At 32.9% G+C, this 57671-nt stretch carries 38 protein-coding genes, 4 tRNA genes and 1 pseudogene; 31 read left to right on the plus strand and 12 right to left on the minus strand.

The window, feature by feature from the left end; genetic code table 11:
- Nucleotides 1–144 precede the first annotated feature (144 nt).
- The 4 genes from tgt (at nucleotide 145) to BLT88_RS03940 (ending at nucleotide 4327) form a co-directional block, all read left to right on the plus strand.
- On the plus strand, nucleotides 145–1275 hold the full coding sequence (gene tgt / locus BLT88_RS03925; protein WP_036784828.1) for a tRNA guanosine(34) transglycosylase Tgt: 1131 nt from the start codon (nucleotides 145–147) through the stop codon (nucleotides 1273–1275).
- A 39-nt stretch (nucleotides 1276–1314) separates the two neighbouring features.
- Nucleotides 1315–2406, plus strand: a complete 1092-nt coding sequence (locus BLT88_RS03930; RefSeq protein ID WP_172824246.1) for an LptF/LptG family permease — start codon at nucleotides 1315–1317, stop codon at nucleotides 2404–2406.
- Nucleotides 2393–3301 carry a DMT family transporter gene (locus BLT88_RS03935; RefSeq protein WP_091953133.1) on the plus strand — a complete coding sequence of 303 codons (909 nt, stop codon included), beginning with the start codon at nucleotides 2393–2395 and terminating at the stop codon, nucleotides 3299–3301. The genes BLT88_RS03930 and BLT88_RS03935 overlap by 14 nt, the downstream gene beginning before the upstream one ends.
- 72 nt (nucleotides 3302–3373) lie before the next feature.
- Nucleotides 3374–4327 carry an acetyl-CoA carboxylase carboxyltransferase subunit alpha gene (locus BLT88_RS03940; protein WP_036784837.1) on the plus strand — a complete coding sequence of 318 codons (954 nt, stop codon included), beginning with the start codon at nucleotides 3374–3376 and terminating at the stop codon, nucleotides 4325–4327.
- 81 nt (nucleotides 4328–4408) lie between these two features.
- Here the strand turns inward: BLT88_RS03940 and BLT88_RS03945 are convergent, their stop codons facing one another.
- Nucleotides 4409–5434, minus strand: coding sequence for a TlpA disulfide reductase family protein (locus BLT88_RS03945; protein ID WP_091953135.1), 1026 nt, complete (start codon nucleotides 5432–5434; stop codon nucleotides 4409–4411).
- A gap of 113 nt (nucleotides 5435–5547) precedes the next feature.
- Here BLT88_RS03945 and hutH point away from each other — a divergent pair, with 113 nt between their 5' ends.
- Nucleotides 5548–7056, plus strand: coding sequence for a histidine ammonia-lyase (hutH, locus tag BLT88_RS03950; protein ID WP_091953136.1), 1509 nt, complete (start codon nucleotides 5548–5550; stop codon nucleotides 7054–7056).
- 256 nt (nucleotides 7057–7312) lie between these two features.
- Here hutH and BLT88_RS03955 read toward each other — a convergent pair whose 3' ends face one another.
- A complete protein-coding gene (locus BLT88_RS03955; RefSeq protein ID WP_091953138.1) occupies nucleotides 7313–9877 on the minus strand; it encodes an ATP-dependent Clp protease ATP-binding subunit in 2565 nt (854 codons plus the stop codon).
- 272 nt (nucleotides 9878–10149) lie between these two features.
- On the opposite strand from BLT88_RS03955, the gene gyrA reads away from it, so the two are divergent.
- Together gyrA and BLT88_RS03965 are read left to right on the plus strand one after the other, a co-directional pair.
- Nucleotides 10150–12666: a DNA gyrase subunit A gene (gene gyrA / locus BLT88_RS03960; RefSeq protein ID WP_091953139.1), complete on the plus strand. Its 2517-nt coding sequence runs from the start codon at nucleotides 10150–10152 to the stop codon at nucleotides 12664–12666.
- A 23-nt stretch (nucleotides 12667–12689) separates the two neighbouring features.
- Complete coding sequence (locus tag BLT88_RS03965; RefSeq protein WP_091953141.1) at nucleotides 12690–13943, plus strand: tetratricopeptide repeat protein; 1254 nt, start codon at nucleotides 12690–12692, stop codon at nucleotides 13941–13943.
- Nucleotides 13944–14003: 60 nt separating this feature from the next.
- On the opposite strand, the gene BLT88_RS03970 is transcribed toward BLT88_RS03965, so the two are convergent.
- Nucleotides 14004–14771, minus strand: coding sequence for a C40 family peptidase (locus BLT88_RS03970; protein WP_091955644.1), 768 nt, complete (start codon nucleotides 14769–14771; stop codon nucleotides 14004–14006).
- Between the two features lie 13 nt (nucleotides 14772–14784).
- Nucleotides 14785–15960, minus strand: a complete 1176-nt coding sequence (locus BLT88_RS03975; RefSeq protein ID WP_091953142.1) for an acetyl-CoA C-acyltransferase — start codon at nucleotides 15958–15960, stop codon at nucleotides 14785–14787.
- 137 nt (nucleotides 15961–16097) lie between these two features.
- Between BLT88_RS03975 and BLT88_RS03980 the strand changes: the two genes are divergently transcribed.
- The 6 genes from BLT88_RS03980 to BLT88_RS04005 all read left to right on the plus strand — a co-directional run bounded on the left by BLT88_RS03980 (nucleotide 16098) and on the right by BLT88_RS04005 (nucleotide 25571).
- Nucleotides 16098–18161, plus strand: a complete 2064-nt coding sequence (locus BLT88_RS03980) for an HD family phosphohydrolase (RefSeq protein ID WP_091953144.1) — start codon at nucleotides 16098–16100, stop codon at nucleotides 18159–18161.
- A 101-nt stretch (nucleotides 18162–18262) separates the two neighbouring features.
- Nucleotides 18263–18344, plus strand: a tRNA-Ser gene (locus tag BLT88_RS03985).
- A gap of 15 nt (nucleotides 18345–18359) precedes the next feature.
- A tRNA-Pro gene (locus BLT88_RS03990) sits at nucleotides 18360–18434 on the plus strand.
- A gap of 30 nt (nucleotides 18435–18464) precedes the next feature.
- A tRNA-Arg gene (locus BLT88_RS03995) sits at nucleotides 18465–18538 on the plus strand.
- A gap of 534 nt (nucleotides 18539–19072) precedes the next feature.
- Nucleotides 19073–24571, plus strand: a complete 5499-nt coding sequence (locus tag BLT88_RS04000) for a PKD domain-containing protein (protein WP_091953145.1) — start codon at nucleotides 19073–19075, stop codon at nucleotides 24569–24571.
- A 1-nt stretch (nucleotide 24572) separates the two neighbouring features.
- Complete coding sequence (locus BLT88_RS04005; RefSeq protein WP_091953147.1) at nucleotides 24573–25571, plus strand: PorP/SprF family type IX secretion system membrane protein; 999 nt, start codon at nucleotides 24573–24575, stop codon at nucleotides 25569–25571.
- A gap of 1275 nt (nucleotides 25572–26846) precedes the next feature.
- Here the strand turns inward: BLT88_RS04005 and BLT88_RS04010 are convergent.
- The 6 genes from BLT88_RS04010 to BLT88_RS04035 all read right to left on the minus strand — a co-directional run bounded on the left by BLT88_RS04010 (nucleotide 26847) and on the right by BLT88_RS04035 (nucleotide 37142).
- Nucleotides 26847–28310: a glutamate synthase subunit beta gene (locus BLT88_RS04010; RefSeq protein ID WP_036784855.1), complete on the minus strand. Its 1464-nt coding sequence runs from the start codon at nucleotides 28308–28310 to the stop codon at nucleotides 26847–26849.
- Between the two features lie 4 nt (nucleotides 28311–28314).
- Nucleotides 28315–32826, minus strand: a complete 4512-nt coding sequence (gltB, locus tag BLT88_RS04015; protein ID WP_091953149.1) for a glutamate synthase large subunit — start codon at nucleotides 32824–32826, stop codon at nucleotides 28315–28317.
- 216 nt (nucleotides 32827–33042) lie between these two features.
- Entirely contained in the window at nucleotides 33043–34284 is a 1242-nt protein-coding gene (locus BLT88_RS04020) for an ammonium transporter (RefSeq protein ID WP_091953151.1), read from the minus strand.
- A 20-nt stretch (nucleotides 34285–34304) separates the two neighbouring features.
- Nucleotides 34305–34643 carry a P-II family nitrogen regulator gene (locus BLT88_RS04025; protein ID WP_036784863.1) on the minus strand — a complete coding sequence of 113 codons (339 nt, stop codon included), beginning with the start codon at nucleotides 34641–34643 and terminating at the stop codon, nucleotides 34305–34307.
- A 120-nt stretch (nucleotides 34644–34763) separates the two neighbouring features.
- Nucleotides 34764–36056: an ammonium transporter gene (locus BLT88_RS04030; protein ID WP_091953152.1), complete on the minus strand. Its 1293-nt coding sequence runs from the start codon at nucleotides 36054–36056 to the stop codon at nucleotides 34764–34766.
- Nucleotides 36057–36155: 99 nt separating this feature from the next.
- Nucleotides 36156–37142 carry an outer membrane beta-barrel protein gene (locus BLT88_RS04035; protein ID WP_036784867.1) on the minus strand — a complete coding sequence of 329 codons (987 nt, stop codon included), beginning with the start codon at nucleotides 37140–37142 and terminating at the stop codon, nucleotides 36156–36158.
- A 272-nt stretch (nucleotides 37143–37414) separates the two neighbouring features.
- Here BLT88_RS04035 and BLT88_RS04040 point away from each other — a divergent pair, with 272 nt between their 5' ends.
- Complete coding sequence (locus BLT88_RS04040) at nucleotides 37415–38197, plus strand: hypothetical protein (RefSeq protein WP_091953154.1); 783 nt, start codon at nucleotides 37415–37417, stop codon at nucleotides 38195–38197.
- Between the two features lie 118 nt (nucleotides 38198–38315).
- Here the strand turns inward: BLT88_RS04040 and BLT88_RS04045 are convergent, their stop codons facing one another.
- Entirely contained in the window at nucleotides 38316–39458 is a 1143-nt protein-coding gene (locus BLT88_RS04045; protein ID WP_036784873.1) for an acyl-CoA dehydrogenase, read from the minus strand.
- A 92-nt stretch (nucleotides 39459–39550) separates the two neighbouring features.
- On the opposite strand from BLT88_RS04045, the gene BLT88_RS04050 reads away from it, so the two are divergent.
- The 8 genes from BLT88_RS04050 to BLT88_RS04085 all read left to right on the plus strand — a co-directional run bounded on the left by BLT88_RS04050 (nucleotide 39551) and on the right by BLT88_RS04085 (nucleotide 46985).
- Complete coding sequence (locus tag BLT88_RS04050; RefSeq protein WP_091953156.1) at nucleotides 39551–40618, plus strand: anhydro-N-acetylmuramic acid kinase; 1068 nt, start codon at nucleotides 39551–39553, stop codon at nucleotides 40616–40618.
- Between the two features lie 175 nt (nucleotides 40619–40793).
- A complete protein-coding gene (locus BLT88_RS04055) occupies nucleotides 40794–42026 on the plus strand; it encodes a Glu/Leu/Phe/Val dehydrogenase dimerization domain-containing protein (RefSeq protein ID WP_091953157.1) in 1233 nt (410 codons plus the stop codon).
- Nucleotides 42027–42041: 15 nt separating this feature from the next.
- Complete coding sequence (nhaD, locus tag BLT88_RS04060; RefSeq protein WP_091953159.1) at nucleotides 42042–43445, plus strand: sodium:proton antiporter NhaD; 1404 nt, start codon at nucleotides 42042–42044, stop codon at nucleotides 43443–43445.
- Nucleotides 43446–43589: 144 nt separating this feature from the next.
- On the plus strand, nucleotides 43590–44279 hold the full coding sequence (locus BLT88_RS04065; RefSeq protein WP_091953160.1) for a MotA/TolQ/ExbB proton channel family protein: 690 nt from the start codon (nucleotides 43590–43592) through the stop codon (nucleotides 44277–44279).
- Between the two features lies 1 nt (nucleotide 44280).
- Nucleotides 44281–44673: a biopolymer transporter ExbD gene (locus BLT88_RS04070; protein WP_036784884.1), complete on the plus strand. Its 393-nt coding sequence runs from the start codon at nucleotides 44281–44283 to the stop codon at nucleotides 44671–44673.
- Nucleotides 44673–45545 carry an energy transducer TonB gene (locus BLT88_RS04075; RefSeq protein WP_368086552.1) on the plus strand — a complete coding sequence of 291 codons (873 nt, stop codon included), beginning with the start codon at nucleotides 44673–44675 and terminating at the stop codon, nucleotides 45543–45545. Before BLT88_RS04070 ends, BLT88_RS04075 begins: the two co-directional genes overlap by 1 nt.
- Before the next feature lie 17 nt (nucleotides 45546–45562).
- Nucleotides 45563–46771: a folylpolyglutamate synthase/dihydrofolate synthase family protein gene (locus BLT88_RS04080; protein ID WP_091953162.1), complete on the plus strand. Its 1209-nt coding sequence runs from the start codon at nucleotides 45563–45565 to the stop codon at nucleotides 46769–46771.
- Nucleotides 46772–46910: 139 nt separating this feature from the next.
- A tRNA-Val gene (locus tag BLT88_RS04085) sits at nucleotides 46911–46985 on the plus strand.
- Between the two features lie 626 nt (nucleotides 46986–47611).
- On the opposite strand, the gene BLT88_RS04090 is transcribed toward BLT88_RS04085, so the two are convergent.
- Nucleotides 47612–48529 (minus strand): phosphatase PAP2 family protein, encoded by a 918-nt coding sequence (locus tag BLT88_RS04090; RefSeq protein ID WP_091955645.1) that lies wholly within the window; start codon nucleotides 48527–48529, stop codon nucleotides 47612–47614.
- Nucleotides 48530–49051: 522 nt separating this feature from the next.
- Here BLT88_RS04090 and BLT88_RS04100 point away from each other — a divergent pair.
- From BLT88_RS04100 to BLT88_RS04140, 9 genes and pseudogenes are all read left to right on the plus strand, one after another.
- Nucleotides 49052–50329, plus strand: coding sequence for a nucleotide sugar dehydrogenase (locus BLT88_RS04100; protein ID WP_091953166.1), 1278 nt, complete (start codon nucleotides 49052–49054; stop codon nucleotides 50327–50329).
- Nucleotides 50329–51270, plus strand: coding sequence for a Gfo/Idh/MocA family protein (locus tag BLT88_RS04105; RefSeq protein ID WP_091953168.1), 942 nt, complete (start codon nucleotides 50329–50331; stop codon nucleotides 51268–51270). The genes BLT88_RS04100 and BLT88_RS04105 overlap by 1 nt, the downstream gene beginning before the upstream one ends.
- A 22-nt stretch (nucleotides 51271–51292) precedes the next feature.
- Nucleotides 51293–51718 carry an adenylyltransferase/cytidyltransferase family protein gene (locus BLT88_RS04110; protein WP_091953170.1) on the plus strand — a complete coding sequence of 142 codons (426 nt, stop codon included), beginning with the start codon at nucleotides 51293–51295 and terminating at the stop codon, nucleotides 51716–51718.
- A gap of 2 nt (nucleotides 51719–51720) precedes the next feature.
- Nucleotides 51721–52152: an adenylyltransferase/cytidyltransferase family protein gene (locus BLT88_RS04115; RefSeq protein ID WP_091953172.1), complete on the plus strand. Its 432-nt coding sequence runs from the start codon at nucleotides 51721–51723 to the stop codon at nucleotides 52150–52152.
- 7 nt (nucleotides 52153–52159) lie between these two features.
- Nucleotides 52160–53119 (plus strand): GDP-L-fucose synthase, encoded by a 960-nt coding sequence (locus BLT88_RS04120; protein WP_091953174.1) that lies wholly within the window; start codon nucleotides 52160–52162, stop codon nucleotides 53117–53119.
- A 92-nt stretch (nucleotides 53120–53211) separates the two neighbouring features.
- Nucleotides 53212–53541, plus strand: a pseudogene (locus BLT88_RS04125) (four helix bundle protein).
- A 115-nt stretch (nucleotides 53542–53656) separates the two neighbouring features.
- Nucleotides 53657–54784 carry a GDP-mannose 4,6-dehydratase gene (gene gmd / locus BLT88_RS04130; RefSeq protein ID WP_091953178.1) on the plus strand — a complete coding sequence of 376 codons (1128 nt, stop codon included), beginning with the start codon at nucleotides 53657–53659 and terminating at the stop codon, nucleotides 54782–54784.
- A gap of 370 nt (nucleotides 54785–55154) precedes the next feature.
- Nucleotides 55155–56570 carry a UDP-glucose 6-dehydrogenase gene (locus tag BLT88_RS04135; protein ID WP_091953180.1) on the plus strand — a complete coding sequence of 472 codons (1416 nt, stop codon included), beginning with the start codon at nucleotides 55155–55157 and terminating at the stop codon, nucleotides 56568–56570.
- Between the two features lie 47 nt (nucleotides 56571–56617).
- Complete coding sequence (locus BLT88_RS04140) at nucleotides 56618–57553, plus strand: UDP-glucuronic acid decarboxylase family protein (RefSeq protein WP_091953182.1); 936 nt, start codon at nucleotides 56618–56620, stop codon at nucleotides 57551–57553.
- Nucleotides 57554–57671: the final 118 nt, after the last annotated feature.

The raw sequence follows: 57671 nt of genomic DNA on the forward strand, positions 1-57671 counted from the left end.
TTTGACTTAATTAAAGTTTGATATACATACTCATATAGTTATTTATACAATTTCTAACTTCATTCTTCATGAAAAGTATTTTTTTCATTTTTATAATAGTCCATTTTATTTTTGAGTTCTTAAATAGTCTTATATTTGTCATCAATGAATTTTGACTTAAAAATAACGGACCCAAAGAGTAAGGCGAGAGCAGGAGTTATAACGACTGATCATGGAGTGATTGAAACCCCAATTTTTATGCCCGTAGGAACTGTTGGCACTGTAAAAGGTGTCCATCAGACAGAACTAAAAACGGAGGTAAAACCCGATATAATTTTAGCCAACACCTATCATTTATATTTACGACCAAAAACTAATATTTTAGAGCAGGCAGGTGGTATACATAAGTTTATGAATTGGGATAGAAATATCTTAACAGACTCTGGAGGCTATCAAGTATATTCGCTTTCAGGAAGGAGAAAAATAGAAGAAGAAGGTGTTAAATTTAAAAGCCATATTGATGGGTCTATGCATTTTTTCACTCCGGAAAATGTGATGGAGGTTCAACGAACTATTGGAGCCGATATTATTATGGCTTTCGATGAATGTACACCTTATCCATGCGACTATAATTATGCGAAACGTTCTATGCATATGACGCATAGATGGTTGGACAGATGTATAAATCATCTTGAAAACTTACCTTATAAATATGGTTATGAACAAACTTTTTTTCCTATTGTTCAGGGAAGTACGTATAAAGATTTAAGAAGGCAATCTGCTGAATATATTGCGAATGCAGGCGCTCAAGGAAATGCAATTGGTGGATTATCGGTTGGAGAACCTGCTGAAGAAATGTATGCAATGACCGAGGTTGTTGCTGAAATACTCCCAGAAGATAAACCAAGATATTTAATGGGTGTAGGTACTCCAATAAATATATTAGAGAATATCGCTTTAGGTATTGATATGTTCGATTGTGTAATGCCAACTAGGAATGCCAGAAATGGAATGTTATTTACTGCTCATGGAACTATTAATATTAAAAACAAAAAATGGGAAAATGATTTTTCTCCCATTGATGAAATGGATATTACTTATGTAGATACGTTATATTCTAAAGCCTATTTACGTCATTTATTTGCTGCTAAAGAAATGTTAGGAAAACAGATTGCTTCTATTCACAATCTAGGATTTTATGTATGGTTAACTCGTGAGGCTAGAAAACATATTTTAGCGGGCGATTTTAGAGTATGGAAAGATAAAATGGTAAAACAAATGGATAAACGTTTGTAAATTTTTTAAAACATGAATTTCTAAATATAAGTTTAGCTTTTGAAAATTATAGATTGGTACATATTAAAACGATTTTTAGTAACCTTTTTGTTTACTTTACTAATTTTGATTCCTATTGCTGTTGCTATAGATATCTCTGAAAAAATTGATAATTTTTTAGAACATGCAGATTTAGGATTTTATCAAGTTGTAGATGAGTATTATAAAAATTTTATCATTTATTATGCAAATACATTTATGCCCTTGGCATTGTTTATTGCTGTAATTTTATTCACTTCAAAACTTTCTAATAATACAGAGATTATTGCAATTACGAATGCTAAAGTTTCGTTTACAAGATTTCTATATCCGTATTTTTTAGGGGCCACTTTAATTACAATGGTTTCACTTTTAATGAATCATTTTGTTGTACCTAGTAGCAGTAAAACTAGAAAAAAGTTTGAGAAAGAATATATAAATAGTAGAAAGCAAAAAAATGAGTTAAAATATATAAATGATTTCAGTCTGCAATTAACAGATAGTACTTACATATTTATAAGAAGTTTTAATACACAATCAAATTCTGGTTATGATTTTACTTCGGAAGTGTATAATGGTTTAAAATTAAAATCAAAATTAGTAGGAGATAATATAAAATTCAATACAAAAGACTCTGTTTTTACACTTCAAAATTGGAGAAAACGTCAAATATATAAGGATAGAGACAGCATTTTTTCTGGAAATAAACTAGATACTGTTTTTAGTTTTACGCCTAAGGATTTAATTTACAAATCTGCGCTATCCCAAGAAATGCCTTCTGATGAATTGATGAAATTTATTCGTATTTCAAAGAAAAGAGGTGTTAAAAATTTGAATGCGTATTTGGTTGAATTTCATAAAAGAACAAGTCTCCCAATCGCTAGTTACATACTTACAATTATTGCTGTAGCGCTAGCATTTAGGAAAAAAAGAGGTGGAACAGGAATCAATTTGGCAATAGGAGTGGCTATTATGTTTATCTACGTTTTTCTAATGAAAATTTCAGAAGTCTTAGGAGCTGTAGCAGATGTAAATTCGTTATTATATGTCTGGATGCCAAATTTCTTTTTTGGTAGTTTAGCTATATATCTGTATTACTATGCTAAAAAATAGGTTCAAAAATTATTTATTACTTCATCTCATTGTTTTTATCTGGGGATTTACAGCAATATTAGGTGCATTAATTACTATTGATGCGATTCCCTTAGTTTTCTTTAGAATGGGTTTAGCAGTTATTTTTATTACAATTTATTTTCTTTTCAAAAGAAAAAGTTTTTATGTGGATAAAAAAGGATTGCTCAAGTTTTTAATAACAGGAATTATTATTGCACTTCATTGGATTTTCTTTTTCAAAGCCATAAAAGTTTCAAATGTTTCTGTCGCTTTAGTAACCATGAGTACAGGTGCATTTTTCACCTCTTTAATAGAACCTATTTTTTTTAAAAGGAAGTTGAAATTACTAGAAATCATTCTTGGATTATTAGTGATAGTAGGTTTATATATTATTTTTAATTTCGAAAGTCAATATAAATTAGGAATTGGGTACGCTTTACTCTCTTCTTTTTTAGGGTCCTTATTCGCTGTTTTAAATGGTCTTTTTATTAAAAAGTATAGTGCAAGTTCTATATCATTATATCAACTATTATTTGGAACTCTTTTTGTTACATTCTATTTATTTTTAAATAATAGTTTTTCAATCTCTTTTTTTAGTTTACAAAAATCAGATTGGATTTATTTGCTGATATTGAGCAGTATTTGCACTGCTTATGCATTTATTGCATCCGTAAAAGTGATGAAATATTTATCTCCATATACGGTTATGCTGACCATAAATTTAGAGCCAGTTTATGCTATTATTTTAGCGCTGTTTGTTTTTGGAGACAAAGAAAAAATGAAACTAGAATTTTATTTAGGTGCCTGTATTGTTTTAGGAGTTGTTCTAATTAATGGAATTATTAAGAATAAATCATTAATAAAACAGAAGATTTTACAAAAGGTAAAAAAATAAATCAACTTGCCTAAAAAAGTAAATTTTATAGTATGTTTGTTAATCCAAATAACTAAATCAAAATAACTATAAATGGAATATTTAGATTTTGAAATGCCGATAAAAGAGCTGGAAGATCAGCTACAAAAGTGTCAAATTATTGGTAAAGAAAGTGATGTAGATGTTACAGCAACTTGTAAAAAAATAGAAAAAAAATTAGCAGAAGCGAGAAAGAGTATATATAAAAATATAACTCCTTGGCAAAGAGTTCAATTATCCAGACACCCAAATAGACCTTATACTTTAGATTATATCAAAGCAATTTGTGGAGATACTTTTATGGAACTTCATGGAGACAGAAATGTTAAAGATGATAAAGCTATGATTGGTGGTTTAGGGAAAATTGGAGACCAATCTTTTATGTTTATTGGTCAACAAAAAGGATACAATACAAAAACGCGTCAGTACAGAAACTTTGGAATGGCGAATCCAGAAGGGTACAGAAAAGCGTTACGTTTAATGAAGATGGCAGAAAAATTTAGAATTCCTGTAGTCACGTTATTGGATACACCTGGAGCATATCCTGGTTTAGAAGCAGAAGAACGTGGACAGGGAGAGGCTATTGCCAGAAATATTTTAGAAATGACTCGTTTAAAAACACCAATTATTACCGTGGTTATTGGTGAAGGAGCCTCTGGAGGAGCATTAGGTATAGGGGTAGGAGACCGAGTTTATATGATGGAAAATACTTGGTATACCGTTATTTCTCCTGAATCTTGTTCTTCAATTTTATGGAGGAGTTGGGAATATAAGGAGCAAGCTGCAGCAGCATTAAAATTAACAGGAACTGATATGAAAAGGTTAAAATTAATTGACGCTATTATTAAGGAACCAATTGGTGGTGCGCATACCAATAGAGAAGGAGCTTTTAAAGCTGTTGAAGCACAAATTTTAAATGCTTTTAATGAGTTAAAAGATTTATCTGATACAGATTTAATAATTAAAAGAATGGAGAAATATTCAGAGATGGGTGTTTATAAAGAATAAATATTTTAAAGTCAAAGAAAAATAAAAGCGAAATTCAACTTTGAATTTCGCTTTTATTTTGATTTATTTTTAGATCTTCAATTAAATATCCAACGAATTTAGTAAAGATTTTAATCTAGGGTCAGAGGGCCTAGACACGTTTGAATCTATAATTTCACCTGCTGGATCAATTAAAATAAATCTAGGTATTGAATTTATTTGATACGCTTGTTGAAAAGAAAAATCTTGTCCAGACCAAAGTTGAACTCCAGTCATATTTTTTTTCTTTACAAAAGCCCTCCATTTTTTTTCTGCGGCTTCCCAAGAACCTCCACTTCTTCGAGATTCATCTGTAGAAATACTAACAAACTCAATATTTTTATTATGATATTCTTTCTCTAAAGTTTGTAAATAGGGTATTTGTTGTATACAAGGACGGCACCAAGTAGCCCAAACATCAATATAAACATATTTTCCTTTAAAGGAGTCTAATGACTTTTTACCTCCTTTAAAATCTACATAATTTTCAAATTTAGGAGAAGTTCTTCCTTTTCCAGTGACTCTGTTTTGGTTATATGCATTGCTAAAATTAATAACTAATTGATTGTTTTGGTCAAGAAAAGAATTGTAAAGGGTACTATCTAGATGATTGTAAGAATTTAAAATACTATCATACTCAAACTTTATTTGATTAATTTTTTTCTTGAAATCATCCTCTTCTAAATTTAAATTTATTTGAGGATTTTGGACACTTTTATTTTTTTCTACTTGAGCAATAATAAAATTACTGTTATCAGAACCTTTGCCAGAAAATTTTAAACTTTTCATGAAATTTTGAGCATCTCCAACAAGGGAAATATTGTATCCATTTTTTAAATAAATTGGAGCTCTGTTATTACTAGCTTCCATTGTATAAATTGCACCTTCCTCAACTTTTAATGTGTCTTTAAAAACACCTCCTGAGTTTATATTTATTTCTTTTATAATTCCTTGCCTGTTTGAAATTGTTAAGAATGAATCTTGAGTATTTTCAAGTTTACCGGATAAAGTAAGATGATTTTGAGGCTGTTCTGGAATACAAGAACTCATAATTAATAAACCAAAGAGAAGTATATAAATGTTTTTCATTTTGAAAATTTAAAGATGCTACAAATATAAAATATTAATTCAATGAAAAATAGTTAAAATCGCTTGCATATGCAACTATGAATTTGCACTTTTGAATTTCAATCAATCAAAATATGATTTCCATTCATTATATAAACTCAACACCTTTGGATTTATCTAAAATTCAAGAAATAATTTCTTTGGATGTAAAGTTAGCATTATCAGAAACTGCTATTCAAAAAATTAAAAAATGTAGGTCTTTTTTGGATGTAAAAACGAAATCGATTTCGAAACCAATTTATGGTATTAATACAGGTTTTGGAGCTTTGTATAATGTAAAGATAAAAGACAATAATTTACAGAAATTACAAGAAAATTTGGTAATGAGTCATGCTTGTGGAACAGGAGATGAAGTGCCAAAAGAAATTGTAAAATTGATGATTTTATTTAAAGTGCAAGCTCTCAGTTATGGACATTCAGGAGTGCAATTGGCTACTGTAAATAGATTAATAGATTTCTATAACAATGATATTATTCCTGTCATTTACACGCAAGGTTCTCTTGGAGCCTCAGGAGATTTATCACCTTTAGCACATTTGTCTTTGCCTTTAATTGGATTAGGAAAGGTAGATTATAAGGGTGAGATAATTTCATCGGAAGAATTATTAAAAGTATTTTCTTGGGATAAAATAAGTTTACAATCAAAGGAGGGTTTGGCGCTATTAAACGGAACACAATTTATGTCGGCTTACGGAATTCATTGTTTGTTAAAAGCACATAAATTATCTTATTTAGCAGATTTAATTGGTACTATTTCTTTAGAGGGTTTTGACGGACGCATAGAACCTTTTAACGAGTTAATTCATTTTGCAAGACCACATAATGGACAGATAAAAACAGCGCAAAGAATTAAAGATTTTTTGGAAGAAAGTGAATTGATTGTGCAAGAAAAACAGCATGTACAAGATCCTTATTCTTTTCGATGTATGCCGCAAGTTCATGGGGCAACAAAAGATACGATTAGGTTTGTAACCAAAACCTTTTTGACAGAAATTAATTCTGTAACAGACAACCCTAATATTTTTGTAGATGAAGATGAAATTATTTCAGGAGGAAATTTTCATGGACAACCTTTAGCGTTAGGATTAGATTTTTTAGCGATTGCGCTAGCAGAGTTAGGAAACATATCTGAAAGAAGAACCTATCAATTAGTTTCTGGGCACAGGCATCTGCCTCCTTTTTTGATTTCAAATCCTGGATTAAATTCAGGGTTTATGATTCCGCAATATACCGCAGCAAGTATTGTTAGTCAGAATAAACAATATGCAACTCCAGCAAGTGTAGATTCTATTGAGTCTAGTAATGGACAAGAAGATCATGTTTCGATGGGGGCAAATGCCGCGACAAAATGTAAAAAGATAGTGGATAATTTACAGTCTATTTTTGCTATTGAATTGTTTACAGCTTCACAGGCATTAAGTTTTGGAAATGGAAAAAGTTCTCCTTTTTTAGAAAGCATAATGAGTCTCTTTAGACAAGAAGTTACGATTGTAGAAGAAGACCGGGTTTTACATGATGATATTGTAAATGCTTCCGAGTTTATTAATTCTTTAGAAATTGACAGTCTAGAATTGTTTGGGTAGTTATATGTTTTTTCTATTTGGATTTAATACTTTTAATTTGTTTGTCATATCGATTATAAACTGCCTGAATACTTCTTCAGATGCAACCCAAAAAAAATTAATTTTTTTAGACACATGATATGTTTTCTTCTCGGTAAATTTTAAAAATAGGATAAATAGTTTAATAGCGAATTAATATTTTTCAAGTCAAAAATCCATTAGTAAGAGGGTTTTTTTTATAAAAAATCCCGAACGAAAGTTCGGGATTTTCCTATTTTTAAGATTCAGTTTCTGTTCTAGTTTCAGGCTTCTTTTTACCTTTTTTAATTTTGATGGTGAGTTTGTTTTTATCATCATCAAAATCCATAGTAATGGTGTCTCCTTCAGATAATTTAGAATTTACGATTTCTTCAGCTAAAGCATCTTCTATATATTTCTGAATAGCTCTCTTAAGTGGCCTTGCTCCATATTTTTTATCAAAACCTTTATCTGCTATATAATCTTTTGCTTTTTCGCTTAACTTTAAAGTATAGCCCAAATCGGATATTCTATGCAGTAATTTATCTAACTCAATATCAATAATAGAATGAATGTCTCCTCTTTCTAAAGCATTAAATACAATTACATCGTCTATTCTGTTTAAAAATTCAGGAGCAAAAGATTTCTTTAAAGCTCCTTCAATTACAGATTTTGCATGTGCATCTGCTTGTTCTTTTTTCGATGAAGTTCCAAAACCTACACCACCACCAAAGTCTTTTAATTGACGCGCACCAATATTAGAAGTCATAATAATTATGGTGTTTCTAAAATCGATTTTACGTCCAAGACTATCCGTAATATATCCATCATCTAAAATCTGAAGTAACATATTAAATACATCTGGATGTGCTTTTTCAATTTCATCTAATAAAATAACTGAATACGGTTTTCTTCTTACTTTCTCAGTTAACTGTCCTCCTTCTTCGTATCCAACATAACCTGGAGGTGCACCAATTAAACGAGATATAGCAAATTTCTCCATGTATTCACTCATATCAATTCTAATTAAAGAATCATCAGAGTCAAATAATTCACGCGCTAAAACTTTCGCTAATTGTGTTTTTCCAACACCAGTTTGTCCTAGGAAAATAAAAGAACCAATGGGTTTGTTTGGGTCTTTTAATCCAACTCTATTTCGCTGAATTGCTTTTACAACTTTAGTAACAGCTTCATTTTGTCCTATTATTTTTCCTTTAATTAACTCTGGTAGTTCATGTAATCTATGCGTTTCTGCTTCTGCGACTCTATTTACAGGAATACCAGTCATCATGGAAACAACTTCTGCAACGTTGTCTTCTGTAACAATTTCTCTGTTTAATTTAGAGTCATCTTCCCATTGTTTTTGAGCAGAGTTCAAAGCCGCTTCCATGTTCTTTTCATCATCCCTTAATTTGGCAGCTTCTTCATATTTCTGACTATTAACGGCTTTTGTTTTATGATTCCTAATAAATTCTAATTGTGATTCTAACTCTAAAACTTGCTGAGGAACTATAATATTTGTAATATGAATTCTAGATCCGGCTTCATCTAAAGCATCAATTGCTTTGTCTGGAAGATATCTGTCAGTCATGTATCTGTTGGTTAATTGTACACAAGCTTCAATAGCATCATCTGTATAATTAACATGATGATGTTCTTCGTATTTGCTCTTAATATTTTGTAAAATTTGAATGGTTTCTTTTACGGAGGTAGGATCTACAATTACCTTTTGAAAACGACGTTCTAGAGCGCCATCTTTTTCGATGTTTGTCCTAAACTCATCTAAAGTTGTAGCTCCTATACATTGTATTTCTCCTCTTGCTAAAGCTGGCTTTAACATGTTTGATGCGTCTAAAGAACCGGTTGCACCACCAGCACCAACAATGGTGTGAATTTCATCGATGAATAAAATAATGTCTTCATTTTTTTCGAGCTCATTCATTAAAGCTTTCATACGTTCCTCGAATTGACCTCTATATTTCGTACCCGCCACTAGGCTTGCTAAATCTAAAGAAACAATACGTTTGTCAAATAAAATTCTAGAAACTTTACGTTCTATAATTCTCAAAGCCAAACCCTCTGCAATCGCAGATTTTCCAACTCCAGGTTCACCAATTAACATTGGATTATTTTTCTTTCTTCTACTTAAAATTTGCGAAACACGCTCAATTTCTTTTTGTCTACCCACAACAGGGTCTAATTTACCTTTCTCAGCTAAATCAGTTAAATCTCTACCAAAATTATCTAATACAGGTGTTTTCGATTTTTTAGCGGTTTTACTTTTTTGAGATTGATCAAAAGGATTTGGTTTCTCTGAGGCGTACTCGTCATCAGAAGGTGTTTCTGCAATTGGATTTGAAGGTAAATCAACATCAAGATCATCTACATGCAATTGTTTGTATAGTGTTTTAACATCATCATAGTTCACATGATATTTTTGAATCAACTTTGTCGTTGGGTCATTTTCATTTCTTAAGATACATAATAACAAATGTGCAGTGTCTATAGATTCACTTTGATACAACTTAGCTTCTAAAAAAGTAGTTTTAAGCGCCTTTTCGGCTTGTCTCGTTAAACGTAAACTAGGCTTGTCTTTATTGTCAGAAAATGTTGGGTTTGATGGGTTTAATTGTTCAAGTTTTTTACGCAATAAAACTAAATCAACATCAAATGTTGTTAAGATTTCTATTGCTTTTCCTTCTCCTTTTCTAATTAAACCTAATACAAGATGCTCTGTTCCAATAAACTCATGCCCTAATCTTAAAGCTTCTTCTTTACTGAAAGTAATTACATCTCTGACTTTTGGTGAAAAATTATCGTCCATATTTCTTTCTCTCTTTATTAATTTGTAGTAAAATTAGTCCTTTATGTTTTAGCAATTACAAAAAATATGCCAATGCAAAAAAACTGACATTTTGACTATTGTAACAAGGTATAAAACTATTAGAAATCAAACAAATAAAATACTGTTAAAAAATATTAAAAAATGTTGATAACTCTGCCGAATTACAGCTACTAAAACCTTTGTGAAAAGGCGTAGAAATACTATCTTGCCTTGTCTTAAAAAAATGAATTAATTTTAATCAAAATATATATATGTCAGACGGAGAAAAGTTAATTCCGATTAACATTGAGGATCAGATGAAAGCCGCATACATCGATTACTCGATGTCAGTAATTGTTTCAAGAGCACTGCCCGATGTAAGAGATGGTTTGAAACCAGTTCATAGAAGGGTTTTGTTTGGTATGCATGAATTAGGAATTAAAGCAACTGGGTCGTATAAAAAATCAGCAAGAATTGTTGGGGAAGTTTTAGGAAAGTACCATCCACATGGAGATACCTCTGTGTATGATTCCATGGTGAGAATGGCGCAAAACTGGAGTGTACGTTACATGATGGTTGATGGGCAAGGTAACTTTGGTTCTGTAGATGGAGATAGTCCAGCAGCGATGCGTTATACTGAGGTTAGAATGCAAAAGATATCAGAAGATATGTTAGCTGATATTGAGAAAGATACCGTAGATCATCGTTTAAATTTTGATGATACTTTGCAAGAACCAACTGTTTTACCTACTCGTATTCCTAATTTGTTAGTAAACGGAGCTTCTGGTATTGCCGTAGGTATGGCAACAAATATGGCACCTCATAATATAACGGAAGTTATTAATGGTACCATGGCGTATATCGATAATAGAGATATTGAGATTGATGAATTAATGCAACACATAACTGCACCAGATTTTCCAACAGGAGGAATTATTTATGGTTATGATGGTGTAAGAGATGCTTTTCATACAGGTCGAGGACGTATTGTAATGCGTGCTAAAGCTATTATTGAAGAAGTAAAAGGACGTGAGTGCATAATAGTCACAGAGATTCCTTATCAAGTGAATAAAGCAGAAATGATAAAAAAAACTGCTGAATTGGTAAATGATAAGAAGCTAGAAGGTATTTCTAATATTAGAGATGAATCGGATAGAAATGGTATGCGTATTGTATACATTTTAAAACGAGATGCAATACCTAATATCGTCTTAAATAAATTATTTAAGTATACGCAATTACAAACTTCTTTTAGTGTAAATAATATTGCATTGGTAAAAGGAAGGCCCGAGCAATTAAACTTAAAACAATTAATTCATTATTTTGTTGAACATAGGCATGAAGTTGTTGTTCGTAGAACAGAATTTGAATTAAAGAAAGCGGAAGCTAGAGCACATATTCTAGAGGGATTAATTATTGCCTCTGATAATATAGATGAGGTTATTAAAATTATAAGAGCTTCTTCAAATGCTGACGAGGCGAGAGAGAGTTTAATTGAGCGTTTTGAGTTAACGGAAATTCAAGCAAAAGCAATTGTAGAAATGCGTTTGCGTCAATTAACTGGCTTAGAACAAGATAAATTGCGAGCAGAGTTTGATGCAATTATGATAACAATTTCTGACCTAAAAGATATTTTAGCAAACGAACCTAGACGTTATCAAATTATTAAAGACGAGTTATTACATATCAAAGATAAGTATGGTGATGAGCGCAGATCTTTAATAGAATATGCTGGTGGCGATATGCGTATCGAAGATATGATTCCTAACACAAAAGTGGTGGTAACAATCTCGAATGCAGGATACTTAAAACGCACAAATCTTGAAGAATATAAAGTTCAGAATAGAGGAGGAAGAGGTCAAAAAGGAGCAACAACAAGAAATGAAGATTTCTTAGAACATTTATTTGTAGGTACAAACCATCAATATATGATGTTCTTTACGCAAAAAGGAAAAGTATTCTGGATGCGAGTGTATGAAATTCCTGAAGGAGGAAAAAACACCAAAGGAAGAGCGATGCAAAACTTGATTAATATTGAACAAGATGATAAAGTAAAAGCATTCTTAGTAACGCAAGATTTAAAAGACGAAGATTATATCAATAGCCATTATGTAATTATGGCAACTAAAAAAGGGCAAGTAAAAAAGACCTCATTAGAGCAATATTCTCGTCCAAGAACAAATGGAATTAATGCAATTACTATTAAAGATGGAGATGAATTATTGGAAGCAAAATTAACAACTGGTGATAGCCAAGTAATGTTAGCTTTAGCATCTGGTAAATCTATTCGTTTCGAAGAAGCTAAAACACGTCCAATGGGAAGAACAGCTTCAGGTGTAAGAGGAATTACTCTAAAACATGAGAATGACGAGGTAATTGGTATGGTTGCTGTAAATGATATGGACAGTAATATATTGGTTGTATCTGAAAAAGGATATGGAAAGCGTTCTAAATTAGAAGATTACAGAGTTACTAATAGAGGGGGTAAAGGGGTTAAGACTTTGAATGTCTCAGAGAAAACTGGAAATTTAGTAGCCATTAAAAATGTAGATGATTCTAACGATTTAATGATTATAAATAAATCAGGACTAACCATTAGAATGGCTGTGGAAGATTTAAGAGTTATGGGACGTGCAACACAAGGAGTTCGTTTAATAAATATTAAAGATTCAGACAGTATTGCTGCAGTCGCAAAAGTTGCTCACGAAGAAGAAGCTGAGGATGAAACTGAAAGCGAAATTGAAAATGGCACAGAAATTGAAAATGATTCAAACGAAAATCAAGAATAACAATTAATTTAACACTTATTAAAATGAAAAAACAATTAGTAGCGTATGCAATAGCTTTGATGTCTGTTGCCGGATTTGCACAAAAAAATGAATTAAAGGCCGTAGAAAAAGCCATTAAAAAGAATGATTTTACAGCAGCTCTGAGCGCTCTTGAACCTTTAGATGCCATGGAAGTATCCATGGATGCTAAATATAAAGCAAAATATTACTATTTAAAAGGGCAGGCTTTAGCAGGAGGAAATAATTTTAAAGAAGGAGCGGATGTGTTCAATAAATTGTTTGCTTTTGAGAAAGAAACAGGAAAAGCGAAGTATTCTAAATTAGCACAACCTATGTTGAATTCAATAATAGAAAAAGTTTCTAATGAAGCTGCTAAAAATTATAATGAAGATAAAGACTATAAGAAAGCGTCAGAAAATTTTTATTTAACTTATAAATTGTACCCGCAAGATACTACCACTTTGTATAACGCGGCAATAAGTGCCTCTTTAGCAAAAGAATATGATACTGCTCTAAAGCTTTATAATGAGCTCAAAACTATTGGATACACAGGTATTGCTACACAATATTTAGCGGTAAATAAGGGAACTAATCAAATCGAAAATTTAGGAGCTAAAACACAGAGGGACTTAATGGTTAAAACTGGTCAATATACAAATCCTCAAGACAAAGTATCTGAATCTAAACAAACAGAAATTGTTAAAAGTATTAGTTATATCTATGTAAATCAAGGTAAACCAGAATTAGCGATTGCTGCTTTAGAAGAAGCAAGAAAAACAAGTCCAAAAGATATTAATTTGATTTTAAATCAAGCTCAAATGTATAGTGAACTTGATAGAATGGATAAATTTGAAGAATTGATGGTGGAAGCCGTAGAGTTAGATCCTACCAATCCAGATTTATTTTTTAATTTAGGTGTTGTAAATGCAAATCAAAATAAGACTAAAGAGGCGATTGGTTTTTATAAAAAAGCGATTGAATTAAAACCAGATTACATAAATGCCTATTTGAATACTGCATTTGCCTTGCTTTCTGAAGAAAAAGAAATTATAGAAGAAATGAATAATAATTTATCTAATTTCAAAAAATATGATGAGTTAGAATTGAAGCAAAAAGAGTTATACAAAAAAGCTTTACCGTATTTAGAAAAAGCGGATGGTATTAAAAGATCGTCAGAAACTGTAAAATCTCTTTTAAACATTTATGATAGATTGGAAATGGTTGATAAAGCAGATGCTTTAAGACCAATTTATAAAAAATTATTAGCAGAGCAATAAAAAACAAATCGCTCAGAATTTTATAAAAAAAATCCAGAACTTTTAAGTTTTGGATTTTTTTTATATCATTTTTTTTATGACTCTGAGTTTATGAGTATGCTTTTGTATATCGGCATTAAAAATACCACTATGATCTAGGGTGTCAATTCTAACTTTGCCATGGGCATGAATAATATGATAATCATTTAGAATAATCCCTACATGAATAATATCTCCTTCTTCGTTATCAAAAAAAGCCAAATCTCCGGGTTCACTTTCTTCAATAAAACTTAAGACTTCACCTTGTGAGGCTTGTTCTTTCGCATCTCTTAGAAGGTCGTAACCACAAAGTTTATAAACCATTTGTGTAAAACCAGAACAATCTATACCAAAAGGAGTTTTACCTCCCCATAAAAAAGGAACATTTAAAAAAGTAAATGCTTTATGAATAATTTCGGTTTTTAGAAGTTTTCCAGTAATAATAGCACCTTCATAATTGTATCTTTTAGTATTAATAAAAAATTGATTTTCTACATAAAAAGGCAATCTAGAGCCTAAAGGAATTGTTATTAAATCGTTAGTTGAGCTAGAGATAAAATCAATTATTTCGCCAGCATAAATAGGTTCAATTATTGATAATTTGTGAAATAAATTTTGTGAAATTTCTTCAAATTGTTTGTTATCTATGTAGCCTTCATAATTATCAAAAGCTAATTTTACTTTGCTCCAATTTTTTTCTTTTTCAACAATAGTAAAATGTTCACCAAAGAGCACCTGACTGGTCATTTCTGAAGTTTCAGAAGCTTCTGCCCGCATAGGAACTATACTAAGATTACAAATACCGTAAATCAAACTCTCTTTTTTAGATTCTTTCAATTATCATTGCACTCGCACCTCCACCACCATTGCAAATTGCAGCAGCGCCAATTTTGGCGTTATTTTGTTTTAAGATAGAGGTCAAAGCAATTACAATTCTTGCTCCAGAAACACCTAAAGGATGTCCCAAAGAAACAGCTCCACCGTTTACATTTACAGTTTCATCGGTAAGACCTAAAATTTTCATATTAGCCAGACCTACAATGGAAAACGCCTCATTTAATTCAAAATAATCAACATCATTCATAGAAATATTTGCTTTCGCTAATGCTTTTGGTAATGCTTTTGCAGGCGCAGTTGTGAACCATTTTGGTTCGTGCGCAGCATCCGCATAACTCTTTATTTTTGCAAGCGGAGTTATGTTTAATTCTTTCGCTTTTTCTGCAGACATTAACACTAAAGCAGCGCCACCATCATTTATGGTTGAAGCATTTGCAGCAGTTACAGTTCCATCTTTTGTAAAAGCAGCTCTTAAAGCCGGAATTTTCTCTATTTTTACATTTTTGTATTCTTCATCTTCAGAAAAAATAATGGGTTCTCCTCTTCTTTGTGGAATTGAAACAGGTACAATTTCATCAGAAAATTTACCTTCACTCCAAGCTTTTGCAGAACGATTGTAAGATTGAATTGCATATGCATCTTGATCTTCTCTTGAGAATTCATATTCAGTGGCACATTCATCAGCACAAACACCCATGGCAATTTTACTGTAAGCATCAACTAAGCCATCTTTTTGTAGACCATCTTCCATGGTGATTGGGCCAAATTTAGTGCCATTTCTAGCTTGTTGATAATGAGGAATCGAACTCATGTTTTCCATTCCACCCGCAACCACAATATCAGCATCGCCGATCGCAATTGTTTGTGCTGCTAACATGATAGCCTTCATTCCAGAAGCACAAACTTTATTAACAGTTGTACAAGGAACTGTGTTAGGAATTCCTGCATGAATAGCTGCTTGTCTCGCAGGGGCTTGACCTAAACCAGCCGAAACTACATTTCCCATAAAAACTTCTTCCACTAACTTAGCGTCTAAGTTTATTTTTTCCAAAGCTCCTTTTATGGCAATTGCTCCTAATTTTGGAGCAGGTATGGAAGATAAGCTTCCCATAAAACTTCCTAGCGGTGTTCTAGCGACTGATACAATTACAACATCTTTCATACTCTAACTTTTATCGTTTTTATTCGAAATTAACATTGCTAAAATAACCAAATAAAATCAAAAAGAAATCTTAATAGATATGGAATTTTTAAGCGTCAAAATTTTACTGTAAATTTGTTGTAACAAGAGCTGTAATAATGAGTGAAATAGTAAACAAAATCTACAGAAACAACACCATCATATATAAGGTGTTTTTATTTTTAATTGCAACTACTGCAATCGTGTATTTGTTTCCAAAAGGGGGGCAGTTTAAGTATGATTTTAACAATGGTCAACTTTGGAAATATGATAATTTATACGCTCCTTTTGATTTTGCAATTCAAAAAACGGCGGAAGAAATTTCTCTTGAAAAAAAAGAAATTAAAAACAATGCAAAGCTGTATTTTAAATACGACACGAATATAGTTGAAGATGTAAAAGTAACTTTCAAAAATAAAATATCTCAACTAAACTTTAGTGATTCTCTAACTATTGATGAAATTAGTGAATTAAAAAAAACAGGAAATAAGATTATACAAAAAGTGTATAATGCTGGTTTTCTAGAGTCTGTAAGCGAGGGTAGAGTATCTTCAAAAGACCAAATAATTGCGCTCAAAAAAGAGAATGAAGTACAAGATGTTTTATTCAAAAACTTGTTGACGTCTAAAAATGTTTTGGAAATCATTAATACTAATTTAGGCGACGAGCCTTTTGACTACGGACAAAAATTGGTTTTAAATTTATTGGCAGGCGTAGTAGAACCCAATGTTTCTTTTAATAAGGATTTAACTGATAAAATAATTGATAATGAGCTAGGTCATATTTCTTATACCAAAGGGAAAGTGGCATCCGATGAACTTATTATTTTAAAAGGAGATATTGTTGCAGGTAGAAAGTTGGCTATTTTAAATTCTTTAAAAAGTGAATTTGATGCAAAAGTTTGGACAGATTCAAATTATAATTGGATTGTTTTTGGATATACAATATTGGTTTCTTTAGCATTGTTAATGTTATTGTTGTTCTTATATAAAAATAGATTAGAAATTTTTAATAATAATACGAAAGTAACCTTCATTTTTTTCAATGTATTTGGCATGGTTTTTATTCAAACCTTAGTCATTAAGTATAATTCAGATTATTTATATGTTGTACCATTAAGTATTCTTCCAATTGTTTTAAAAGCCTTTTTTGATGCTAGATTAGGTTTGTTCACTCATGTACTAACAGTCTTACTCTTAGGGTATATTGTACCCAACAGTTTCGAATTTATTTACTTACATATTATTGCGGGTATTGTAACGATATTAACTGTTTCAGAACTTCACAAGAGAGCAAATTTATTTATTTCGGTAGCGCAGATTACCTTAATTTATATGATTACCTATTTTGCTTTTTCCATTATAAAAGAAGGAAATGCCTCTCAAATAAATTGGGACTATTTTATACTATTCGCTCTCAATGGGTTGTTATCCTTTTTATCTTTGATTTTAATTTATATTTATGAGAAGGTCTTTGGATTGGTCTCTGACGTTACTCTTTTAGAACTTTCAAACACAAACACAAAGCTTTTAAGAGAGTTAAACGAAAAAGCCCCAGGAACATTTCAACATTCAATGCAAGTAGCTAACTTAGCAGAAGCGGCTGCGAATGAAATAGGGGCGAATTCTATGTTGGTAAGAACTGGAGCATTGTACCATGATATTGGTAAGATGTTAAATCCTATGTATTTTATAGAAAACCAAGCTACAGGCGTAAACCCTCATAATGATTTATCTCCAATAGATAGCGCTAAGATTATTACAGATCACGTAATAAAAGGGGTTGAGTTGGCCAAAAAGTACAACTTGCCCGACAGAATTATCGATTTTATAAGAACCCATCATGGAACAAGTTCTGCGTATTATTTTTTTAAAAAGGAGCAAGAATTAAATCCTGATACAATTGTCGATATTAAGAAATTTCAATATCAGGGGCCAATTCCATTTTCAAAAGAAACAGCAATTCTAATGATGTGCGATGCAGCAGAAGCGGCTTCAAAAAGTTTAAAAAACCCTACAGCTCTTTCAATCAGTGGTTTAATAGATAAAATTATTGATAAACAAATGGCAGATAATCAGTTTTTAAATTCAGATATTACTTTTAGAGAAATTAAAGTAATCAAAAAAGTGATAAAGAAAAAGTTGATGAATATTTACCACTTAAGGTTAGAGTATCCAGAATAAAAAAATCTAATAAAAAGATAAAAAAATCTTGTTAATTAGTAATTGTAGTTATACATTTGCACTCGCAATTTTTAATTCAAGCTTTCAGTTTGAAGTCGAAAGGAGAGATGGCAGAGTGGTAATGCAGCAGATTGCTAATCTGTCGACCTTAGGGTCGCCAGGGTTCGAGTCCCTGTCTCTCCGCTAAAATATTGCATTCGGGGTGTAGCGTAGCCCGGTCATCGCGCCTCGTTTGGGACGAGGAGGTCGCAGGTTCGAATCCTGCCACCCCGACACAGTTGGTCGTAACAACTTAAAAATTACGGGCTCTTAGCTCAGCTGGATAGAGCACCTCCCTTCTAAGGAGGCGGTCGAAGGTTCGAATCCTTCAGGGCTCACTTAAACCACACTATTTTTAGTGTGGTTTTTTGTTGTTTTTAACTTTATTTTTAAGACAGTGAATTGTGTCATTTTAGGGCATATTTGACGTAATAAGAAGGAAAAGGGGGTATTTTTTGGGTATTTTTTATTAGGTAATATTATATAATATTGCAAAACACCATTAATGACTATAAATGATCAATTTTATTCTTGTTACAAAAAGCAAGAATAAAGAAACAAGGAAAATATTGTTCACATGATTACTTATCAATCGGCTATTAAACATTTACTCAGAACTTTGGTTTGAAAAACTCAATAATAATATTCATTCATTTTTAAAAATAGCATAAAAAAAATCATAAAGTTTAAGAGGTTCGTTTTTCCAGAATTTGATTTAACATATCTATTAATATATCAAATCAGATTTTTTTTTAAATTAATTAATTTAACTAAATTTGGTTTTTAAAAAAAAATGCAGCTTGTTTAAAAACAAGATTTACTATATCAAAATTTAAATCTTATTATTTTTAACGAATTGCTCATATTATAATATGAAGCTTAAAAAGAAATTATTGACTTTGTTAAAAAACAATGTTACACTTTTTGCTATAATAGTTTTTGCTTTTATCCTGTTTAAATCTTACGCTAATAATGAAAATCAGTCGATTGGTAAATTTTCATTTATTCCTAGTGCGACTATAAAGGCTGAAAAAAATGAAATTTGTGCAAGAGAATTTATGGCTATTACTTTTGAAGGCTCAGGAGGAACAGCTCCTTATGTTTTTACGTACAAAATAAATGATAGCTCAGAACAAACGATAACGTCTAATAATTTAGGTATTGCAGAAATTAACTTTATGGAAGTTGATGCTAATAGTTATAATTATAAACTTATTAGTGTTAAAGATAATAACTCGGTAGTTACTCAAATTGACAATCAAGAAGTTACTATAATTGTAAATGCTATACCAGTAGTTGATTTTACATTTAATAAAAATAATGTTTGTGCAGGTGAACTAATAACGTTTACACCACAAGTTTCAGGTGCTGGTGGTTTTAAATATGAATGGATCTTTCAAGATGGTGTAACGTCAGAGCTTGAGAGCCCTTCTCATTCTGTTGAGTATTTTGGTTGCACTACCCAAGAGCAAACTTTTAGAGTAACATTAACTGTATTTGATAAAAATGGTTGTCAAAACTCTCAAGTAAAAAATGTAACTGTAACACCTAAACCAGATCTTGAATTTAGTGATGCAGATTCAAAAAATTTTAACAACTGTGATAACGCATCGCCCTCTAACCCCGAATTCACGATTAATGTTGCTAATGATTCACAATCTACCTGTGTAGATTCGTATTCTATAGATTGGGGTGATGGAAACTCAGAATCTTCTATTACATTTCCTATTGCACACACTTATTTAGATTTAGGTGTTTATACGATGAAAATTAGAGGAATTGGCGACTCTGGATGTTTTAGCGAACTCTCTTATCAAGTTATAAACATTGGCAAACCTGTAAGTGATTTTTCGATCGTTGGAAATCAAAATAATGTATGTTTAACTGATGCTGAAATAGATTTTGAGATAACAAACTTTGAAACGAACTCTTCAGATACAACCTATACTGTTGATTTTGGTGATGGGTCGACCTCAGAAACATATACTCAAGATGAAATTCAGGATGATAATATAGTTAGTCATATATATGAAAAAGTGAGCTGTTCTGAGCCAAATGGTGCGTTTATAGCTACATTATCAATGCAAAATTTATGTTCAACAACTGAAGTAGTAGTAAATGATATTAAAATTCTAGAATCCTCAATAGCGGAATTTGAATCTCAAGATATTGCTTGTATAAATAGTGATATAGAATTTATAAACAAATCTTTTATTGGAGACAATATCGATTGTAATAAAGCCGCAAACTTTCAATGGGATTTTGGTGATGGAACAATCGTTAATGATAATGCTTCAAGCGTTTCAACAAATCAAACGCATCAATATACTAATTCAGGTAACTTTACGGTTACTTTATCAGTAAGTACTGAATGTGGTACAGACATCTTTACAAAAGATATTTGTATTGAAGAAGTTAATACGCCAACCTTTGCTCTCGATGAAGATGCTGGTTGTGTTCCTTTAAATGTAACCGCAAGCAATACAACAACAGAAAACACAGTATGTAGCGGCGCTGTTTACGAGTGGGAAGTTACGTATACTGAAGATAATTGTGAAACTTCTGCTTCTTGGAGTTTTGCAGACGGCACAGACAAAAATTCAGAAAATCCAAGATTTTTGTTTAGTACTGCAGGACAATATACTATTGTGCAAAAGATAATAACGGGTTGTGGTACAGCAACAAATTCTAAAATAATTGAAGTTAAAAAACCGCCAACAGTTAATATCGACCTAATTAATGATGCTTGTGATAGTGTAACTATAAATCCGATAGCAACTATTCAAAATTGCACATCTAATGCTGCAAGTATTACTTATAACTGGACATTTGTTGGCGGGCTTCCTGCTTCTGCAAACACTTTAAATCCTGGAAATATTATTTATGGCGCACCAGGGACGTATGAAGTAACTTTAGAAGTTACGAATGACTGTGGTGTTTCTGATGTAGCAACTCAAACTTTTGAAGTATTTGAAAAACCAGTAATCACAAATACGGATTTAACTCAAGAAATTTGTTCAAATCAAAGTACATCGTTAATTAATTTAACATCAAATATTGCAAATACAACCTATTCTTGGTCTGCTGCGGCTTCTCCGGGTATTACGGGCTTTATAGAAAATGGAGACTCAAACTTAATACCAAGCCAAACTTTAATAAATAGCCAAAATACAAGTGGATTGGTAACATATACAGTGATTCCCAAAAATAATGATTGCATAGGGGAAGGAGATGCAGTAGAATTTGTAATTACAGTAAATACCTCACCAAGAATTACATCACAACCTGTTTCATCAGAAATTTGTGAAAGCGGTGCGGCAACACTTTTAGAAGTTGCTTTCGAAAATGGAACGGGTATAGCAACGTATCAATGGTTTTCAAATTCGACTGATTCAAATTCTGACGGAAACCTAATCGTTGGTGCAACAAATAATTCTTACATCCCACCAACTGATAATTTTGGAGAATTATTTTATTATGCAGTAATTTCATTTTCTTCTGGTGGATGTAATCAAATAGTTTCAAATACTGCTAGTGTAAATGTGCTGGAACAACCAAAAATTAATCCAATAGATGCTATTCAAAACTATTGTCTTCGTGACATCTCAAAAGAATTAGAAGTTACATATTCCGGAGCAACAGGAATAGGTGTAACTTACCAATGGTTCTCAAATAATATAAATGAAAATTCTGGTGGAAATCCCATAGTTGGTGAAACTGCAAATTCTTATCAACCTCCTACTGATAATTTAGGAACTTTTTATTATTATGTAGAAATTGCTTTCTCCTTTGGAGATTGTTCTTCAATCATTTCTAATACAGCAAATGTAATAGTGAATGAAATACCTGTTATTTCTTCTGCAGATATAAGCATATATAGTAATGGAACATTTTCTTTTGATCCAAATACAGTTGCAGGTAATACAGTAACTAACAGTACAACATACACATGGATCACACCTAGCTTTAATCCTACAGGTGCAATTATTGGAGCTTCTGCAACTACAACGCCTCAGCAAATAATAAGTCAAACATTAGAAAATACAACAAACTCACCTGTAAAAGTGACTTATACTATAACACCAACAAGCACAACTTGTAGTGGAAATACTTTTACTTTAGAAGTTACTGTAAACCCAAGTATAAACCCAAATGCAGTTGTTTTAAATAATAGTTGTTTTGAGACAAATGATGGCTCTATTACTACAAATATTTCAGGAGGTATTCCATTTGATGCTGGCAATCCCTACATAATTTCTTGGATTGGACCAAATGGTTTTAATTCATCGGATGCTTCCATATCAGATTTAGTAGCTGGGCTGTATACAATAACAATCGAAGATAAAGAAGGATTTACGGTAAAAGAAGAATTTAGGGTTACACAACCAGATGCGTTAGCGATTACTAAAGATGTAGAAAAAAATATTTCCTGTTTTATGGGTGATAATGGTACAATAGAAGTTACTATCGATGGTGGTACATTGCCTTATACATATAATTGGACAACCACAAATGGTAGTGGAATTATACTGAATGAAAAAAATCAGAATACATTAACAAAAGGAAATTATACGTTAGAAGTCATAGATAAAAATAACTGTACAATCTCATCAAGCTTTGCACTTACTGAGTCAGAAGAAATTAAAATTGATTTCATTAGTAAAAATGATATTTTGTGTTTTGGAGATGCAGCTGGTTCTTTAGAAGTTGATGTTTCTGGAGGTATAAAAAAAGAAATATCTGCAGGTGTTTTTGATTATGTGTATAATTGGTCAGGGCCCAATGGATATGCAAGTACTTCAAAAAATATAGATAATTTATTTGCAGGAACCTATACTTTAAATGTAATTGATGATTTGGGTTGTACAGTAAATGCTTCTTTTGCTGTAAATCAATTAGATCAAATTAATATTGATGTCATAAAAACAGATGAGAGTTGCTATCAAAAAAACGATGGAAGTATTGATGTAACTTTAACAGGAGGAACAGCACCCTATAACTGGTCTTGGAGTAATTTAGCAACTGGTTTAACCTTGTCAAATTTAGCTCCAGATACCTATACAATCTCTGTTACAGATGCTAACAATTGTACAGTACAATTATCAATAGTGATTAATGATGCCATTTTTTATATTGAGCCTACTACAATACCTATGACATGTAACTCAGCAAATGATGCCTCGATTAATTTGAATTTAACAGGGGGTATTGATCCAGTTTCCATAGTTTGGAGTGATGGTATAACAGGAGAAGCTCAAAGAAGTAATCTGGCAGCAGGTACCTATTCTGTTACCATAACTGATAGCAATGCAACTCAATGCCCCATAGAGGAAACCTTTATTGTGTCCAACCCTCCCTTAATTGTGGTAGCAGAAACAGTTATAGATGCAACAGATTGTGATATCGAAAATAGCGGAAGTATCAATTTAGAAGTTTCTGGAGGCGTGGCTCCGCTTTCTTTTTTATGGAATACAAATGAAACCTCAGAGGATTTAGAAAATATTGGTGAAGGTGATTATTCGGTTCAAATTACAGATGCAAATGGTTGTATTGTCATAAAACAATTTAATATTTTTAGACCAAAACCAATAGATATTAATTTAGATGAGGTTTTGGTAAAAGACTGCGATTTAAAAGCAACAAGTAAACAAATAATAACTACTGTTACTGAAGGTGTTTTGCCATTTACCTATACTTGGTCTTCAGGAGCGATATCTGGCTTAGAAAACAATATTATGACTACTTCTCAAAGCGGTGAATATTCATTAAAAATTGTGGATGCTAGGGGATGTGAAGTAGTTAAAACATTCAATGTAGATGTGCCTTCAATTGGAATTCAGGATTTTAGTTATAATTCTTTTGCATCTGATAATTACAATTTATTTTCAATCCAAGACCCAATTCAGTTTACAAATTTATCAACAGGAGATTACAGCAAAGTTACTTGGGATTTTGGTGATGGCAGCGGTGTTAGTAATGAAGAAAACCCAGTTTATACTTATGATGAAGTAGGTTTTTTTACGATTACGTATACTGTAGAATATGAGGCTGGTTGTACCTATGTTTTGGCGAGAGATGTAAATATTACGAAAGGTTATATTTTAATTATTCCAAATGCTTTCACCCCAAATGGAGACGGATATAATGAAACCATAAAACCTATACATAAAAGTTTTTCAGAAATAGAAATGACAATTTATAACTCTTGGGGGACCATTGTATACTATGAAAAAGGGTTAAACTTTAATGGCTGGAACGGTCTTATAAAAGGCTTGCCAGCAGAAAATGGCAACTATGTTATGGTTGTAAAAGGTCTTACTTTTTACAAAGGAGTAGTTATTGAAACGGCACCGTTTACACTTATAAAATAAGATGAAGAAAATTATTATTATATTTTTTGTTTTTACAGGTGTAATTAGTTTTGCACAAGATGTTATTTTTTCACAAGCATTTTTAGTTCCAGAAACTTTAAATTCTTCTTTTACGGGTTCTATTAGAAGTACAAAGGTTGGCTCTTTATTTAGGTCTCAATGGAGAGGCAGTGCTTTTAAAACGAACTCGAATTATGCTTTTTTTGATACTTGGTTAGAAGGTTTTAAAACCGGTATTGGGATTAGTTTTTTAAACCAAACGGAAAGTGTTTCTAGCTATACTTTTAATCAAGTTAATTTTAATTATGCAATGGCATTTCAAATTAGTGATACTTGGTTTTTTAGACCTAGTATCTCTGTTGGTTTTGGAATCAAAAATTATGGTTTTCAAAATTTACTGTTAGAAGATCAAATTAATTTGACTAATTACACTATAAATACATCAACTATAGATCCAGCTTTATTGGGTAGTCAAAGAAATTTTTTTGATTTTAGTTCCTCTCTATTATTTAATAATGAAGACAGTTGGATTGGTTTGACGGTAAGGCACTTAAATAAACCCAATATTTCTTTGACTGAAAATGGAAATGCTCCATTAGATATGTTTTGGTCTGTACATGCAAAATATTATCTACCGATTTTAGAAAATCATACAGATTTATCTAATCGTAAAAGTAAAATCTATGTACTCTCTAATTTTATGAGGCAAGGTAGTTTTAATAGATTGGATGTTGGTGCTCAATATGTTTTTGAAAATCAGTTTTCTTTAGGAATTACAGCGGGTTTAACGCCTATAAAAAATGAATTTACAACTTCATTATTAAGCTCAGTAAGTACTTTTGTAGGTTATAGATGGCAAGGTTTTAGATTTGGTTATTCCTATGATTTTAATACAATAAACCTTGTAAATTCAGGTGGTATTCACGAATTTTCTGTTTCTTATGATTTTGACATCAATATTAGAGTTTTAAATAGATATAAGTGCGTTTCTGCTTTTTAAGGTTTTAGGGCGTTTAAAACTTTTTAAATCGTTCAAAAATATTTCATCTTAGATTTTCTGACTTTTTTCGTATGCTAATTTTCTTTCAGCTAATCTTCATAATATTCAAGTTTTAAAGTGCAGTAAAAGTAGACATGAAATTAAATTGGTCTAAGTTTAATAATTTAACGCAACAAATCTAAAATACCAGATTTGAAAAACTAGTAAGTAAAATCTTCGAAATTTAAGAGAAAACTTATTACATAGTTATAAGAATAAAAGGAAATTTTTTATTGTTAATTATTTTAATTTGTTGATTCTACTTAAGAATCTCTTTAAAAGTTACTAACTGGATAAGAACCCCTGAAATTAAGAGTTTATTTTTCGTAAACTGAAAATTAATTCACATTTAAAGGAGTTAGCTGAGTTAGTTTTTATTGATAGGAAGTTTTTAAATTATATCCGAGTAGAGCAGTTGCTGCAATAGTAATTTTATATAAGGACATAGCTATGTAAATTGTGTCAGAATTATCAGGTCATTGTACAAATTAGTTACTGGAAAGTTTGTTAACAAGTGAGATAGTAATGAAATTTAGATGGTTATAAATAAAACTCCACTTCTATAGAGAGGTGGAGAAAATTGCTGTGAAAAAGAAGAAAGAAATTTTCTTCTCATTAAAAATAATACTTATTTATGAAGTAGTGGAAATTGTGACTGGTTTTAACATGAAAATAACATAATATAGTTTTGTTAAAGTATCAAGAAGAAAGGCTCAATAGTAAAAAAAGTTATTTATTGTTGTTCAGTAGCCATTGTATCTTTGTATGCTAGCTGAGCAAATTCTAAACTCCGTGAATAGGTTAGAGATATGTTCGTTATATTTGTAGTATGTGGAATAGATTTCTTTATTTATGCAATTCATTAACTGTCGATGGTATATATATCGACATAACAATCAATCGTAGACAATACATTAGAGTGCGTTTTCTATAATTGATAAAGAAACGATTATAAGTTAAATTTCCCTTTAAGACGTTTAGGTTATCTATTATAAATCTAAATGCTTTAGTTTCTAAAACACTTTTTTTCTTACTTGCTTTAAGCCGTTTTGGCAATATCTCTTTGAATAAAGGATTTCAGGTAATAAAAGCTAAAGGTTTTCGATTTCCATTTAGAAATAAAATTTCATTAAAAATTAATTTCTAAGAAACAAAAAAGGTAATATTTTTTTAATAAAAAATTACCTTTTTGTTTATACTCATAGCACATTCCGTGATGCAATACATATACAGGGATTACATCGCAACTAGATCACCAGCAATGTCTTTAGAAGGTAATTCAGATTTACCCATTAAATATAGATCAACTTGTCTAGCGGCTTCTCTTCCTTCCGAAATAGCCCAAACAATTAGAGATTGTCCACGGCGCATATCTCCAGCAGTAAATATATTTGGAATATTTGTTTGGTATTTTCCGTACTCAGCTTTATAGTTAGAGCGGGCATCCTTGAGAAGGCCCAACTTATCGGCTAATGTACTTTCTGGACCGGTAAAACCCAAGGCTAATAAAGCTAAATCACAGGGCCAGGTTTTTTCAGTACCTGCTATCTCTATTAATTGTGGTCTTTCTCCGGGAACCATCTTCCACTCAACATTTACTGTTTTTAAGGCAGTTAGTTTTCCGTTTTTGTCTTTTATAAATTCTTTCGTATTGATTAACCAATTACGATCTGCACCTTCTTTGTGGGAAGAAGAGGTTTTTAATTGCAATGGCCAAAAAGGCCAAGGAGTAGTCGGTGAACGATGTCCCGGGGGTTTGGGCATGATTTCAAAATTTACTACAGACTTTGCTCCTTGTCTGTTTGAAGTACCAATACAATCTGAGCCTGTATCTCCTCCTCCAATTACAATTACGTCTTTATCCTTAGCTATTATTTGGTCTTTTACTTCTTTACCAAATAACATTTTTGTTTGTTGTGTTAAGAAATCCATAGCTTGTACAACACCATCAGCATCAATTCCGGGAGTTGGTAAGCTACGTTTTTCTGTGGATCCTCCGCACAAAACAATACTGTCAAAAGATTTTAGGTCTTTCACATCATAATTTACACCAACATTGACGTTCACTTTGAAGATGATTCCTTCCGCTTTTAAAATTTCTATTCTTCTGTCAATAATTCCTTTTTCCATTTTGAAATTAGGAATTCCGTAGCGCAATAAACCGCCTATTTCATCGTCTCTTTCAAAAATAGTAACCGTATGACCAGCTCTATTTAATTGCTGAGCAGCAGCTAAACCTGCAGGGCCAGAACCGATAACTGCAATTGTTTTGTTGGTTCTGTTTTTTGGAGGTTGAGGTTTAATCCATCCTTCTTTAAACGCACGTTCAACGATATTTTTTTCAATATTTTCAATAGATACTGGGTCTTCAATAATTCCTAATACACATGCTTGTTCGCATGGAGCAGGGCATAAGCGTCCTGTGAATTCTGGAAAGTTGTTGGTAGAATGCAATATCCATGAAGCTTTTTGCCATTCTCCTTGATGCACCATATGGTTGAAATCTGGAATTAGATTTCCCAAAGGGCAACCACTATGGCAAAAAGGAATACCACAATCCATGCAACGTGAACCCTGTTTTGTAATTTCTTTGTCTGAAAGAGGAACGGTAAACTCTTTATAATTTTTTACACGATCTATTACAGAAGTGTAGGTTTCATCTTGTCTTTCAAATTCTTTAAATCCTGTTATTTTTCCCATGACATTATGCTATTGTTAATTCTTCAAACATTGGTTCTTCTGTTGCTAAACGTTCTAAAGCGCGCTTATATTCAGTTGGCATCACTTTTACAAAGTTGTCTAAGCTTGTATCCCAATCAGCTAATAATGTAGCACCTTTTTTGCTTTCAGTATATAAAACATGTTTTTCTATTATTGCTTTTAATTCGGCAGCATCTTCTTCAGAAATATATTCAAACTCGATAGTTTCTGTATTACAGAGACCGTTAGAAAATTTGTTTTCTGGATCGTATACATAAGCGATTCCACCACTCATACCAGCGGCAAAATTTCTTCCTGTTTTTCCCAAAACAATTACTTTACCTCCCGTCATGTATTCACAACAGTGGTCTCCAACTCCTTCTACAACTGCGGTTGCTCCCGAATTACGAACGGCAAACCGTTCCCCTGCAATTCCGTTAATATAGGCTTGTCCATTTACAGCTCCAAACAAACAAACATTACCAACAATGATATTGTTTTCTGCTAAAAAATCTGCTTTGGCTGGTTTTTTTATAATTAGTTTCGCACCCGATAATCCTTTTCCTAAATAATCATTGGTATTACCCTCAATGGTAAACGTTAATCCAAAAGCTCCAAAAGCTCCGAAACTTTGTCCGGCAGAACCTGTAAAGTTGATATTTAAGGTATCTTCAGGCAACCCTAAATGCCCGTAAATTTTTGAAATTTCATTGCTTATGATTGCTCCAACTGTACGATTTGTATTTTTAATTGGATATGCAAGGTTCATTTTTTCTTTTCTATATAAAGCTCTATGAGAGTCTTTTAAAATAGTAAAATCTAAAACATTTTCTAAATTATGATCTTGTTCTTCAGTGTTTTTAACGATCATGCTTTTATAGCCTGTAGGTCTATGCAAGATGCTAGATAAATCTAATCCTTTCGCTTTGTAATGCTTGATTGCTTTATTTGAATTTATTTTATGAGTTTGACCAACCATCTCAGCTAAGGTTCTAAAACCTAATTGAGCCATTATTTTTCTTAATTCTTCAGCTACATAAAAGAAAAAGTTAATTACGTGTTCAGGAGTTCCCTTAAAGTTTTTACGCAATTCTTTGTCTTGGGTAGCGATACCAACCGGACATGTATTTAAGTGACATTTACGCATCATAATACAGCCAGAGGCTACTAGAGGTGCGGTCGCGAAACCGAATTCTTCTGCACCTAATAAAGCAGCAATAGCAACATCTCTTCCTGTTTTTAATTGGCCGTCACACTCTACAACAATTCTACTTCGTAAACTATTCATTACCAATGTCTGCTGGGCTTCTGCTAAGCCAAGTTCCCAAGGCAACCCTGCATGTTTTAAAGAGGTTAGAGGAGAAGCTCCAGTACCGCCATCATAACCAGATATTAAAACAACATCTGCTTTGGCTTTTGCAACGCCAGCAGCAATAGTTCCAACACCAACTTCGGAAACTAATTTTACATTAATTCTTGCTTCACGATTTGCATTTTTTAAATCAAAAATTAATTGTGCCAAATCTTCAATCGAATAAATATCGTGATGCGGAGGAGGAGAAATCAGTCCTACAAACGGCGTTGAATTTCTTGCATCTGCAATCCAAGGTAAAACTTTATAGCCCGGTAGTTGACCGCCCTCTCCAGGCTTGGCACCTTGTGCCATTTTTATTTGAATCTCTTTCGCATTTGTTAAATAATGAGAAGTTACCCCAAATCTACCAGAGGCTACCTGTTTAATTGCAGAGTTTCTGCTATCTCCGTTTATATCTTTTTGAAAACGTTTTCTATCTTCACCACCTTCACCAGAATTAGATTTACCTCCAATTCTATTCATAGCGATGGCCAAGTTTTCGTGAGCTTCACGCGAAATAGAGCCATAAGACATGGCGCCTGTTTTAAAACGTTTTACAATCTCTGTCCAATCTTCTACTTCTTCTAGAGGAATAGGGTCTAGGTTATCGAATTCAAATAAGCCACGAATAGTCATTAAGCTTTCTGCTTGCTCATTAATAGCATTTGCATAAACATCGTAACTATCTTGATCACTCAACCGAACAGCTTGCTGCAATTTAGATACGGTAGTTGGATTAAATAAATGACGTTCACCATTTCTTCTCCATCGATAATCGCCACCAATATTTAAACTTAAATTTTTATTAATTTTATTATCTGGATATGCTTGTTTGTAGCGCTGGTCTATTTCTTTTTCAATTTCATACAAGCCAATACCTTCTATCCTTGAAGCTGTGTAAGGAAAATATTTTTCTACAAATTGGGAGTTAAATCCAACAATCTCAAAAATTTGAGAACCTCTGTAGGAATGCAGTGTAGAGATACCAATTTTGTTCATTACTTTCAAAATCCCTTTTCCAATTGCTGTATTAAAATTGTCAACAGCTTTTTGCTCATTCATGCCAGTAATGAAACCTTCTTTAACTTGCATTCTGATAATTTCATTTACCATGTATGGATTTACGGCACTTGCGCCATATCCAAATAAAGTGGCAAAATGATGTGGTTCACGTGGTTCTGCAGATTCAATAATAATATCAAAATAAGAGCGTTTACGTAAACGGTTTAATTGGTGATTTACAAAAGAACAAGCAAGTAAAGCCGGAATTGGTGCAAGTTCTTGACTTATACCTCTATCTGAGAGAATAATAATATTATTCTTTCTTTCTAAGGCTTTCTCAACTTGAATAACAATGTTATCCAATGCATCTTCAAGACCATTTAATCCCTTTGATTTTTTATATAAAATTTGAATCGTTTCTGCTTTGAAACTTTCAATATCGATAGATCTTATTTTTTCTAAATCAGCATTAGAAATCACTGGATTTTGAATTCTTAGTTTTCGACATTGTCTCTCTGTGATGCTAAAAATATTTCTGTCTTTTCCTAAATTTAAACTTATGTCCGTTACAATTTCTTCACGAATTCCGTCTAGAGGCGGATTTGTAACTTGCGCAAATAATTGTTTAAAATAATTTGAAATTAATTGAGGTCTATCAGATAAAACAGCTAATGGAGTATCAGTTCCCATTGAGCCTAGAGCCTCTTTACCCACCAATGCCATTGGCGTAATTACTTCTTGAATGTCTTCAAAGGTATAATTAAATAATCGTTGGCGTGTTTTAATATCAATAGATTCTATAGGGCACGTTTCACTTGTGTAAGGTACATCCTTTAAATGCAAACGTGTTTTATCTAACCATTCTTGATAAGGTCTTTCAGAAACAATTTTGCTTTTGATTTCTTCATCTTCAATAATTCTTCCTTCATTCATGTCAACCAAGAACATTTTTCCTGGTTCTAGTCTTCCGTGTTCTTTTACGTCTTCGGGAGCAACATCTACAACACCAATTTCTGAAGACATAATTAATTTACCGCTTTTGGTAACTGTATATCTTGATGGTCTTAGACCATTCCTGTCTAATAAAGCTCCAATATAGTCCCCGTCTGTAAAAGGTACAGAGGCAGGTCCATCCCAAGGTTCCATAATACACCCATTGTATTCATAAAAAGCTTTACGCTCTTTAGACATGGTTTTATGTTTTTCCCAAGCTTCAGGAATCATCATCATCATAATTTCAGGTAATGAACGACCCGTATGTGTTAACAATTCAACTACCATATCCATAGAGGCAGAATCAGATTTGCCTGGTAAAATTATTGGAAAAAGTTTGTCGATTTGTGGTCCAAAAACATCACTTTTCATGATTTCTTCACGAACACGCATTCTACTTACATTGCCTCGTAGTGTGTTTATTTCTCCATTCTGACACATGTGCCTAAAAGGTTGTGCTAATTCCCATGTGGGCATTGTATTGGTAGAAAAACGTTGGTGCACTAATGCCAAACGAGTAACTAAATCTATTTCTTGTAAATCTTTATAATAGGGCCCAATATCTTCAGGCATGATAATGCCTTTATATATAATCGTGGTTATGGATAAACTTGGAATGTAAAAATAGTTACTTTCAGAAATTTTTGATTTTCTGATGGTGTGCTCTGCTATTTTTCTGGCAGCATATAGTTTCGCTTTAAAAGTAGCTTCGTCAATTTTATCAGTTTTTCCAATAAAAAGTTGTTCTATATTCGGTTCCGATGCCAAGGCTATTTCTCCTAATTGATAAGAATCTACGGGAACTTCTCTCCATCCTAAAACAGCAAGTCCTTGTATTTTTAGTTCTTTTTCAAAAGTTGTTTTGCAAAAATCATATTGATTAGAAACCTTCGGAAGAAATACCATTCCAACTGCATATTCTCTCTGATTTGGAATTGGGAAATCACATACTCTCTTGAAATAGTCATGAGGAATGTCTATTAATAAACCAGCACCATCACCTGTTTTTCCATCTGCACTTACACCGCCTCTATGTTCTAGTTTTTCTAGAATTTCAAGTGCATCATGTATAATTTGATTCGTTTTATCTCCATTCAAATTACAGATAAAACCAGCGCCACAATTTTCGTGTTCAAACTCTGGTAAATATAGTCCTTGTTTTTCCATATTGTATTCAATTATATATACAAATCTATGTATTTTGTTGAATATAATTCAGTCTTTAGGTCCGTTTAATGTAACTTTTATGATGAAATTAAAATAGAGGTGTAAAAAACATATTTATGGTAATTAAATAGGTTTTAATTGTTATATCCGTAAAAACAAGAAAAACACCTTTAAAATAGTAACTTTAAAGGTGTTTTATGTTAATAATGATAAGTATTAGTGTTCGTTCAGTCTAAAATCAGGATATGCATCCATGCCATGTTCATGAGCATCTAAACCTTCTAACTCTTCTTTTTCACTCACTCTAATTCCAATAGTCTTTTTTAAAGTAAATATGATAATGAATGAGGTAATTAAACAGAAAACTGCATAGGCGCTAACTCCAATTAATTGACTAATAAATTGATCCGCACTTGCTAGATTTCCAAACAGACCAACGGCTAAAGTTCCCCAAATACCGCAAACTAAATGAACTGCAATGGCACCAACTGGATCATCTAATTTTAATTTATCAATTAAACTAACGGCAAATACAATAATTGTACCTGCAATGGCTCCTATTAAAATAGCGTCAGTTGGAGACATTTGATCTGCTCCAGCAGTAATACCGACTAATCCACCAAGAATTCCGTTTAGAAACATTGTTAAATCTAGGTTTTTAAACATTATAGCAGAAATCATAGCTGCAAAAACCCCTCCTGCCGCTGCAGCTAAACAAGTGGTTACTAATGTTAAAGAAGTAAGTGCTGGATCTGCGGATAAAACAGAACCACCATTAAAACCAAACCATCCTAACCAAAGAATTAAAACTCCAGCGGTTGCTAATGGAATGTTATGTCCAGGAATTGCTTGAATTTTTCCTTTTTTGAACTTTCCAATTCTCGAGCCTAATAAGCAGACAGCTACTAGAGCTGCCCATCCACCAACCGAATGTACTAAAGTAGAGCCTGCAAAGTCATAAAAAGGCGTGTCTAATTGGTCTAAAAATCCACCACCCCATTTCCAGGAACCTGCTATTGGGTATACAAACCCTACATACACTATGGCAAAAATCATGAAAGGTAAAATTTTCATTCTTTCCGCAACCGCTCCAGAAACTATGGTTGCTGCAGTCGCTGCAAACATTCCTTGAAATAAGAAATCTGTCCAATATGTATAACCTTCATTGTATGCCAAGTCTAATGCTCCGGCATTAGTAAGAGGGGATGACAAGCCAAAGCCTGCAAAACCAAAGATTCCCGCGGATCCTTCACTAAAACCAGGGTACATTAAATTGAACCCCACAAAACAGTAGAGTAATAGCCCACTGGTGATTATAAAGATGTTTTTGAATAATATATTTAATGTGTTTTTTTGTCTGGTTAGTCCGATTTCTAAAAATGCAAAACCTAGATGCATAAAGAAAACTAGTGCAGTACAGATCATCATCCATACATTATTTATTGTAAGTAATTCCATTGTTAATTATAAGTAATAAATTAATTTAAAGTTTCTCCTCCTTTTTCTCCGGTTCTAATCCTGTAAGCATCTTTAATTTCGCTAACAAATACTTTTCCATCACCAACTTCGCCTGTTGAGGCTGATTCTAAAATTGTTTTTACAGTAATGTCTTCAAAATTATCATTTACAACAATTGCAATGTGTCTTCTTTGAATATCACTTGTGCTATAGCTAACGCCTCTGTAGACATGACCTTCTTTTTCATTTCCAAGACCTGTTACATCCCAATAAGAAAAGAAGTTGACACCTACTTGGTGCAATGCTTCTTTTACAGCTCTAAATTTTGATTTTCTGATAATTGCTTCAATTTTTTTCATGATAAAAATTTATTCGGTTGTTTTTAAAATTTGTGAAAAATAATAAAAAATATTTTTTCATAAGAAATCACACAACTAATAAAAGTTGTGTGATTTCTTATTTCGATTCAAATTTAGACTCTATTTGTCATCTTCATATTCTCTTTGTCTTTTGCCTGGGTAAGCAATAGAACCGTGCTCAGAAATATCTAATCCTTCAATTTCTACTTCTTTAGAAACACGCAGTCCCATAGTCGCTTTTAAGATTCCAAAAACAATAAAAGATAAAACTACCGCCCAAACGGCATATGCTAAAACACCAATTGCTTGAGATCCTAATTGAGAAGCTCCACCACCATTGAATAAACCAATACCAGTATCACCATCTACACCCCAAAGACCAATCACTAAAGTACCCCATGCACCTGCAACACCGTGCACTGAAGCCGCGCCAATTGCGTCATCAATTTTTAATTTCTTTTCGATAAATTCAATCGAGAACACTACGATAACACCTCCAATTAGACCAGCTAATACACCGCCTTCAGGAGTCATGTTTCCGCAACCAGCAGTAATACTTACTAAACCAGCTAATGCTCCGTTCAATGTTTGTGATAAATTTGGTTTACCGTACCAGATCCAAGTTGTTATTAACGCTCCTAATCCACCAGCAGCAGCAGCTAAATTTGTCACTAAAACTACGTTTGAAGCTCCGATTGCATCTGCGCCACCCCAAGCTAATTGAGATCCACCATTAAAACCAAACCAACCAAACCAGAGGATAAAAACTCCTAAAGTTGCTAGTACTTGGTTGTGACCTGGGATTGGTAATACTTTGCCATCCACATATTTTCCAATTCTAGGACCTACCATAAATGCAGCGACTAAAGCAGCCCATCCACCAACAGAGTGCACAATAGAAGAACCTGCGAAATCGATGAAACCAAGCTTGGTTAACCATCCTTCACCTTGCCATTGCCATCCACCAGAAATTGGATAAATGATTGCGGTCATAACGATAGAGAATATAATGTATGTTGTATATTTTGTTCTACCAGCAATTGCTCCGGATACAATAGTTGCGGCTGTTGCAGCAAACATTGTTTGGAAGAATAAATCTGCTCCTTCCCCCTGGAATAAACCGCTCCAAAAGAACCACCCATTTGAAGTATCTCCATACATTAAAGAGTAACCCACTAGCCAAAAAGTTAAGGAACCTACACAAATGTCGAGTAAGTTTTTCATTGCAATGTTAACTGCATTCTTAGATCTTGTCATTCCAGATTCTACTAATGTAAAACCAGCTTGCATCAAGAACACTAAGATACCTGCAATTAGCATCCAAAGCATTCCCATGTCTCCATTTATTTGTTCAACAGCCTCTGCAACTCCTGCTGCAGCTGTGTCTTGTATTAATGTTAGAAATAAACTCATATTTATATTTTTTAATTAATTATCTTTTGAGAAATTACGAGACTAGAAACTCGTAAGTTTATTCTTTTTCACAGCAATTTACCTAATCATTTTATTTTCTTAGAAAGAATAAACTGCGGCTAAAGCAAAAGAACTTAAAGCTTTATCACCTACAAAGGCTGCTTCAGAAGCTGAATCTAATCTTAATTCTGGAATTATGGTTAAAGAACCAATTGTATAGTTACCTGTTAAAGTAGTTGCAAATACGCTAGAGTCCTCAACGCCAGTTCCAATTGCACCAAAATCTCCATCTTCTACAAAATATTCAGTTCTTAAGCCAATTTTAAATGAATCAGAAGTAGCTATCTGCGGGTATAATGCCGCGCCATAGAATCCCGGAGCATCATCTCCTGAAAAATAAGCTGCGTTTATACCTAAAAAGAAAGTTTCTGATACATCAAAACCACCTGTAAAGTCGATCTCGTAAGCTCCTGAATCTAATAAAAAATTGATGTACTGACCAGAAAAGCCTAATTGAGCACCAAATGCATAGCTGCCAGTTGGGTTAAATTCCGTAGCATCAGTAGGGTTCATTATTGCTAACATCAACGATGTGTTTTCTGATAAAGTAAAATCTGCTTTTATTCCTGTATGACTGAATGGTCCATAAGAAAATAAGTAAGATGTACTATAGTTAAAATTAGCAGTTGGAGAAATTACTTCATACCCTAAAAAGGTATTAAAGTTACCAATTGTAAGTTTTACTTTTTCACTTACATTCCAGTAAGCATACAGTTGATTTATTACTTCAGAACTTCCAGTTGGAGATCCAAAGACAGCATCATTTCCTCTTGGTCCGTATACCATGTCAGCAACAAAGCCAACTTTTTCTCCTTCGTAAGCAGCAACCAAATTAATCATACCTAAAGCAAAACCTGGTTGATTAGCAAAAGAGCTGCCCGGAGCGGTATCGAAATTACCTCCACTGATGTTGCCTCTAAAATAAGTGTCTACACTTCCACTTAATGTGAATTTTTTTTCCTCTGTTTCTTGCCCAGTCATCACTAAGCTACTTGCTACTAATAAAGTTAAAATAATTTTTTTCATGATAATGTTCTTTTAGTTTTTATTGATTTTTATTATTTGAACGAGCCAAATGTATATATTAAATTCAAATTAACAAGGGGGTGTTTTTTCGAAAACGTTGTAATTTTAAATTGTACCCTCAAAAAAATAGGGGTTAAATTGAGATAAGTTTAATTATTTATTTTTAAAGGGTGTAAAATAGGATGTTTACAAAAAAGTTAGATATATTTTTAGGATATTCATAAAAATGCGCTATAATTAAAAAAAAATACAATTATTGTACATTTGTCCTTATGAAATATTCATTTTCCTATCTAATTCGCTTACAGTTTCTTGGTTTTCGTTTTTCTGGTTGGCAAAAACAAACCAATGCTAAGACGTTGCATGACATGGTGGATAAAACCTTGTCTTTTGTTTTTGAGGATACTAGTTTTAAAACCATTGGTATTGGTAGAACGGACGCTAAGGTTTCGGCAAATCAGTATTGTATACAGCTATTCGTGGACACTCTAATTGAGGAAGATTCTTTTATGAAATCGTTAAACTCAAACTTTTCTCCAGATTTTAAAGCAATTTCGATGCGTAAAGTAGATCGAAGTTTCAATATTATTAAAGCGTCCAAGTTAAAAGAGTATCATTATTATTTTTCTTTTGGGGAGAAGAATCATCCTTTTGCAGCTCCTTTTTTAGTAAATATTGAGGGAAACCTTAATGTTAATAGAATGATTAAAGGAGCAAAACTGTTTGAAGGGGAGCATTATTTTCATAAATATTGTACAAAACCTTCTGAGCAAACTATTTTTAAAAGAGTAATTGATTCTTGTGAAATTGTTACAAACGATATATTGACGGCAAGTTTTTTTCCGGAGCATTCCTATGTATTAAAGGTAAAAGGTAAAGGGTTTTTAAGGTATCAGATAAGATTAATGATGGCGACCTTATTTGAACTTGGAAAAGGAAATCTTGATATACAATTTATTGAATCCTCTTTAAAAGAAGATAATGATCAAAAATTCTTACGAAATATTGCGCCGGCTTCTGGTTTGCAACTGTATGCGATTGAATTGGATAAATAACCAACAAGAGAGTCTGAGCGATAAATAGAAGCGATATTCTTTTTAAAAATACGCCCAAAAGAAAAATCCACCTTTTAAAAAGATGGATTTTTAAATACTATATATAATGAGTTGTAATTTATCCTTTGATGACGCCTCTAGAAATTACAATTTTCTGAATTTCGGAGGTTCCTTCATAGATTTGAGTAATTTTTGCATCTCGCATTAAACGCTCTACATGGTAGTCTTTTACAAAACCATTTCCTCCGTGTATTTGAACCGCTTCTACGGTTTGTTCCATGGCAACTTTAGATGCATATAGTTTGGCCATGGCAGAAGACATATCGTAGTTATTGCCTTGGTCTTTGTCCCAGGCAGCTTTCATCACTAACATTCTCGCAGCCTCAATTTCTGTGTACATATCTGCTAACTTGAAGGCGATCGCCTGATGATTGCAAATTTCTGTACCAAAAGCTTTACGTTCTTTAGAATATTTTAAGGCCAATTCGTAACCTCCGGCAGCAATGCCCAGTGCTTGTGCAGCAATACCAATTCTTCCTCCAGAAAGTGTTTTCATGGCAAATTTGAATCCAAATCCATCTTCTCCAATTCTATTTTCTTTAGGCACTTTTACGTCATTAAATTGCAGTGTGTGCGTATCCGAACCACGAATTCCTAATTTATCTTCTTTTGGGCCCACATGAAAACCTTCGGTTCCTTTTTCGACGATAAAAGCATTAATTCCTCTATGACCTTTTTCTCTGTCAGTCTGCGCAATCACTAAATATACGTCTGCGCGTCCACCACTAGTAATCCAGTTTTTTGTTCCGTTAATGAGATAATGATCTCCTTTGTCTTCTGCTGTTGTTGCTTGCGAAGTTGCATCTGAACCTGCTTCTGGTTCACTTAAACAGAAAGCACCAACAAATTCTCCTGTGGCTAATTTTGTTAAATATTTTTGTTTTTGGTCTTCATTTCCATAAGCTTCTAGACCATAGCAAACTAAAGAATTATTTACAGAAACGATGACAGATGCAGAAGCATCAATTTTAGAAAGTTCTTCCATAATTAATACATAAGAAATAGCGTCCATGCCACTTCCTCCATATTTTGGGTCTACCATAATTCCCATAAAACCAAGATCTCCCATTTTTTTTACTAATTCTTTCGGGAACTCTTGCTTATTGTCTCTTTCTATGACACCAGGTAATAATTCTGCTTGCGCAAAATCTCTTGCAGCATCACGTATCATGATGTGTTCTTCTGTTAAACTAAAATCCATCTATATATAATTTTATAATATTCGTAGTTTTTGGCGTCAAAGATATCGATTTCGTAACATATTTTCAACAGACATTTGTTAATTTTACAATTATGAATAAAAATGAGATTTTTACAATTGGTTTAATGTCCGGAACTTCTCTAGATGGTATTGATTTGGTATATGTGAAATTTAAAAAAGTTAGCTATAAAGATTTTGATATACTTCACTCAGAAACAATTTCATATCCTAAAAAATGGAAGTCAGCTTTACAAAATGCAATCAATTTTTCAAGTGATGAATTAAAATTTCTAGACATTGAATATGGCACTTTTTTAGGAGCTAAACTTAATGAATTTATTGATAAATATCAGATTCAAAATATCGATTTTATAGCTTCTCATGGACACACGGTTTTACATCAACCAGAAAAGGGGGTTACGCTACAAATTGGCAATGGTCAAGTTATTGCAAATGATACAAAACAAAAAGTAATTTGTGATTTTAGAACGCAAGATGTAAAATTGGGAGGTCAAGGTGCGCCTTTAGTGCCGATAGGGGATGCATTGCTTTTTTCGGATTATGAATATTGTTTAAATCTTGGAGGTTTTTCGAATATTTCCTATGCTAAGGAAGGTGAAAGAATCGCTTTTGATATTTGTCCTGTAAATATTGTTTTGAATCATTATGCAAACAAATTAGGATTAGCTTATGATGCATCAGGAGATATAGCTTCGAAAGGAAAATTAAATCAGCAGCTTTTTGATAAATTAAATTCTTTAAAATTTTATCAGCAAAACCCCCCAAAATCTCTAGGTTTAGAGTGGGTGAAAGAGCATATTTTTCCTCTTATTGATGATTTAGAAATGGATATTTCGGCAATATTAAGAACTTTTGTAGCGCATATCGCTTGTCAGATTTCTAAAATAATCAAAGAAAATAACTCGGTTTTAGTTACAGGTGGAGGTGCTTTCAATTCTTTTTTAATGCATCAAATTGAAATAAGTTTACAGCACAAGATTTTATTGCCTAAAAAAGAATTGATAGATTTTAAGGAAGCATTAATTTTTGCTTTTTTAGGTTTGTTAAGGTTTGATAATCAGGTTAATTGCTTAAGTAGTGTCACAGGAGCAAAATACGATCATTCATCTGGAATGATTTTTTTGCCTTCAGGGGGGTAATAAAAATTTGAGCAATCCTTTTTTTTACTGTAAGTTTGTGCAGTATCAACTAAATAATATTCCTAAATTTTTAAAAATGAATCAACTTTAGCTTTTCCCCAGAAGGGGATTTCAATGCAAGATTAAAATTGTTGAAAGGAACAAAAAAGTAAGTTAATTTATTTAAAATTTTATAATGAAAGAATTATTAAAAAAATACGAAAACAAACAGCCAGAAATTGTTTTTCATTGGAAAGATCAAGAGACTGAAGCAGAAGGTTGGACCGTGATCAACTCATTAAGAGGCGGAGCAGCTGGTGGCGGTACAAGAATGAGAAAAGGCTTAGACATGAATGAAGTTTTGTCTTTGGCAAAAACAATGGAAGTAAAGTTTACGGTTTCAGGACCGGCGATTGGAGGGGCGAAATCGGGCATTAATTTTGATCCGAGTGATCCAAGAAAAAGAGGAGTTTTAGAGCGCTGGTATAAAGCGGTTACACCATTGTTAAAACATTATTATGGTACCGGTGGAGATTTAAATGTAGATGCAGATAAAGATGTAATTCCGATTACGGAAGATTGTGGTGTTTGGCATCCACAAGAAGGGATTTTTAATGGTCATTTTAAGCCCACGGAAGCAGATAAAATAAATCGAATTGGTCAATTGCGTTTAGGCGTGATTAAAGTAATAGAAGACAAGCAATTTTCGCCTGATTTATCTAGGAAATACACGGTTGCAGATATGTTAACCGGGTATGGAGTGGCAGAAGCGGTAAAACACTATTATAATATTTACGGTGGTAAAATTGAAGGGAAAAGGGCCATTGTTCAAGGATTTGGAAATGTAGGTTCGGCGGCTGCGTATTACCTAACACAATTAGGCGCAAAGGTTGTTGGAATTATAGATAGAGATGGTGGTGTCATCAATGAAGATGGATTTTCTTTGGAAGAAATGAGGAATTTATTTTTAGCCAAAGATGGGAATAAATTGGTTTCAGAAAAGATGATTTCTTTTGAAGAAATTAATGAAAGAATATGGGGTTTGCCAGCAGAAATTTTTATTCCTGCTGCGGCTTCAAGATTGGTTTCAAGAGATCAAGTGCAACAAATGATAGATGCAGGATTAGAAGTAATATCTCCTGGCGCGAATGTTCCTTTTGCGGACAAAGAAATTTTCTTTGGACCTATTATGGAATATACAGATAATCATTTAAGTTTGTTGCCAGATTTTATTTCGAACTGTGGTATCGCTAGAGTTTTTGCTTATTTAATGGAGGCAAGAGTACCTTTACCAATGCAAGACAAAGCTATTTTTGAGGATACATCTACGGTTATCAAAAAGGCCTTGCAAAAAACGTTTAAAAAAAGTGCATCAAAAACAAAAATATGTTCAACTGCGTTTGAAATAGCGCTTAAACAATTGTTATAAACTAAATTAGAGAATATGGAGTCAGTAATTATTATAGTATTTGTGATGGGATATTTGGCCATCACGTTAGAGCATAATTTAAAATTAGATAAACTAATACCAGCATTAATCATGATGGCGGTATGTTGGGCATTGGTTGCTCTTGGGGTAGATAATTTTACAACATGGTTTGATTCCAGTAAACATGCCTTAGTAGATGGTTTTGGTAGCCTAGCACATGATGATAAATTACATTTAGTAGAAGAAACCTTATTACATCATTTAGGGAAAACTGCTGAAATTTTAGTGTTCCTTTTAGGGGCCATGACCATTGTTGAAATCATAGATTATTTTGATGGGTTTTCTACCATTAAGGGGTATGTGAATTTTAAAAGTAAAAAGAAGTTGTTATGGATGTTTTCTGTATTAGCGTTTATTTTATCAGCAATTATAGATAATTTAACAGCAACTATTGTCTTAATTTCCATTTTGCAGAAAATTGTTAAAACGAGAGAAGATAGAGTCTGGTTTGCGGGTTTAATTATTATTGCGGCAAATGCTGGTGGTGCTTTTTCACCAATTGGGGACGTAACCACAACAATGCTTTGGATCGGAGATAAAGTAAGTACGGGAATGTTATTTACTTATTTATTTATTCCTTCCTTATTATGTATGATTGTTCCTTCTTTTATTGCAACATTTTTACCAGCCTTTAAGGGGGATATTGAATTTGACGTAAATGAAGTTGAAAAGCCAAAAAGTGAGCATAGTGGAAGAATGTTGTACTTAGGTTTAGGCGCTATTTTGTTTGTCCCTGTATTTAAAACAATAACACATTTACCTCCTTATGTAGGTATGATGTTGTCCTTAGCTTTTGTGGCTACTTTTGCAGAAATTTATAGTAATTCGAAATTTTCGATTTCTAGTGTAGACGCCGATGAGGCTAATGAGCATGCAGAACATGCCACGCATAGTCCTGTCCATTCCTCCCTATCTAAAATCGAAATGCCAAGTATTTTATTTTTCTTGGGTATTTTAATGGCAGTTGCGGCTCTAGAATCTTTAGGTATTTTATTCAACTTTGCAGATAGCTTAAAAGAAGGCATTCCTTTAATTGGTTCTGAGTTAGAAGGTACTGAAGTTTCGGATTTAGTAGTTCTTTTATTGGGAGTAGGTTCTGCGGTTATAGATAACGTTCCATTGGTGGCAGCGAGTTTAGGAATGTTCTCGGAAGGTTTAGACAATCCTTTATGGCATTTTATTGCATTTTCAGCAGGAACTGGTGGGTCTATGTTAATTATAGGTTCTGCTGCTGGGGTTGTAGCCATGGGAATGGAAAAAATAGATTTCTTTTGGTATTTTAAAAAAATATCTTGGTTAGCATTAATAGGTTTTTTAGTGGGCTCTTTAGCATTCGTGGTATTACGAATGTTTATATAGTCACCTTAAAATAATGTAAAGAAATGTCATTTTGTAAAAGTACAGAATGGCATTTTTTTATATAAAGAAAGTGCTATGCTTTTTTTTTGAAACAATTTAAAAAAAGAATAGTCGTTACTAGAATAGAACTTAAAAGAGAATTGAATGATATCATTTTTTCAAGATAATAAAGAGCTTTTAGAGGAGGTGGCTTCAGAAGAAAAAACACTTTCTATCTATAAATTAATTATGGATGGTGGCGTAGGCGGGCAAATAATAATAGCCATTCTTTTTGTACTGTTAGCAGTTGCTTTATATATTTATTTCGAACGTTTTTTTGCGATAAAATCTGCATCAAAAATTGATGAAAATTTTATGAATCAAATTAAAGAGTATGTTTCTAATGGTAAATTAGAGTCTGCAGATGCGCTTTGTAAAAGTAAAAACACGCCAACGGCAAGATTAATTGGTAAAGGGGTTTCTAGAATTGGGAAGCCTTTAGATGATATTACAAAAGCGATAGAAACTGCAGGAAAACTTGAGGTTTATCAATTAGAAAAAAACGTCAGTGTCTTAGCTACAATTTCTGGTGTAGCCCCAATGATAGGTTTTCTAGGAACTGTTATCGGAATGATTATTGCCATTCATGAAATCGCAAATGCAGGGGGGCAAATAGATATTAAATTGCTTTCTGACGGATTGTATACTGCAATGACTACGACCGTTGCAGGTTTAATAGTGGGTATTATTGCATATATTACCTACAATCATTTGGTGGTAAGAACTGATAAAGTGGTGTATCAAATGGAAGCAAAATCGGTGGAGTTTTTAGACTTATTAAACGAGCCGGTATAATATGAATTTACGCGGAAGAAATAAAGTAGATCCATCATTCAATATGTCGTCCATGACGGATATTGTTTTTTTATTGTTGATATTTTTCATGCTTACATCAACATTGGTAACCGTGAGTGCAATCGATGTTTTATTGCCAAAAGCCGGAGGGAAAACAGAGAATAATAAATCTGTAGCGGTAACCATAACCAATAAATCATTATTTTATATTAATAAAACAAGGGTAAGTGCAGCAAGATTAGAGCGCGAGATTTTAAAAAGTGTAGGAGGCGATAAAAAGAAAACAATTGTTATTAGGGGAGATAAAGATGTTCCCTATAAAAATGTGATGAAAGTAATTGACATTGCAAATAAGAATAAATTAAAGATGATTTTAGCCGTAAAAGGCAAGTAATGAATTGTTCTGCAAGATTTTGTTTTGCAGATATAAATGTAAAAATGGCACTATTAGACACCAAACATAAAAGAAAATCAGCAATAATTACAGCAAGTATATTGCTGTTTTTGTTGTTTGTTATTTTTAATTTTGGGATGCAATATATAGATCCGCCAGAAGAATATGGGTTGGCAATAAATTTTGGAGATGCTACTGTTGGAAGCGGAAACCCTGTTGAAGAAACGAAGAAAATTTCAGTACCAAAAGTAGTGGAGAAAGAAGTTGTTGTTGAAGAAGAGGTAAAAGAAACTTCTAAAGAAACAATTAAAGAAGAAATGATAACTGAGGACACATCAAAAGAAGTGTCTGTTGTAGAGAAGCAAAAAAAAGTTAAAAAGTCGGTAGCGAAGGATATCAAGAAAGAGATTCCAAAAGAAATCCCGAAGCCTAAGCCATCCAAAGAAACTACAGACGCACTAAATAGCTTGTTAAACGGAAATGCTTCTGATGTAAATCAGAAAGGTGAAGGAGATGATAGAGAAGACGGTGTAAAAGGAAGTGAAAAAGGAGACGCAGATGTTTCCAAATATTATGGAAATACTGGAAGTGGTGCTGGAGGGAATTATAATCTTGCAGGAAGGAAAGCCTTGTCTAAACCGATAAAACAGCCAGAATGTCAAGAAGAAGGAATTGTTGTGGTCAGAATTGTTGTGGATAAAAACGGCAAAGTCATTCGTGCAATTCCGGGTATTAAAGGCTCTACAAATACGGCTGCATGTTTATTAAAACCGGCAAAAGAAGCTGCCCTTAAAACCACATGGAATGCAGACGAAAAAGCACCAAACAATCAAATAGGAACTATTATTTATAAGTTTTCTTTAACGAAATAATCACGTATTTTTGCAATATGAATTACCAACAAACATTAGATTGGATGTTTGCACAATTACCAATGTATCAAAGAGAAGGTAAAACTGCGTTCAAAAAAGATTTAACCAATATTTTATTATTTTCTGAGGTTTTAAACTTTCCTGAGAGAAAGTTTAAAACCATTCATGTTGGTGGTACCAATGGAAAAGGTTCTACCAGTCATATGTTAGGGTCTATTTTACAAGAAGCAGGTTATAAAGTAGGTTTGTATACTTCACCGCATTTAAAAAATTTTACAGAGAGAATTAGAATAAATGGAAGAGAAATCCCGAAGCGGAAAGTAACCTCGTTTATCAATAAACAGAAAGGTTTTTTGGGAAAAAAAAAATTGTCCTTTTTTGAAATGACTGTTGGTTTGGCTTTTGATTATTTTGCAAATGAAAAAGTGGATATTGCTATTATAGAAGTAGGACTGGGAGGAAGGTTGGATTCTACAAATATTATTACTCCAGAAATTGCGGTAATCACAAATATAGGATTAGATCACACACAATTTTTAGGGGAAACATTACCTGAAATTGCCTATGAAAAAGCCGGAATTATAAAAAATAAGATTCCAGTAGTTATTGGAGAAAAACAAACGGAAGTATTGGATGTTTTTTTAGAGAAGGCAAAAGAATGTCAATCTGAAATCTATTTTGCTTCAAATGATGTTAAAAATTATCCGTTAGATTTATTAGGAGATTATCAGCGGGCAAATAGTAAAACGGCTGTTGCTGCAATTCAGCAATTACGTGGATTTACGATTTCAGAAAAAAATATTTTGGATGGTTTATTGCATGTGGTGAAAAATACAAACTTAAAAGGAAGATGGCAGGTTTTGCAAGAGAATCCGAAGGTGATTTGTGATACTGCGCATAACAAAGAAGGTTTAGCTATTGTTTTAAATCAGCTTAAAAAAGAGCAATATAAAAAGCTACATATTGTTCTCGGAGTTGTCTTGGACAAGAATTTAGATGAGATTTTACCGATGTTTCCAAAAGAAGCCACCTACTATTTTTGCAAACCAAATATCCCAAGAGGGCTTTCGGAAGTTGTTTTACAAGAAAAAGCGACAAATTTTGATTTGTATGGTAAAAAATATATGACAGTAAAAAAAGCTTTAGCAGCAGCTTTAGATAATGCAAATCAAGAAGATACAATTTATATTGGAGGTAGTACTTTTGTAGTTGCAGAAATAATTTAAATAAAAGTTCATTTTTCTTTTGGTAGAGTTAAAATCTATTTTATATTTGCCACCGCTTAGGGAACTAAGCGAAATAAGTTCAAAGCTTCCTATATAAAATTATGAAGTTATTCCTTTTCAATAGGAATTAAAAAGTAGAGGGCAATTAGCTCAGTTGGTTCAGAGCATCTCGTTTACACCGAGAGGGTCGGGGGTTCGAATCCCTCATTGCCCACATCAATCAAAATCCTGACGATTTTTCGTCAGGATTTTTTGTTTTCAAAAAAGCGAAATGTATTTCAGCTTTTTTTGAAGACAAAAAATAGTGAGCATGCAGTGCGCAGGATTGTATTTGCAGCAGCGGTTTCAATAAGGGATCTGCAATCCCTAGCCTTTGTTAGGGCAAAGCAATGAATCAATTCCAAAACTTGTTGGGTTTTAGAATTATGCAAAAATAGTAGTTAGTCTTAAAAGTAAGAATTCTATGTTTCTTGCCTCTCTGTATTGTGCTATAAAGGCTTTAATTTTTTTCTAATACTGACGGGTTGGCATTAAAAGACTCAACTTAAGCGTCTGTGCATCAATTAACAATATAGTCGAGTATGTTTTTTAATCTATAGATGTTTTTCTAGAGATACTTTGGAAGCTTTTTAACGGTGTTTGCTTGACCAATTTTAGCATAGACAGAATGATGATTAGATTCAGTTTGTCATTCATGGGAAGTATTACTGTTAGAAACCGATTTTTTTGAGAAAACTAATACCTCACTTCGGAGCTATGCTGAACAATTTAATTCAAAATGTATTTTGATTTCATTCGCGTTCTACATAATACTTAGATTTTCCTTGGTAACTCGTTTACCTAAAAAGTACCAACGATTCTTAAGCCTGTAAATTCTGGAGAAAATTGTGGTGTATAGTTTAAAGAAATCTTCTTTTGTTTCGTTCTGTTTAAAATACCTCTTGCTTTCCAGCTGCTTCTAACAACTGATCGCCCTATTAAAGTGCCTACAATAGCACCGGCAACCATATCGCTAAACCAGTGTTGGTGGCCCTTAACGTTGGAGAAAAATACAGCGCTCATAACTCCATAGGGAATCCAATAATTATCATACTCCATTTGAATTACCTTGGCTAGAGCAAAAAAAGTAGTGACATGCATTGAAGGCATACCCGTTGCTTTCCAATCTGAAAAAACTATTTCGTTTTCTCTACTATTAAAAAAGTCCCAATTGCTATTGGTAAAAGGTTGGCCTTTGGTAGTGGTGTTTAAGGGACTTTCCGGTCTATTTCGGCCAAAAATCGTCTTTAAAGTAATTTGCGTAATTAATGTTGAGTACGCGATAGCTTTAAAAGAATTAATTCCCACATGTTGCCCCTTTTCACTATTACCAATTAAAGACCCAATATACAACCCAATAATGGGATAAGTCAGATATGAGTTTTGACCATTTATCCATTCATTTTTTGTGTTTTTTAAAAAATCAGGAGTTATATTGGGTAAACTATAATCTATATTGGGCTCAACATGGTTCTGCCAAGCTTTCGTAGTAATTTTATCAGTGGCAATTAACCCCAAAATACCAGCGGCATAGTAGCCAGTTTTTTTCCAATCATCTGAAACCTCTTTTCCTAAAAACACAAAATCACTTGGTATGGTGTTAAAACTAGTTTTGATGACAGAACCAGCAGTTTGAAAGAGGTTTTTCTTTTTAGGTTGATTTTGAGAAAAAATAGCGAGGGAAAAAAATAGCAGAAGGCATTTTAAAAAGAGTTTCATCTTAATGATTTTTATGTTTTTTGATTCAAAAAATTTTAACCCAAAAATACAATTAACCAACAAAATAATTCTAAAAAAATAAAAGTTTTCTTTTTAGAATTTATATTAACAATTGCTTTTGCTATTTTTTTTATTATCTTTTGATGATGAATATGATTTTTTAATGAGGCTGAGTCATTATAATCACTGGTTCTCTTGCATTTGTTTTTAGGAAGTTTAACATACATCTGTTGAAATCATATATCGTATTATTTTTAGCTCGATTAAGAGGAAACATAGTTGGTTATCGTCATTCTAAATCATAGTTTTGTTTCTTTTCCTCCAGTATCTTTATGCTTCTGTTATTCCAAAATTTGACCGGCCGATTGGTAGGAGCGCTTTTATCAATTCCGAAACATAATTCTGGTATATCTTATTTTTGGTAATGAGATTTGTAATAAAAGCATTAAATTTTTAAAAATGATTTCATGCATCTCATAAAAAACCTTTTTTGTAAATTTACATTCTCAAAATATATGATTTGTGAGTAAAATTAAAATAGGAATTATTGGGCTTGGTTATGTCGGCTTGCCACTTGCTAGGCTCTTTGCAACAAAATATGCGGTTGTTGGTTTTGATATCAATTTGAATAGAGTTGCAGATTTAAAAAAGGGAACAGACTTTACGCAAGAAGTGGATCACAGTTTGCTAAAAGAAGTTCTTACCAATGATTCTAATCCTGAAGTTGGTCTTTTTATTACGGCTGATTCAGAATTTTTACAAGATTGTAATTATTATATTGTTACAGTTCCCACTTCGGTTGATAAAAACAATCAGCCTGTATTAAAACCATTACTTTCTGCGAGTAAAACCATTGCGAAATACTTGCAGAAAAAAGACATTGTCATTTATGAATCAACCGTGTACCCCGGAGCTACTGAAGAAGATTGTATTCCTGTTTTAGAAAAAGAATCGAATTTAGTTTTCAATAAAGATTTTTTTGTAGGCTATTCTCCCGAAAGAATTAGTCCTGGAGACAAGGTGAGAACTGTAGAAAATATTTTAAAAGTTACTTCAGGTTCTACGATTGAAACAGCCCAAAAAGTAGATGCGCTTTATAAATCTGTGATAAAAGCAGGTACCCATTTAGCACCTTCTATAAAAGTTGCAGAGGCTTCAAAAATAATAGAAAATTGTCAACGAGATATCAATATTGCTTTTGTAAATGAATTGTCAAAAATATTCAGTTTAATGGATATTAACACCAGCGAAGTTTTAGAGGCAGCCGCTACCAAATGGAATTTTCTTCCGTTTAAACCTGGCTTAGTCGGTGGTCATTGTATTGGTGTAGATCCTTTTTATTTAGCTCAAAAAGCTCAGCAATATGGGTATTATCCAGAAATTATTCTTTCTGGAAGAAGGTTAAATGACAGTATGGGGCATCATATTGCTTCTGAAGTAGTCAAGTTGATGATTGATAAAGAGTTGAAGGTGAAAAGAGCTTCGGTTTTAATTTTAGGGATTACCTTTAAAGAAAATTGTCCAGACATCAGAAATACAAAAGTAATTGATTTATATCTTGCGCTAGAAAGCTTTGGGCTTCAGGCGGATGTTTATGATCCTTGGGCTAAAAAAGAAGAAGTAAAAGAGGTGTATGATATCGATTTAATTGATGAAGTGTATAGCAAGAAATATGATGTTATTGTTTTAGCAGTAGCGCATAAAGATTTTAAAAATATTGATATTGTACAATTGAAGAACAAAGAAGCTGTCGTGTATGATATCAAAAATTTTTTAGCAATTAAAGATAAAAGTTTATAATGAAAAATTTTGCATTAATAGGGGCTGCAGGATATATTGCACCAAGACATTTAAAAGCGATTAAAGAAACAAATAATCAATTAATTGCTGCCTTAGATAAGTTTGATAGTGTGGGGATACTAGATAGTTATTTTCCAAATGCCGACTTTTTTGTTGAATTTGAGCGTTTTGACCGTCATATAGAAAAATTAAAAAGAGCAGGAGTTTCTTTAGATTATGTGAGTATTTGTACGCCAAATTATCTACATGATGCACATATTAGAATGGCGTTAAGAAGAGGGGCAGATGCAATTTGTGAAAAACCTTTAGTTCTAAATCCATGGAATGTCGATGCTTTAAAAGATATTGAAAAGGAATCTGGACAAAAGATTCATACCATTTTACAATTAAGGTTGCATCCAAGTATTATTGCCTTAAAAAATAAAGTAGCGGCTGAACATAAAAAAGAAAAATACGAGGTAGATTTAACCTATATCACTTCAAGAGGGAAGTGGTATGATGTTTCATGGAAAGGCGATGAAAGTAAATCTGGCGGAATTGCCACCAATATAGGTGTTCATTTTTACGATATGTTGTCTTGGATTTTTGGCGATGTGCAAGAGAATATCGTGCATGTAAGAGAGAAAAATAAAGCTGCTGGATATTTAGAGTTTAAGAATGCCAGAGTGCGTTGGTTTTTGTCTATTGATGAAAATGATTTACCGGAATTTATAAAAGAAAAAGAACAAAGAACTTTTCGTTCCATTACAATTGATGCGCAAGAACTAGAATTTAGCGCCGGTTTTACAGATTTGCATACAAAAAGTTACGAGCAAATTTTAAAAGGAAATGGTTTTGGACTTGAAGATTCTGAGAAATCTATAAATATAGTGCATGATATTAGGAATTTAACAATAAGTGCTGCGGGGGTTAAGCATCCCTTTTTAAATAAACAAATATAGCTATCTTTGCCAAAAACAAATCATGAAGAAAAAAGCAATTATTGTATCAGGGTATTTTAATCCTATTCACAAAGGACATTTAGAGTATTTTAATAATGCTAAAGAGTTAGCAAATGAGCTTTTTGTAATCGTGAATAGCGATTTGCAAAGAGGACTTAAAGGTTCAAAAGAATTTCAAAAAGAAGCTGAGCGTTTATTTATTGTTCAGAATATCAAAGCAGTAGACAAAGCAATCATTTCTGTCGATAAAGATAGAACGGTATGTGCATCTATTCGCACTATTTTTGAAACCTATGGAGCAGAATATGACCTTGGTTTTGCCAATGGTGGTGATCAGGATAACAACTCAATACCGGAAGCACCAATTTGTAGAGAGTTAAATATAGAATTGATAGATGGCTTAGGAGATAAAATTCAATCATCTTCATGGTTGTTAAAAAATAAATAAATATGAAAATAGGTATTACCTTTAGTGCTTTCGATTTGTTTCATGCAGGACATGTTAAAATGTTAGAAGATGCGAAACAAGAATGCGATTACTTAATTTGTGGTTTACAAACCGATCCTACTTTAGATCGTCCAGAAAAAAATATGCCAGTTCAATCTGTAGTTGAGCGCTACATTCAGTTAAAAGGCTGTAAGTATGTAGATGAAATAGTGCCCTATGCAACAGAACAAGATTTAGAAGACGTTTTACGTTCTTTTAAAATAGATGTACGTATAGTTGGAGATGAATACGCGACAAAACAATTTACAGGACGTGAATACTGCGAAAAGTCTGGTATAGCTCTTTTTTACAACAAGAGAGAACACCGTTTTTCTAGCAGTGGTTTGCGCAAAGAAGTGCAAGAAATAGAAAATTTAAAAAAAGGAGCTAAATAATTCAGGAATGAATAAAAATGCTAAAATATATATTGCTGGGCATCGTGGAATGGTGGGGTCAGCAGTATGGAGAGCTTTAGAAAAAAAAGGGTATACTAACTTAATAGGTAAATCCAGTTTAGCATTAGATTTAAGAGATCAACAAAGTGTGCTTGATTTTTATAAACAAGAAAAACCAGCAGTGGTAATTGATGCTGCAGCGAAAGTAGGCGGTATTTTAGCAAATAATGATTTTCCGTATCAGTTTTTAATGGAGAATATGCAAATTCAGAATAATTTAATTGATAGTGCACTAAAATCAGGCATTGAGAAATTCATCTTTTTAGGAAGCTCTTGTATTTATCCAAAACTCGCTCCGCAACCTTTAAAAGAAGAATATTTGCTAACAGATTCTTTAGAACCAACAAACGAGTGGTATGCCATTGCAAAAATAACAGGCGTAAAAGCGTGTCAGGCGATTCGCAAACAATTTCAAAAAGATTATGTCAGCTTAATGCCAACTAACTTGTATGGAACGCATGATAATTTTGATTTAAAATCATCTCATGTTTTACCTGCAATGTTGCGCAAATTTCATGAGGCGAAATTAAATAACCATGCTCCTGTAGTATTGTGGGGTAGCGGCACACCCATGCGTGAGTTTTTATTTGTAGATGATATGGCAGAAGCGGTAGTGTACGCTTTAGAAAATGAGTTGCCCGAATATCTATATAATGTAGGTTCTGGTAAAGATATTACCATAAAAGAATTGGCAGAAACCATTCAGAAAGTAATTGGGCACCGAGGAAATATTGTTTGGGATGCCTCCAAACCAGATGGAACGCCAAGAAAATTAATGGATGTTTCAAAAATGAAAGGTATGGGCTGGAGGTATATAACAGAATTAGAAGAAGGAATCGAAAAAACCTATACTTGGTTTTTAGAAAATATTGAAAATTTTAAAGAAGTAAAGTTAGAGAAGATGTAGACTTTGGCGAAGATAACGACGAAGACTAAAACTTTGACTGAGACTAAGGCAAAAACACAGTTTTAGACATTGAGAGATTTTAAAAATATGATATTTGGACAGATAGCATGGAGCTTGTTGATGCCATTTATACGTTTGTGGAAGCTTTTCCGAATACCGAAAAATACGGACTGCGTTCTTAGATAACAAGATCTGTGGTTTCAATTCCCTCAAATATTGCAGAAGGAGTATCTCTGAACTTAGAAAAAGATTTCATAAGGTTTTTGGAAATAGCATTGGGTTCGGCTTTTGAATTAGAAGCACAGTTAATCATTGCGAGCAAAAGAAAGTATATTTCTAAAAGGAATTTAGAGGAAACAGTTAAGAAACTTTCGAGTTTACAGAAACGAATATACGGACTAAAAAGAAAAATTATAAACTAAGACTATAAAGCTAAGACTATAAAGCTAAGACTATAAAGCTAAAACTATCAAGCTAAGACGAAAACAAAGTCAATGTCAAAGTCATTGTTAAAGTTTATTTTTTAAAATAAAAAATATGAAAGTAGCATTAATCACAGGAATTACAGGGCAGGATGGGTCTTATTTAGCAGAGTTGTTGTTAGAAAAAGGCTATATGGTGCATGGTATAAAAAGAAGATCCTCTCTTTTTAATACCGCTAGAATAGATCATTTATACCAAGATCCTCATGCTCCAAATTTAAGGCTTAAATTACATTACGGAGATTTAACTGACGCAATGAACTTGACACGTATCATTCAAGAATGTCAACCCGATGAGATATACAATCTAGGAGCAATGTCTCATGTCGCTGTTTCATTTGACACGCCAGAATATGTTGGGAATGTGGATGGTTTGGGTACGTTAAGAATATTAGAAGCGGTACGGATTTTAGGGCTCGAAAAGAAAACAAGAATTTACCAAGCTTCAACTTCAGAATTGTATGGAGGGATGCCAGAAAACAAAAATGAAAAAGGTTTTTATGACGAAAATTCTCCATTTTACCCTCGTTCACCATACGGAGTAGCCAAAATATACGGATTTTGGATTACGAAAAATTATCGTGAAGCGTATAATATGTTTGCTTGTAATGGTATTTTATTCAATCACGAATCACCGAGAAGAGGGGAGACTTTCGTGACCAGGAAAATTACCCGTGCGGTAGCAAAAATAGCATTAGGCTTGCAAGAAAAATTCTACTTAGGAAACTTAGAAGCAAAACGTGATTGGGGACATGCAAAAGATTATGTGCGCATGATGTGGATGATTTTACAAGCAAATCAGCCAGAAGATTGGGTAATTGCAACTGGGGTAACAACTACGGTAAGAGACTTTGTACGTATGGCTTTTGGAGAAGTAGGGATCGAGTTAGAATTTAAAGGAGAGGGAGTAGAAGAAAAAGCTTTTGTTACGGCTTGTACTCATAAAGATTTTCAGATACCAATAGGAAAGGAAGTTTTATCGGTTGATCCGTCTTATTTTAGACCCACAGAGGTTGATTTGTTAATTGGAGATCCTTCTAAGGCTAAAAACAAATTAGGTTGGATTCCAGAGCATGACTTGGCCTCTTTGGTAAAAGATATGATGATCGGTGATGTTACTCTAATGCAAAAAGATGTTGTGCTGTTAAAAGCAGGCCATGAAATATTGAAACAGGCAGAGTAACTTTTATCATACGGTCTGATTCAAAATAGTTTTAAAAGAACTTTGGAAATTGTGAATGTATAAAATAGGGAGACTTCGAATTTTTTTGAAAGTAGCGTTTGCAAAAAAAACATATCTTTGGATTATGGATTAACAAGTTGAAGTGTTTTGAGCATCGCTTCTTAATACATAAAACAAGAGTCGGTTAAAATTAGTTATGATTTTAAAATTATTTTGGAATACCGAAAGCCCTTTTTATAGTGTGTTCGACAAATAAAAAATAGAAATAAAGTTTCTAACAAATTTTCATTTTTAAAAGAATCTTTTAGATTGTAGTAATAAAATAAAATTGGATACAAGTAAAATACAAGTAAAATACAAGTAAAATATCATGAAAAAAATTAAAAATATTTGTTGTTTGGGTGCCGGTTATGTTGGTGGTCCAACCATGTCAGTAATCGCCTTAAAATCTCCAGGAATTAAGGTAACCGTTGTCGATTTAAATAAAGAGCGTATTGCTGCTTGGAATGATGAAGATTTAGATAAATTACCGGTATATGAACCGGGATTAGCAGAAGTGGTTGCAGAGGCACGTGGTAGAAATTTATTTTTCTCTACGGATGTTGATGGTGCCATTGAAGCAGCAGATATGATTTTTATCGCTGTAAATACGCCTACCAAAACCTATGGTGAAGGAAAAGGAATGGCTGCCGATTTAAAATTTGTAGAGTTGTGCGCGCGTCAAATAGCGGAAGTAGCGACCTCTGATAAAATTATTGTTGAAAAATCAACCTTACCAGTGCGTACCGCAGAAACATTACAAACGATTCTAGATAGTAACGGAAAAGGCGTGCATTTTGAAGTGCTTTCCAATCCCGAATTCTTAGCGGAGGGAACTGCCATTGATGATTTATTTTATGCGGATAGAGTTTTAATTGGTGGTCAACAAACGCCAAGTGGGCAAGCTGCAATTCAATCATTAGTGGATGTGTATTCAAATTGGTTAAGTCCAAAACAAATATTAACCACCAATGTTTGGTCTTCGGAGCTCTCTAAATTAACAGCAAATGCTTTTTTAGCACAGCGTATTTCGTCGATTAATGCACTATCAGCATTGTGCGAAGCTACGGAAGCGGATGTAGATGAAGTTGCAAAAGCTATTGGTACAGATAGTCGTATAGGGCCTAAATTCTTAAAGGCATCTGTTGGTTTTGGAGGGTCATGTTTTCAAAAGGACATTTTGAACTTGGTGTATTTATGTCGTCATTTTAACTTGCCAGAAGTTGCTAATTATTGGGAACAAGTCATTATCATGAACGATTATCAAAAATACCGTTTTGCAAAAAAAATTATTACAACATTATTCAATACTGTTAATGGTAAGAAAATAGCATTCTTGGGATGGGCCTTTAAAAAGGACACCAATGATACTCGAGAGTCTGCAGCAATTTATGTGGCGGAACACTTGATAGAAGATGGAGCAGAAGTGCATGTGTATGACCCTAAAGTATCCGAAAGTAAAATTAAGGCAGACATGCGTTATCTATGGGAGTTAAAAGGATTAACCGAAGAAAAAATAAAGCATAAATTAGCACAAATCTTTGTGTATACGAGTCCTATGGAAGCTGTTCATAAGGCACATGCCGTTGCACTGTTAACCGAGTGGGACGAATTTATAGGCTATGATTGGAATGCTATTTATACCAATATGTACAAACCTGCGTTCGTGTTTGATGGTCGTAATATATTAGATATTAAAAATTTAACTGCCATTGGTTTTCAAGTGAAAGGAATTGGTAAATATTAAATTTAGCAAAGATTAAAAGTATTTAATTCTTATAATAAGAGAAGAATATGAAAAAAATATTAATTACTGGAGGTGCAGGGTTTGTGGGTTCTCATTTATGCCAACGTTTATTAAATGAAGGAAATGAAGTGCTGTGCTTGGATAATTATTTTACAGGAGATAAAAAAAATATCCTAAAATTATTAGACAATCCTTATTTTGAAATGATTCGACATGATATTACGGAACCGTATTATGCAGAGGTAGATGAGATTTATAATTTAGCTTGTCCTGCGTCTCCGGTGCATTACCAATTCAATCCCATAAAAACAATGAAGACCTCCGTTATGGGTGCTATTAACACCTTAGGTTTGGCAAAGCGTGTGGGAGCTAAAATTTTACAAGCCAGTACCAGTGAAGTGTATGGAGATCCTTCAGTACATCCGCAACCAGAAAGTTATTGGGGACATGTAAATCCGATTGGGATTCGTTCTTGTTATGATGAAGGTAAGCGTTGTGCTGAGACTTTATTTATGGATTATCACATTCAAAATAAGGTAGCGATTAAGATTATTAGAATTTTTAATACGTATGGTCCAAATATGAACCCTTCAGATGGGCGCGTGGTTTCTAATTTTATCATGCAAGCATTAAGAGGAGAGAACATTACGATATTTGGAGACGGCTTGCAGACACGTTCATTTCAATATGTAGATGATTTGGTAGAAGGTATGATTCGTATGATGGCATCAGAACCTTCATTTTTAGGACCTGTGAATCTCGGAAATCCGAATGAATTTACCATGTTAGAACTGGCACAAGCAGTCATTCGTTTGACAAATTCAAAATCCACCATTATTCATATGCCTTTGCCACAAGATGATCCAAAACAACGGCAGCCAGAGATTTCTCTAGCAAAAGAAAAATTAAAGGGGTGGCAGCCGAAGATAGAGCTAGAGGAAGGACTTGGAAAAACAATTTCCTATTTTGAATCATTATTGTAATGAAACGGATATTTGTTGGTCTAAAAAAATTGATTCCATTTATGATGACGAAATTCTGAATGGTTTAAAAAAGTATAGGGAGGTTTATGAATTAGTAATTTAATAGTAGTTTGGTATT

The sequence above is a fragment of the Polaribacter sp. Hel1_33_78 genome (genome assembly GCF_900106075.1).
Classification (GTDB): Bacteria; Bacteroidota; Bacteroidia; order Flavobacteriales; family Flavobacteriaceae; genus Polaribacter.

Excerpts from the sequence above, each read along its gene's own strand:
- BLT88_RS03975 (WP_091953142.1), bottom strand. The coding sequence starts at position 15,960 with ATGAAAGATGTTGTAATTGTATCAGTCGCTAGAACACCGCTAGGAAGT.
- BLT88_RS04090 (WP_091955645.1), bottom strand. The coding sequence starts at position 48,529 with ATGAAACTCTTTTTAAAATGCCTTCTGCTATTTTTTTCCCTCGCTATT.
- BLT88_RS04010 (WP_036784855.1), bottom strand. The coding sequence starts at position 28,310 with ATGGGAAAAATAACAGGATTTAAAGAATTTGAAAGACAAGATGAAACC.
- BLT88_RS04030 (WP_091953152.1), bottom strand. The coding sequence starts at position 36,056 with ATGAGTTTATTTCTAACATTAATACAAGACACAGCTGCAGCAGGAGTT.
- BLT88_RS04115 (WP_091953172.1), top strand. The coding sequence starts at position 51,721 with ATGAAAATAGGTATTACCTTTAGTGCTTTCGATTTGTTTCATGCAGGA.
- BLT88_RS04055 (WP_091953157.1), top strand. The coding sequence starts at position 40,794 with ATGAAAGAATTATTAAAAAAATACGAAAACAAACAGCCAGAAATTGTT.
- BLT88_RS03945 (WP_091953135.1), bottom strand. The coding sequence starts at position 5,434 with ATGAAAAACATTTATATACTTCTCTTTGGTTTATTAATTATGAGTTCT.
- gyrA (WP_091953139.1), top strand. The coding sequence starts at position 10,150 with ATGTCAGACGGAGAAAAGTTAATTCCGATTAACATTGAGGATCAGATG.
- BLT88_RS04020 (WP_091953151.1), bottom strand. The coding sequence starts at position 34,284 with ATGGAATTACTTACAATAAATAATGTATGGATGATGATCTGTACTGCA.
- BLT88_RS03955 (WP_091953138.1), bottom strand. The coding sequence starts at position 9,877 with ATGGACGATAATTTTTCACCAAAAGTCAGAGATGTAATTACTTTCAGT.
- BLT88_RS04050 (WP_091953156.1), top strand. The coding sequence starts at position 39,551 with ATGAATAAAAATGAGATTTTTACAATTGGTTTAATGTCCGGAACTTCT.
- BLT88_RS04035 (WP_036784867.1), bottom strand. The coding sequence starts at position 37,142 with ATGAAAAAAATTATTTTAACTTTATTAGTAGCAAGTAGCTTAGTGATG.
- BLT88_RS03965 (WP_091953141.1), top strand. The coding sequence starts at position 12,690 with ATGAAAAAACAATTAGTAGCGTATGCAATAGCTTTGATGTCTGTTGCC.
- gltB (WP_091953149.1), bottom strand. The coding sequence starts at position 32,826 with ATGGAAAAACAAGGACTATATTTACCAGAGTTTGAACACGAAAATTGT.
- BLT88_RS04000 (WP_091953145.1), top strand. The coding sequence starts at position 19,073 with ATGAAGCTTAAAAAGAAATTATTGACTTTGTTAAAAAACAATGTTACA.
- BLT88_RS03935 (WP_091953133.1), top strand. The coding sequence starts at position 2,393 with ATGCTAAAAAATAGGTTCAAAAATTATTTATTACTTCATCTCATTGTT.
- BLT88_RS04120 (WP_091953174.1), top strand. The coding sequence starts at position 52,160 with ATGAATAAAAATGCTAAAATATATATTGCTGGGCATCGTGGAATGGTG.
- BLT88_RS03940 (WP_036784837.1), top strand. The coding sequence starts at position 3,374 with ATGGAATATTTAGATTTTGAAATGCCGATAAAAGAGCTGGAAGATCAG.
- BLT88_RS04110 (WP_091953170.1), top strand. The coding sequence starts at position 51,293 with ATGAAGAAAAAAGCAATTATTGTATCAGGGTATTTTAATCCTATTCAC.
- BLT88_RS04025 (WP_036784863.1), bottom strand. The coding sequence starts at position 34,643 with ATGAAAAAAATTGAAGCAATTATCAGAAAATCAAAATTTAGAGCTGTA.
- nhaD (WP_091953159.1), top strand. The coding sequence starts at position 42,042 with ATGGAGTCAGTAATTATTATAGTATTTGTGATGGGATATTTGGCCATC.
- BLT88_RS03980 (WP_091953144.1), top strand. The coding sequence starts at position 16,098 with ATGAGTGAAATAGTAAACAAAATCTACAGAAACAACACCATCATATAT.
- BLT88_RS04075 (WP_368086552.1), top strand. The coding sequence starts at position 44,673 with ATGAATTGTTCTGCAAGATTTTGTTTTGCAGATATAAATGTAAAAATG.
- BLT88_RS04070 (WP_036784884.1), top strand. The coding sequence starts at position 44,281 with ATGAATTTACGCGGAAGAAATAAAGTAGATCCATCATTCAATATGTCG.
- BLT88_RS04105 (WP_091953168.1), top strand. The coding sequence starts at position 50,329 with ATGAAAAATTTTGCATTAATAGGGGCTGCAGGATATATTGCACCAAGA.
- BLT88_RS04080 (WP_091953162.1), top strand. The coding sequence starts at position 45,563 with ATGAATTACCAACAAACATTAGATTGGATGTTTGCACAATTACCAATG.
- BLT88_RS04045 (WP_036784873.1), bottom strand. The coding sequence starts at position 39,458 with ATGGATTTTAGTTTAACAGAAGAACACATCATGATACGTGATGCTGCA.
- BLT88_RS04065 (WP_091953160.1), top strand. The coding sequence starts at position 43,590 with ATGATATCATTTTTTCAAGATAATAAAGAGCTTTTAGAGGAGGTGGCT.
- gmd (WP_091953178.1), top strand. The coding sequence starts at position 53,657 with ATGAAAGTAGCATTAATCACAGGAATTACAGGGCAGGATGGGTCTTAT.
- tgt (WP_036784828.1), top strand. The coding sequence starts at position 145 with ATGAATTTTGACTTAAAAATAACGGACCCAAAGAGTAAGGCGAGAGCA.
- BLT88_RS04040 (WP_091953154.1), top strand. The coding sequence starts at position 37,415 with ATGAAATATTCATTTTCCTATCTAATTCGCTTACAGTTTCTTGGTTTT.
- hutH (WP_091953136.1), top strand. The coding sequence starts at position 5,548 with ATGATTTCCATTCATTATATAAACTCAACACCTTTGGATTTATCTAAA.
- BLT88_RS04005 (WP_091953147.1), top strand. The coding sequence starts at position 24,573 with ATGAAGAAAATTATTATTATATTTTTTGTTTTTACAGGTGTAATTAGT.
- BLT88_RS04135 (WP_091953180.1), top strand. The coding sequence starts at position 55,155 with ATGAAAAAAATTAAAAATATTTGTTGTTTGGGTGCCGGTTATGTTGGT.
- BLT88_RS04140 (WP_091953182.1), top strand. The coding sequence starts at position 56,618 with ATGAAAAAAATATTAATTACTGGAGGTGCAGGGTTTGTGGGTTCTCAT.